Source organism: Achromobacter sp. 413638, assembly GCF_043119405.1.
Lineage (GTDB): Bacteria > Pseudomonadota > Gammaproteobacteria > Burkholderiales > Burkholderiaceae_B > Achromobacter.
The window spans coordinates 1-55,221 of record NZ_JBICCO010000036.1 but is presented as its reverse complement, the minus strand read 5'-3'; the positions used below and the strand labels follow the sequence as shown (position 1 = coordinate 55,221).

General features: G+C 68.3%; 50 protein-coding genes, 4 tRNA genes and 1 pseudogene (1 of these 55 only partly in view). 34 read left to right on the top strand and 21 right to left on the bottom strand.

Going from position 1 to position 55,221, the window contains the following annotated elements:
* Positions 1–652, top strand: the 3' portion of a protein-coding gene (locus ACEU5R_RS16325; RefSeq protein ID WP_392410850.1) for a diguanylate cyclase. Its footprint begins 923 nt before the window's first position; only the last 652 of its 1,575 coding nucleotides appear in the window; its start codon lies off the left edge, out of view; it ends in the stop codon at positions 650–652.
* A 113-nt stretch (positions 653–765) separates the two neighbouring features.
* A complete protein-coding gene (yddG, locus tag ACEU5R_RS16320) occupies positions 766–1,686 on the top strand; it encodes an aromatic amino acid DMT transporter YddG (protein ID WP_233772392.1) in 921 nt (306 codons plus the stop codon).
* A gap of 18 nt (positions 1,687–1,704) precedes the next feature.
* On the opposite strand, the gene ACEU5R_RS16315 is transcribed toward yddG, so the two are convergent.
* Positions 1,705–1,893 (bottom strand): hypothetical protein, encoded by a 189-nt coding sequence (locus ACEU5R_RS16315; protein ID WP_103273540.1) that lies wholly within the window; start codon positions 1,891–1,893, stop codon positions 1,705–1,707.
* Between the two features lie 319 nt (positions 1,894–2,212).
* On the opposite strand from ACEU5R_RS16315, the gene ACEU5R_RS16310 reads away from it, so the two are divergent.
* Positions 2,213–2,440 (top strand): hypothetical protein, encoded by a 228-nt coding sequence (locus tag ACEU5R_RS16310; protein ID WP_392410844.1) that lies wholly within the window; start codon positions 2,213–2,215, stop codon positions 2,438–2,440.
* A 353-nt stretch (positions 2,441–2,793) separates the two neighbouring features.
* Here ACEU5R_RS16310 and ACEU5R_RS16305 read toward each other — a convergent pair.
* The 3 genes from ACEU5R_RS16305 to egtD all read right to left on the bottom strand — a co-directional run bounded on the left by ACEU5R_RS16305 (position 2,794) and on the right by egtD (position 5,385).
* A tRNA-Met gene (locus ACEU5R_RS16305) sits at positions 2,794–2,870 on the bottom strand.
* A 200-nt stretch (positions 2,871–3,070) separates the two neighbouring features.
* Positions 3,071–4,372 (bottom strand): ergothioneine biosynthesis protein EgtB, encoded by a 1,302-nt coding sequence (gene egtB / locus ACEU5R_RS16300; protein WP_392410843.1) that lies wholly within the window; start codon positions 4,370–4,372, stop codon positions 3,071–3,073.
* Positions 4,373–4,416: 44 nt separating this feature from the next.
* A complete protein-coding gene (gene egtD / locus ACEU5R_RS16295; protein ID WP_392410842.1) occupies positions 4,417–5,385 on the bottom strand; it encodes an L-histidine N(alpha)-methyltransferase in 969 nt (322 codons plus the stop codon).
* A 313-nt stretch (positions 5,386–5,698) separates the two neighbouring features.
* Between egtD and ACEU5R_RS16290 the strand changes: the two genes are divergently transcribed.
* Positions 5,699–6,034 (top strand): YqjD family protein, encoded by a 336-nt coding sequence (locus ACEU5R_RS16290; protein ID WP_392410841.1) that lies wholly within the window; start codon positions 5,699–5,701, stop codon positions 6,032–6,034.
* 104 nt (positions 6,035–6,138) lie between these two features.
* Here ACEU5R_RS16290 and ACEU5R_RS16285 read toward each other — a convergent pair whose 3' ends face one another.
* The 6 genes from ACEU5R_RS16285 to ACEU5R_RS16260 form a co-directional block, all read right to left on the bottom strand.
* Positions 6,139–7,797: an FMN-binding glutamate synthase family protein gene (locus ACEU5R_RS16285; RefSeq protein WP_392410840.1), complete on the bottom strand. Its 1,659-nt coding sequence runs from the start codon at positions 7,795–7,797 to the stop codon at positions 6,139–6,141.
* Between the two features lie 200 nt (positions 7,798–7,997).
* Complete coding sequence (locus tag ACEU5R_RS16280) at positions 7,998–9,221, bottom strand: YeeE/YedE family protein (RefSeq protein ID WP_392410839.1); 1,224 nt, start codon at positions 9,219–9,221, stop codon at positions 7,998–8,000.
* A 313-nt stretch (positions 9,222–9,534) separates the two neighbouring features.
* Positions 9,535–10,329, bottom strand: coding sequence for a hypothetical protein (locus tag ACEU5R_RS16275; protein ID WP_392410838.1), 795 nt, complete (start codon positions 10,327–10,329; stop codon positions 9,535–9,537).
* 136 nt (positions 10,330–10,465) lie between these two features.
* A complete protein-coding gene (locus ACEU5R_RS16270) occupies positions 10,466–11,746 on the bottom strand; it encodes an arsenic transporter (protein ID WP_103273549.1) in 1,281 nt (426 codons plus the stop codon).
* 22 nt (positions 11,747–11,768) lie between these two features.
* Positions 11,769–12,713: an AEC family transporter gene (locus ACEU5R_RS16265; RefSeq protein WP_392410837.1), complete on the bottom strand. Its 945-nt coding sequence runs from the start codon at positions 12,711–12,713 to the stop codon at positions 11,769–11,771.
* 69 nt (positions 12,714–12,782) lie between these two features.
* Positions 12,783–13,673, bottom strand: a complete 891-nt coding sequence (locus ACEU5R_RS16260; RefSeq protein WP_103273551.1) for a DMT family transporter — start codon at positions 13,671–13,673, stop codon at positions 12,783–12,785.
* A gap of 251 nt (positions 13,674–13,924) precedes the next feature.
* Between ACEU5R_RS16260 and ACEU5R_RS16255 the strand changes: the two genes are divergently transcribed.
* On the top strand, positions 13,925–14,365 hold the full coding sequence (locus ACEU5R_RS16255; RefSeq protein WP_103276388.1) for a GNAT family N-acetyltransferase: 441 nt from the start codon (positions 13,925–13,927) through the stop codon (positions 14,363–14,365).
* A 76-nt stretch (positions 14,366–14,441) separates the two neighbouring features.
* Here ACEU5R_RS16255 and ACEU5R_RS16250 read toward each other — a convergent pair whose 3' ends face one another.
* A complete protein-coding gene (locus tag ACEU5R_RS16250; protein WP_103273552.1) occupies positions 14,442–15,329 on the bottom strand; it encodes a LysR family transcriptional regulator in 888 nt (295 codons plus the stop codon).
* A 290-nt stretch (positions 15,330–15,619) separates the two neighbouring features.
* On the opposite strand from ACEU5R_RS16250, the gene ACEU5R_RS16245 reads away from it, so the two are divergent.
* From ACEU5R_RS16245 to ACEU5R_RS16235, 3 genes are read left to right on the top strand one after another with little or no spacing between them, the layout of a single operon-like run.
* A complete protein-coding gene (locus ACEU5R_RS16245) occupies positions 15,620–17,038 on the top strand; it encodes an MFS transporter (RefSeq protein WP_392410836.1) in 1,419 nt (472 codons plus the stop codon).
* 58 nt (positions 17,039–17,096) lie between these two features.
* Positions 17,097–18,068, top strand: coding sequence for a dipeptidase (locus ACEU5R_RS16240; RefSeq protein ID WP_392410849.1), 972 nt, complete (start codon positions 17,097–17,099; stop codon positions 18,066–18,068).
* A 23-nt stretch (positions 18,069–18,091) separates the two neighbouring features.
* The gene (locus tag ACEU5R_RS16235) at positions 18,092–18,616 is read left to right on the top strand and encodes a DUF5943 domain-containing protein (protein WP_103273555.1); all 525 of its coding nucleotides are present in this window, start codon (positions 18,092–18,094) and stop codon (positions 18,614–18,616) included.
* A gap of 98 nt (positions 18,617–18,714) precedes the next feature.
* Here ACEU5R_RS16235 and purU read toward each other — a convergent pair whose 3' ends face one another.
* Both purU and glyA read right to left on the bottom strand, forming a co-directional pair.
* Positions 18,715–19,596 carry a formyltetrahydrofolate deformylase gene (purU, locus tag ACEU5R_RS16230; protein WP_103273556.1) on the bottom strand — a complete coding sequence of 294 codons (882 nt, stop codon included), beginning with the start codon at positions 19,594–19,596 and terminating at the stop codon, positions 18,715–18,717.
* 24 nt (positions 19,597–19,620) lie between these two features.
* Positions 19,621–20,892 (bottom strand): serine hydroxymethyltransferase, encoded by a 1,272-nt coding sequence (gene glyA / locus ACEU5R_RS16225; protein WP_392410835.1) that lies wholly within the window; start codon positions 20,890–20,892, stop codon positions 19,621–19,623.
* 245 nt (positions 20,893–21,137) lie between these two features.
* Here glyA and ACEU5R_RS16220 point away from each other — a divergent pair, with 245 nt between their 5' ends.
* The 7 genes from ACEU5R_RS16220 to ACEU5R_RS16190 all read left to right on the top strand — a co-directional run bounded on the left by ACEU5R_RS16220 (position 21,138) and on the right by ACEU5R_RS16190 (position 29,517).
* Positions 21,138–22,223: a GlxA family transcriptional regulator gene (locus ACEU5R_RS16220; RefSeq protein ID WP_392410834.1), complete on the top strand. Its 1,086-nt coding sequence runs from the start codon at positions 21,138–21,140 to the stop codon at positions 22,221–22,223.
* A gap of 225 nt (positions 22,224–22,448) precedes the next feature.
* The gene (locus ACEU5R_RS16215) at positions 22,449–23,837 is read left to right on the top strand and encodes an L-serine ammonia-lyase (protein WP_392410833.1); all 1,389 of its coding nucleotides are present in this window, start codon (positions 22,449–22,451) and stop codon (positions 23,835–23,837) included.
* 13 nt (positions 23,838–23,850) lie between these two features.
* Entirely contained in the window at positions 23,851–25,095 is a 1,245-nt protein-coding gene (locus ACEU5R_RS16210) for a sarcosine oxidase subunit beta family protein (RefSeq protein WP_103273560.1), read from the top strand.
* A 19-nt stretch (positions 25,096–25,114) separates the two neighbouring features.
* Entirely contained in the window at positions 25,115–25,438 is a 324-nt protein-coding gene (locus ACEU5R_RS16205) for a sarcosine oxidase subunit delta (protein ID WP_392410832.1), read from the top strand.
* Positions 25,435–28,446: a sarcosine oxidase subunit alpha family protein gene (locus ACEU5R_RS16200; RefSeq protein WP_392410831.1), complete on the top strand. Its 3,012-nt coding sequence runs from the start codon at positions 25,435–25,437 to the stop codon at positions 28,444–28,446. Before ACEU5R_RS16205 ends, ACEU5R_RS16200 begins: the two co-directional genes overlap by 4 nt.
* Positions 28,436–29,077 (top strand): sarcosine oxidase subunit gamma, encoded by a 642-nt coding sequence (locus ACEU5R_RS16195; protein ID WP_392410830.1) that lies wholly within the window; start codon positions 28,436–28,438, stop codon positions 29,075–29,077. The genes ACEU5R_RS16200 and ACEU5R_RS16195 overlap by 11 nt, the downstream gene beginning before the upstream one ends.
* Positions 29,074–29,517 (top strand): dihydroneopterin aldolase, encoded by a 444-nt coding sequence (locus ACEU5R_RS16190; protein WP_103273564.1) that lies wholly within the window; start codon positions 29,074–29,076, stop codon positions 29,515–29,517. Before ACEU5R_RS16195 ends, ACEU5R_RS16190 begins: the two co-directional genes overlap by 4 nt.
* A 170-nt stretch (positions 29,518–29,687) precedes the next feature.
* Here ACEU5R_RS16190 and ACEU5R_RS16185 read toward each other — a convergent pair.
* Positions 29,688–29,772, bottom strand: a tRNA-Leu gene (locus tag ACEU5R_RS16185).
* A gap of 252 nt (positions 29,773–30,024) precedes the next feature.
* Here ACEU5R_RS16185 and ACEU5R_RS16180 point away from each other — a divergent pair.
* Together ACEU5R_RS16180 and ACEU5R_RS16175 are read left to right on the top strand one after the other, a co-directional pair.
* On the top strand, positions 30,025–30,777 hold the full coding sequence (locus ACEU5R_RS16180; protein ID WP_392410829.1) for a hypothetical protein: 753 nt from the start codon (positions 30,025–30,027) through the stop codon (positions 30,775–30,777).
* Between the two features lie 43 nt (positions 30,778–30,820).
* Positions 30,821–31,432, top strand: coding sequence for a tRNA-uridine aminocarboxypropyltransferase (locus ACEU5R_RS16175; RefSeq protein ID WP_392410828.1), 612 nt, complete (start codon positions 30,821–30,823; stop codon positions 31,430–31,432).
* A 225-nt stretch (positions 31,433–31,657) separates the two neighbouring features.
* Here the strand turns inward: ACEU5R_RS16175 and ACEU5R_RS16170 are convergent.
* Positions 31,658–31,742: transfer RNA gene (locus ACEU5R_RS16170), tRNA-Leu, on the bottom strand.
* 234 nt (positions 31,743–31,976) lie between these two features.
* On the opposite strand from ACEU5R_RS16170, the gene rnr reads away from it, so the two are divergent.
* The 12 genes from rnr to ACEU5R_RS16110 all read left to right on the top strand — a co-directional run bounded on the left by rnr (position 31,977) and on the right by ACEU5R_RS16110 (position 44,964).
* Positions 31,977–34,424: a ribonuclease R gene (gene rnr, locus ACEU5R_RS16165; RefSeq protein ID WP_392410827.1), complete on the top strand. Its 2,448-nt coding sequence runs from the start codon at positions 31,977–31,979 to the stop codon at positions 34,422–34,424.
* 324 nt (positions 34,425–34,748) lie between these two features.
* A complete protein-coding gene (gene rlmB / locus ACEU5R_RS16160) occupies positions 34,749–35,486 on the top strand; it encodes a 23S rRNA (guanosine(2251)-2'-O)-methyltransferase RlmB (RefSeq protein ID WP_392410826.1) in 738 nt (245 codons plus the stop codon).
* 124 nt (positions 35,487–35,610) lie between these two features.
* Complete coding sequence (locus ACEU5R_RS16155) at positions 35,611–36,855, top strand: cystathionine gamma-synthase family protein (protein ID WP_392410825.1); 1,245 nt, start codon at positions 35,611–35,613, stop codon at positions 36,853–36,855.
* 81 nt (positions 36,856–36,936) lie between these two features.
* Positions 36,937–37,617, top strand: coding sequence for a Fe2+-dependent dioxygenase (locus tag ACEU5R_RS16150; RefSeq protein ID WP_103273570.1), 681 nt, complete (start codon positions 36,937–36,939; stop codon positions 37,615–37,617).
* A gap of 360 nt (positions 37,618–37,977) precedes the next feature.
* Positions 37,978–38,250, top strand: a complete 273-nt coding sequence (locus ACEU5R_RS16145) for an HU family DNA-binding protein (RefSeq protein WP_003812968.1) — start codon at positions 37,978–37,980, stop codon at positions 38,248–38,250.
* A gap of 157 nt (positions 38,251–38,407) precedes the next feature.
* Positions 38,408–38,483: transfer RNA gene (locus ACEU5R_RS16140), tRNA-Val, on the top strand.
* A 431-nt stretch (positions 38,484–38,914) separates the two neighbouring features.
* Positions 38,915–39,697 carry an energy transducer TonB gene (locus ACEU5R_RS16135; RefSeq protein ID WP_392410824.1) on the top strand — a complete coding sequence of 261 codons (783 nt, stop codon included), beginning with the start codon at positions 38,915–38,917 and terminating at the stop codon, positions 39,695–39,697.
* Position 39,698: 1 nt separating this feature from the next.
* The gene (locus ACEU5R_RS16130; protein WP_103273572.1) at positions 39,699–40,637 is read left to right on the top strand and encodes a MotA/TolQ/ExbB proton channel family protein; all 939 of its coding nucleotides are present in this window, start codon (positions 39,699–39,701) and stop codon (positions 40,635–40,637) included.
* Positions 40,638–41,102, top strand: coding sequence for an ExbD/TolR family protein (locus ACEU5R_RS16125; RefSeq protein WP_392410823.1), 465 nt, complete (start codon positions 40,638–40,640; stop codon positions 41,100–41,102). It abuts the gene before it with no gap.
* Positions 41,103–41,179: 77 nt separating this feature from the next.
* Positions 41,180–41,851, top strand: a complete 672-nt coding sequence (locus ACEU5R_RS16120; protein WP_103273574.1) for a response regulator transcription factor — start codon at positions 41,180–41,182, stop codon at positions 41,849–41,851.
* A 162-nt stretch (positions 41,852–42,013) separates the two neighbouring features.
* Positions 42,014–43,039: a HAMP domain-containing sensor histidine kinase gene (locus ACEU5R_RS16115; protein ID WP_103276389.1), complete on the top strand. Its 1,026-nt coding sequence runs from the start codon at positions 42,014–42,016 to the stop codon at positions 43,037–43,039.
* Complete coding sequence (locus ACEU5R_RS16110; RefSeq protein ID WP_103273575.1) at positions 43,036–44,964, top strand: potassium transporter Kup; 1,929 nt, start codon at positions 43,036–43,038, stop codon at positions 44,962–44,964. Before ACEU5R_RS16115 ends, ACEU5R_RS16110 begins: the two co-directional genes overlap by 4 nt.
* A gap of 198 nt (positions 44,965–45,162) precedes the next feature.
* Here the strand turns inward: ACEU5R_RS16110 and argG are convergent, their stop codons facing one another.
* Positions 45,163–46,497: an argininosuccinate synthase gene (gene argG, locus ACEU5R_RS16105; protein ID WP_103273576.1), complete on the bottom strand. Its 1,335-nt coding sequence runs from the start codon at positions 46,495–46,497 to the stop codon at positions 45,163–45,165.
* A 57-nt stretch (positions 46,498–46,554) separates the two neighbouring features.
* Positions 46,555–47,481: a LysR substrate-binding domain-containing protein gene (locus tag ACEU5R_RS16100; protein ID WP_103273577.1), complete on the bottom strand. Its 927-nt coding sequence runs from the start codon at positions 47,479–47,481 to the stop codon at positions 46,555–46,557.
* 134 nt (positions 47,482–47,615) lie between these two features.
* Between ACEU5R_RS16100 and ACEU5R_RS16095 the strand changes: the two genes are divergently transcribed.
* From ACEU5R_RS16095 to ACEU5R_RS16080, 4 genes are all read left to right on the top strand, one after another.
* A complete protein-coding gene (locus ACEU5R_RS16095) occupies positions 47,616–48,482 on the top strand; it encodes an amidohydrolase (protein ID WP_233772393.1) in 867 nt (288 codons plus the stop codon).
* Between the two features lie 66 nt (positions 48,483–48,548).
* Positions 48,549–49,502 carry a Bug family tripartite tricarboxylate transporter substrate binding protein gene (locus ACEU5R_RS16090; RefSeq protein ID WP_392410822.1) on the top strand — a complete coding sequence of 318 codons (954 nt, stop codon included), beginning with the start codon at positions 48,549–48,551 and terminating at the stop codon, positions 49,500–49,502.
* Between the two features lie 5 nt (positions 49,503–49,507).
* A complete protein-coding gene (locus tag ACEU5R_RS16085) occupies positions 49,508–50,050 on the top strand; it encodes a carboxymuconolactone decarboxylase family protein (protein ID WP_392410821.1) in 543 nt (180 codons plus the stop codon).
* Between the two features lie 11 nt (positions 50,051–50,061).
* Positions 50,062–50,625 (top strand): hypothetical protein, encoded by a 564-nt coding sequence (locus tag ACEU5R_RS16080; protein ID WP_392410820.1) that lies wholly within the window; start codon positions 50,062–50,064, stop codon positions 50,623–50,625.
* 138 nt (positions 50,626–50,763) lie between these two features.
* On the opposite strand, the gene argF is transcribed toward ACEU5R_RS16080, so the two are convergent.
* Both argF and ACEU5R_RS16070 read right to left on the bottom strand, forming a co-directional pair.
* The gene (argF, locus tag ACEU5R_RS16075; RefSeq protein WP_392410819.1) at positions 50,764–51,705 is read right to left on the bottom strand and encodes an ornithine carbamoyltransferase; all 942 of its coding nucleotides are present in this window, start codon (positions 51,703–51,705) and stop codon (positions 50,764–50,766) included.
* Positions 51,706–51,719: 14 nt separating this feature from the next.
* On the bottom strand, positions 51,720–52,943 hold the full coding sequence (locus tag ACEU5R_RS16070; RefSeq protein WP_103273581.1) for an aspartate aminotransferase family protein: 1,224 nt from the start codon (positions 52,941–52,943) through the stop codon (positions 51,720–51,722).
* A 267-nt stretch (positions 52,944–53,210) separates the two neighbouring features.
* Between ACEU5R_RS16070 and ACEU5R_RS16065 the strand changes: the two genes are divergently transcribed.
* On the top strand, positions 53,211–53,501 hold the full coding sequence (locus ACEU5R_RS16065) for a DUF3579 domain-containing protein (RefSeq protein ID WP_103273582.1): 291 nt from the start codon (positions 53,211–53,213) through the stop codon (positions 53,499–53,501).
* A 130-nt stretch (positions 53,502–53,631) separates the two neighbouring features.
* Here ACEU5R_RS16065 and ACEU5R_RS16060 read toward each other — a convergent pair whose 3' ends face one another.
* Complete coding sequence (locus tag ACEU5R_RS16060; RefSeq protein WP_103273584.1) at positions 53,632–54,909, bottom strand: TRAP transporter large permease; 1,278 nt, start codon at positions 54,907–54,909, stop codon at positions 53,632–53,634.
* Positions 54,910–54,941: 32 nt separating this feature from the next.
* A pseudogene (locus tag ACEU5R_RS16055) lies at positions 54,942–55,181 on the bottom strand (TRAP transporter small permease); the annotation flags it as partial.
* Positions 55,182–55,221: the final 40 nt, after the last annotated feature.

Sequence of the window (55,221 nt, the reverse complement as noted above, 5' to 3'; positions counted from 1 at the left end):
GAAACTCGCCAGCCGCCTGACGTCGGCCGTGCAGGGACTGGTCGGGCCGGCGCTGGCGCTCGGGGAAGGGCGGCCGGTGGAGGTGCCGCGCACCCATGTGAAGGAAGCGGTGGAAGTGGGGACAGCCTTGCAGCAGGCCTCGCGGATGTTGGCCCATGCTCAGCATCTGGCGCACTACGACCCACTGACCGGCTTGTGCAACCGCGTGCTGTTCGGCGAACTGGTGCTGCGTGAATTGGCCGTGGCGCAACGCAGCGGCGCTTCGTTCGCGATCCTGGCGATCGACCTGGACGGTTTCAAGGCCGTGAACGACATGCACGGGCACGCCGCCGGCGATACCGTGCTGAAAGAGGCCGCCGATCGGATGGCCAACGCCATTCGCGTCTCTGACGTGGCGGCGCGGCTGGGCGGCGATGAGTTCGCCATTCTGTTGCTGGCGGGCAACCGGGAAAGCGCCCAGGCCGTGGCCGAGGCGCTGGTGGAAAGCCTGTCGCTGCCCTATGCCAACGTCAAGGTCGCGGTGTCGGCCAGTGTGGGCATCGCCGTCTACCCGCAATCGGGCACGACCATGCTGCAGCTGCTCGAGCGCGCCGATGTGGCCTTGTACCAGGCCAAGGGGCTGGGCAAGCGCCGGGTCGCATCCGACGTGTGAGCGGTCGGGCGGGCGCCTGGCTGGCGCGGTCAATTGGTTAAACTGCCCGGCTTTGGCGTCCCGGTTGTTCGGGGGGCTGGCCGTCATGAGCGGCGCGCAGCAGGAAGTCGCAGTTGAAATCAGTCATTGGAATTGGCAGCAGCCGCAATGCCGCCACCTTGTCCGGCCTTGCGGCGGTGGCGCTGTGGGGCACCGTCGTCGGCTTGATCCGAGGTGTCAGCGAGAACTTCGGCCCAATCGGGGGAGCGGCGCTGATCTATACCGTCGGGTCGGTCCTGCTTCTTGCAATGCTGGGGTTCCCGCGCCTGGGCGCATTCCCGCGCCGTTATCTCATCGTCGGCAGCGCGCTGTTCGTGTCCTATGAAATCTGCCTGTCGCTGTCGCTGGGCTTCGCCGCCGATCGCGCGCAGGCCATCGAGCTGGGCATCGTCAACTATCTGTGGCCCTGTTTGACGGTGGTTTTCGCCATGCTGATCAACGGTCAGCGCGCCAGCGCCTGGGTGGTCCCGGGCATCGCGCTGTCGCTGTGCGGGATCGCCTGGGTGGTGGGCGGCTCGGCCGGCCTGTCGTGGGAGCGCAGCATCGCCAACGTTGCCAGCAACCCAGTGAGCTATGGCCTGGCTTTTTGCGGCGCGATCATCTGGGCCGTCTACTGCAACGTGACCAAGCGATATGCCGACGGCAAGAACGGCGTGGCCCTGTTCTTCATGTTGACGGCGGCGGCCTTGTGGGTCAAATACCTGTTGGCGGGCGAAGCGACGCTGCGTTTCGCCTGGCCGGCGATGCTGGAGCTGCTGGTCGCGGGCAGCGCCATGGCGGCGGGCTATGCCTTGTGGAACATCGGGGTGCTCAGAGGCAACCTGACGCTGCTGGCCACGGCTTCGTATTTCACGCCGGTGCTGTCCACGCTGTTTGCCGCGCTCTGGCTGTCCACGCGCTTGACCATGGCCTTCTGGCAAGGCGTGCTGATGGTCACGGCGGGGTCGCTGCTGTGCTGGGCGGCGACGCGCGGCCGGCCTGCGCGGGCAGGCTAGCCGCAAGGGGACAGCACACTAGCGGACCAGCGTCTGGGCGACGGCGTAGCCGATCGGAATGACCAGCAGCGACGCGAACAGCGCGCTGACGATCGTCGCCGAAATCTTGAGCCAGGGCTCGGGCCCCGCGCTTTGCACCGTCTGAACCATCAACGTGACGATACCCACAACCATCAAACAGCTCATTGCCACTGCGATGTAAGTCATGTTGTCTCCGTCTTCGCCTGATTGAAGGGCTACGGCATGCCGCTGGGCGGTCTTGTTGTTTGACTTGATTGTGCGCCTGCTTTCGCGGGCAGGGCCTTAGGGGTTGTACTGACGGGACGCGGGATCTGTGGCGTCCTGGCCGCGCAGCTTGCAGCAAAAACGCGTGCTTGAATCTGCGATCCCGGCTTGTGGATCCGCTGGCTGCCAGGATTTACGCGGGTTTCTTGATTTCGCCGCGCTGCGCAATCGGTTCGAGCGGCCGCAGGCGCGGGACTTTGCGTTACGATGATCCTCCCTTCTTGTCGACCCGTTTCGCGACATGTCACACAAACTCCGCCCAGGCACGCGCGCGACCCTGCAGGTCAGACAGCTGATGCCTGGCGAGTTCGCATGGATCATCACGCTGCTCGATCCCGATAGCGGCAACGTGCACAGCACGAATTATTCGGAACGGCGTTATGGCAGCCAGGACGAGGCGTCCTCGGCGGGCAAGTCCGCGGTGATGGCATATCTGTCGGACGCGGCGCCGCCGGCGGCGCGCGCTTGAACCCCGCCTGGCTCGCGTCGCAGTGATGAACGATCCCTCTACCGCTGCTTCGGAAAGCGGCGCGCTGGCGGTCTTGGGGGCGCTGGCGCCGTGGGTCTGGTCACGGGTCTGGTAAAACGGGCCTGGCCACGGTTCTTGGCGATGGTCCAGCAGCCCGGCGCGGCCCTCCTTCCGGGGGAGTAGCAGTCTTCCCGCGCACTTCGACGACCCTGGCATTCCTTCGCCGTTTTCGCTTGTGCTTACCCCACGGCGTGGCCGGGGCGGGCGGCAAGCACCGCACCGGCTGCGGTCACAGCGGCATCGGCGAGCCAAAAGCAAAAGGCCCGCAATTGCTTGCGGGCCTTGGTATTCCTTGGTGGCGCATCCCTGATTCGAACAGGGGACCTGCGGATTATGATTCCGTCGCTCTAACCGGCTGAGCTAATGCGCCATCTCGTTTGCTTTGTCGCGCCCCCTAGCGTTTTCACGCCGGGTTGCTGCGTCAGCAACGAAGAACGAAATTCTAGCACGAAAAAATTTGTCCATGCAATAGCCCGGAAAGAAATCGGCATGGATGCCAACCTGATTCCCTCCCCAGGCCCCAAGGCCTCAGGTCCGCAGGGGGCGGTACGTGTCGAATCCAGGCCGGCCTCAGGCGTCCCGCGCCAGCCGTATCCCGGAAAACTGCCAGCGCGCCTCGGGCGGGAAGAAATTGCGGTAACTGGCCCGGATGTGGCTGCGCGGCGTCACGCAGGAGCCACCGCGCAGCACGTACTGATTGCACATGAATTTGCCGTTGTATTCTCCCACCGCGCCGCTGTCCGGCCGGAAGCCGGGATAGGCTTCGTAGGCGCTGCTGGTCCACTCCCAGGCGTCGCCGTAGAGCTGGGCCGGACCCGACCAGCCTGGCCGGGCGGGCGCGGGCCGCGTATCCAGGTGGCCGCTTTCCAGCATGTTGGCGTGCCCGCCGGGGTTGCCGTCCGGTTGGCGGCGCGCGGCCGACTCCCATTCGGATTCGCGTGGCAGCCGGACCCGCGCCCAGCGGGCGTAGGCGTCGGCCTCGAAGTAGCTCACATGCGTGACGGGCGCCTGCAGCTCCAGTTCCTGCATGCCGTGCAACGTGAAGACTTGCCAGTCGTCGCGCTTCCCTTCCCAGTAGAGCGGTGCGCGCCAGCCCTCCGCGCAGACGCGGTCCCATCCCTGCGACAGCCACAGTTCCGGCCGCGAATAGCCGCCGTCGCGCATGAAGGCCAGGTATTCGTGCTGCGTCACGAGCCGGTTGGCCAGGTGGAAGCGGCCCAGCAGCGTGTCATGGGCCGGGCCTTCATTGTCGAAGGCGAAGCCGTTGCCGTCGTGGCCGATGCGGGTCACGCCACCCGCGTACTCGGTCCAGCCGGCCGGCGTGGCGGGCGGCAGGGCGGGGGCGCCGTTGGCCGCGTAGGCCGGCCTGAGCGGGTTGGCGTGCAGCAGGTGCTTGATGTCGGTGAGGATCAGTTCCTGGTGCTGCTGCTCGTGGTTGAGCCCCAGTTCCAGCAGGGCGTCGAAAGCCGCGTCGCCGGCCTGGCGGGCGATCAGCGCGTGCATGGCTTCGTCCACATGCTCGCGGTAGCGCAGTATCTCGGCCAGGTCCGGGCGCGTGAGCAGGCCGCGCTGCGGCCTCGGATGGCGCGCGCCGATGGCGTTGTAGTAGGAGTTGAACAGCATGCGGTAGCTGGGATGGAAGGCGCGATAGCCCGGCGAATGGCGGCTCAGCAGGAAGGTCTCGAAGAACCAGGTGGTGTGCGCCAGATGCCATTTGACGGGGCTGCAGTCCGGCATGGATTGCGCCTGGCAGTCTTCGGGGCTGAGCGGGGCGGCCAGGGCCGCCGTGGCCGCGCGCACAGCGTCGTAGCGGCCGGGCAAGCCGGCCGGACCGCTGCTTCCGGGGCGGGTCAGCAGGCAGGCAGAGTCCATGCATATCCTCCTGGGGGCGTTGATGGGGCCGAGGCCAGCCGGCCTCAGGCGCGGGCGAGGAAGACGGAAAACCAGCCGCGCGAGTCCGACCAATGGCGCACGTCGCGATAGCCGGCGCGTTCCAGCAGCTCCTGGAAGGCGTCGGGCGTGAATTTGTACGAGTTTTCCGTGTGGATGCGCTCGCCGGCCTGAAAGGCGCGTTCGCCGCCCGGCCAGCGCAGGCGCAAGGCGCGGCGCGCCTCCAGGTGCATTTCGATGCGCGAGCGCTCGGCGTTGTACAGGGCGACATGGCGCCAGTCCCCGACCTGGAAATCGCTGGCCAGCAGCGCGTTCACGTGCCGCAACAGGTTCAGGTTGAAGGCCGCCGTCAGTTGCAGCGCATCGTCGTAGGCGGGCTCGAGCACCTCGCGCGGCTTGACGCGGTCCACCCCGATCAGCAGGCCGCCGTCCGGACAGAGCCCGCGCACATGCCGCAACATGGCCAGCGCGTCATCGGGATTGAGGTTGCCGATGCTGGAGCCGGGATAGAAGAACAGGCGCCGTGCGGACGGAATGTCGGCGGGCAGGGACAGGCCCTGCGAGAAATCCTGTCCCAGCGGCGTCACCCGCAGCTCGGGATAGGCCGGGCGCAGGCGGCGCGCGGCGGTTTCCAGGTAGTCCGTGGAAATGTCGATGGGCACGTAGCGGCGCGGCCGCAGGACGGGGAACAGGCGCTCGGCCTTGGCGCAGTCGCCCGCGCCCAGGTCCAGCAGCGTGTCCACGGCGCCGGCGTGGCGCGCGATGGCGGCGCCGTGCGCGGCATGGATTTCGGCCTCGCAGCGCGTCGGGTAGTACTCGGGCAGTTGCGTGATGGCGGCGAACAGCGACGAGCCGAGCGCGTCGTAGAGGTACTTGGGGTCGATATGCGCCGGGCGGTCCAGCAGCCCGTGATGCAGTTCCAGCCGCTCGGCGCTCCAGCCCGGCGGTGGCGATAGCGGCGGCGCGGCCGCCAATCGTGCGGAAGGGGTAAGCATGCGTCCGGCTCCTGGTAGAGGCCGCTGAAGCGCAGCGCGGAACGCCCATTGTCGCGGCCCCACGGGGCCGGGTGTCAAGCGCCAAGCCCCTGAATGCAATGGACTTTTACCAAATCGGCTGTGCGCGCGCCCTGGGACGGGGCCGTGAAATATCGATTTACGGCTGGTTGCCAACGCTCGGGCGGGATCGGCGGCCGCTGGTCACAATGTAGGCGTGGACCAGGGCCGCGGGCCCCCGGCGGAGCCCGGGCGTCAGGCGCGCAGCCGCCGGACGCCGGTCCGCGCATCCGACGAACCAGAACAAGGAGCGACCATGAACAGAAAGTCCCAACGCGCTGAGATTGCCCTGCACCGCGCCCGCGTGAGCGACAGCTTCCAGGAACTGCTGGCCGGCACGGAAGATCTGCTGCGTTCGACGGCCACGTATACCGGCTCGGAGATCGAGGCCGCGCGCGAGCGGCTCAAGCGCCAGCTGGCCGAGGCCCGCGAATCGGCGGGAGAGTGGGAAACGGCGGCCCGCCAGCGCGCCCGCCGCGCTTCGGTCTACGCGGATGAGGTCGTGCACGAGCACGCCTGGAAATCGGCGGGCGTGGCCGCGCTGGTGGGGGTGCTGCTGGGATGCTGCCTGGCGTCGGGCGGCCGGCGCTGAACGGCCGCGGCGGGCGGCCCGCAGTGGGACGTCCGCCGTAGTACGCCGCCGCAGGAGCGCCTGCCGCCTTGCGGTGGCGGCGCCGGCACCGGCGGCGGGCGGATTCAGCTTGGCACTGCCTGCAATTCGTGCTTGCGGGCCAGCGCCGTCGTGAGGTCGTGCGTGGGCTGGAACGAGTTCGCCTGCGCCATGGCCCAGCCGGTCTGGAAGACCTGGTGGCGGAACTCGCCACGCAGCAATTCGCCGGGCGTCAGTTCCGGGAACAGCGCCGACAGCAGCCGGATCTCGCTGGAGGAAATGCGCCGCGCAATGTGATGCGGGCGCAGCTGGCCCGGATGCGTCAGGCCCGCTGCCGCCAGCAGCTCGGCCAGCGCGTGCAGCGTGTTGCGATGGAAGTTGGCCACGCGCTGCGCTTTGTCGGGCACGACCAGCGCGCGCTGGCGCAGCGGATCCTGCGTGGTGACGCCGGTGGGGCACTTGCCGGTGTGGCAGGCCTGGGCCTGGATGCAGCCGATGGCGAACATGAAGCCGCGCGCCGAGTTGCACCAGTCCGCGCCCATCGCCATCACGCGCGCCATGTCGAAGGCGGTGATGATCTTGCCCGACGCGCCCAGCTTGATGCGGTCGCGCAGGTTCACGCCGATCAGCGTGTTGTGGACCAGGCGCAGCGCTTCGCGCAGCGGCGTGCCGACGTGGTCGACGAACTCGACCGGGGCCGCGCCCGTGCCGCCCTCGGCGCCGTCCACCACGATGAAGTCCGGCGTGATGCCGGTTTCGAGCATGGCCTTGACGATGGCGAACCATTCCCAGGGATGGCCCACGCAGAACTTGAAGCCCACCGGCTTGCCGCCGGACAGCTCGCGCAACCGCGCCACGAACTTCATCAAGCCGATGGGCGTGTCGAAGGCCGAATGGGTGGCGGGCGAGTTGCAGTCCTGCCATGGCGCCACCCCGCGCGCCTCGGCGATCTCGGGCGTGACCTTGCCGGCCGGCAGGATGCCGCCGTGGCCCGGCTTGGCGCCTTGCGACAGCTTGATCTCGATCATCTTCACCTGCGGCGTACAGGCGTTCTTGACGAAGGCTTCCTCCGAGAACGCGCCGTGCTCGTCGCGGCAGCCGAAGTAGCCCGAGCCGATGTTCCACACCAGGCCGCCGCCCGGCTGCCGGTGATAGCGGCTGATGCCGCCTTCGCCCGTGTCGTGGGCGAAATCGCCCTGCCGCGCGCCTTCGTTCAGCGCCAGGATGGCATTGGCCGACAGCGCGCCAAAGCTCATGGCGGACACGTTGAAGGCCGACATCGAATACGGCTGTTTGCAGTCCGGCCCGCCGACGGTGACGCGGAAATCGGTGTCCTCGATGTGCGAGGGCGACATGGAATGGTTGATCCACTCATAGCGGTCGCCGTAGACGTCTTCCTGCGTGCCAAAGGGGCGCTTGTCGATCTCGCGCTTGGCGCGCTGGTAGACGATGGAACGCTGCGCGCGCGAGAAAGGCGCGGCCTGCGTGTCGTCTTCCAGGAAATACTGGCGGATCTCCGGACGGATGAACTCGAACAGGAATCGCAGGTTGCCCAGCACCGGGTAGTTGCGGCGGATGGCGTGGCGCGTCTGGATCAGGTCGTAGACGCCCAGCGCGGCCAGCAGCGCCAGCGGCACGGCGGCGCACAGCCACCAGGGCGAGGCGGTATAGGAAAGGACGGCCGTCGCGGCAGTGCCCAGCAAAGTCAACAGAAAGGCCGTGTAACGGCCGGCGATCCAGCGCATGTCCATCTCCGGGATTCGGGGTGGAGCTAACCATACACCAGCGCGGCGGCGACGTTGTCCCGCCGCGTGGAAAGAGTATCCCGCGATTGGGGTTTGCTCGGGGGGAGGGCGCGCGTCGCGCAGACCGCCGGGCAGCCGTTCTTGAATCGGCGTCGCAATGACAAAGCCCCCTGTTACAGGGGGCTTGAGGGGATGGCGCGTCAGCAGCTCGACGCAGGCGGCGTCTTTTCCACGGCCAGGCCGAACAGCGGACGCAGGCGCACGCCCAGCGCGCTGCCCAGGAAGGCGGCCGGCAGCCAGAGCCAGGCATGCAGGCTGCCCGACAGGATGCCGCTGAAGTAGGCGCCGATGTTGCAGCCGAAGGCCAGGCGCGAGCCGTAGCCCAGCAGCAGGCCGCCGATGACGGCGCCGGCCAGCGAGCGCGCCGGCACTTTCCAGACCGGCGCGAACTTGCCGGCGGCGCTGGCCGCGGCCAGCGCGCCCAGCATCAGGCCCAGGTCCATGACCGTGGTCACGTCCTGGCGCAGCGGCGCGGCCAGCGAGGCCTGCTTGCTCCAGTAGGTCCAGGCGGCCACGTCGCCGCCCAGCGCGTCCAGCGTCTTGGCGCCCCACAGCGCGAAGGCCGAGGTCACGCCCCAGGGGCGGCCGGCCAGCGCCAGGGTGGCGAAGTTCAGCGCGACCAGCGCCACGCCGCCCCAGATCAACGGCCAGGGGCCTTGCACCAGCGAACCCGGTCGCGCGGTGCGCGAGGCGAAGGAGATCACATGACCGTGGCGGCGCTTTTCCAGCGCGGTGGCGGCCCAGGCGATCAGCGCGAAGACGGCCAGGTTGGCGATCAGCGCGGGCGCCAGGCCCCAGCTCTTGACCAGCGAGGTCGGCGCCAGCGCCGGCAGCGCCGACCACCAGCCGAAGTTGGCCGTGGCGATGACCGAGCCGACGATGAAGAACAGCAGCGTGACCACCATGCGGGTATTGCCGCCGCCGACCGCGAACAGCGTGCCCGAGGCGCAGCCGCCGCCCAGCTGCATGCCGATGCCGAACAGGAAGGCGCCCAGCAGCACCGACACGCCCGGCGGCGAGACGAAGCCGGCCACCGGTTGGCCGAACAGCGAGCCTTGCGACAGCACGGGGAAGAACAGCAGCACGCCCAGGCCCAGCATGAACATCTGCGCGCGCAGGCCGGCGCCACGGCGGTCGGACACGAACACGCGCCAGGCCTGGGTGAAGCCGAAGGATGCGTGATACAGCGCCACGCCCAGCAACGCGCCGACGATCCATAGCGCGCCCTGGCGCCAGCTGACGCTCTGGTTCAGATAGACGGCGCCGGCGGCCACCAGCAGCAGCGCGATCCACAAGGGGGCGCGGTTGGCGCGGATGGGCGGCAAGGCCGAGGGCAGGGGCAGGGTGGAAGCGTTGGCGCTCATGGATGAGTCCCGGAGAAAAAGCGGAAAGCGGCACGTGGCCGCGCCTGGGGCGGCCGTCGTGAACCCGGAGGCGGCGTCGGTCTGTCGCCAAAGGCCACGAAAAACGGGCGCGTCAGCGCACCCGTGGAAAGGGCGTCAGTCTACGCGTTGGCGTAAATATCTCAAACCACAAATATGTGTTTGATAAATAACTAAAAGTAATAAACAAGTGATTAGAGCGCATGGGCTTGGCGACGGCGTTGCGTGGTCCGGGCTGCGCGCCAAGGGGATCCAGGCCGACGCCGGTCGTCCCGCCTCTTTCCCATCTGCGTCGCTATTCCAGGATCGCCGCGAAATCCTCGGCATAGCCCAGCAGCAGCACCTTGCTGGCCTGCACGGCCTGGGCCAGTTCGCGCCAGGCCGGCGCGGCCTCGCCCTGTTCGTCGTCCTGGACGTCGTACAGCTCGGTCAGGTCCGCCACCAGCCGCCGCGCCTCGTCGGCGCCGGGCGCTTGCGGGCGGATGAAGCCCAGCCATGCCGCGCCGATGCCGAAAAAGCGGTAGCCGTGCCGTTCTTCCAGGCGACGGATGATGGCGTGGTTCTGGAACACGTCCCAGTCGGCGGAAAAATAGCCGTTGACCATGCCGGCGATCAGCAGATTGTCTTCCGGCACGGGCACGCGCTGCACGTAGACGACCTGGTCGAGCACGCGCTGGGGATCCCGGTTCATCGCGGCCAGCGCGGCGATGTCGTCGGCGTTGACGTAGAGCGTGCCGGGCAGCGATTCCCAGGCCTGTTGCAGCTGCGGATCCTGAAGCTGGGCCACCACGTGCGCCAGCCGGCGCGACTCGTAGGCGCGCACGGACTCGGGATCGTCCAGGTCCAGGTCGTCGTAGTCGTAATCGAAGGTCAGGCGCTCGTCTTCCAACGCGTGGCCGCGGGTGTAGCAGCTCTGGTTCACATCGTCGAGCGTGCACAGGTAGCGGTATTGCGGCTCGGCGGCGCGCAGGCGCTCGGCGACCTGCAGCACCTGCTCCAGCGTCGGCGCGTCCGACAGCCGGCTCGCGCTGAAGCTGTCCACGGGCTGGAAGCTGTAGGTTTCGCGGTAGTCGACGAGGGTTTCCTGCATGGCGGCTCCTGTAGCGGTCCTGTCGCGGGCGATGGCGGGCGACGGCGGGGGCGGATGCGCGATGCTAGCATCGCGGCGCGTCATGCGCGCCGGCGCGAGCCGGCCCGCCGCCGGCCACGCCGGGATGGCTGGCCGCCTATTGCAGGCGCCAGGCCAGCGCCGCCAGCGTCAGCAGCAGCACCGGCAGCGTCAGCACCAGGCCGACGCGGAAGTAATAGCCCCAGGTGATGCGCAGGCCCTTGCGCGCCAGCACGTGCAGCCACAGCAGGGTGGCCAGGCTGCCGATCGGGGTGATCTTGGGCCCCAGGTCGCTGCCGATCACGTTGGCGTAGATCATGGCGTCCTTCACCGGACCCACGGCGCTGGTGTCGCCGATGGACAGCGCGCCCACCAGCACGGTGGGCAGGTTGTTCATGACCGATGACAGGAAGGCCGTCGCCAGCCCGGTGCCCATCGCCGCGCCCCACACGCCGTATTCCGCGCAGCGTTCCAGCACCTGGGTCAGGTAGGCGGTCAGGCCGGCGTTGCGCAGGCCGTACACCACCAGGTACATGCCCAGCGAGAACACCACGATATGCCAGGGCGCGCCGCGCATGACGCGTCGCGTGCCGACGATGTGCTGGCGGCCGGCGATCAGCAGCAGGCCCAGCGCGCCGGCGGCCGCGATGGCGCTGACCGGGATGCCCAACGGTTCCAGGATGAAGAAGCCCGCCAGCAGCAGCGCCAGCACGACCCAGCCGGCGCGGAACGTGACCGGGTCGCGCACGGCCGAGGCGGGGGCGGGCAGCTGGCTCACGTCGTAGCGCGGCGGGATGCTCTTGCGGAAGAACAGCAGCAGCACCGCCAGCGTGGACGCCACCGCCATCAGGTTCACCGGCACCATCACCGAGGCGTACTCGCCGAAGCCGATGCCGAAGAAGTCCGCCGACACGATGTTGACCAGGTTGGAGACGATCAGCGCGATGCTGCCGGTGTCGGCGATGAAGCCGGCGGCCATGACGAAGGCCAGCGAGGCGCCGGGGCCGAAGCCCAGCGCCAGCAGCATCTCCATGACGATGGGCGTGAGGATCAGCGCCGCGCCATCGTTGGCGAACAGCGCCGAGACCACGGCGCCCAGCAGCACGATCAGCACGAACAGCAGCCGGCCGCGACCGCCGCCCCAGCGCGCCACGTGCAGCGCCGACCATTCGAAGAAGCCCGCCTCGTCCAGGATCAGGCTGGTGATGATGATGGCGATGAAGGTCGCGGTGGCGTTCCAGACGATGCGCCAGACATCGGGGATGTCGCCGGGCTGCACCACGCCGGTGGCCAGCGCCAGGGCGGCGCCGATCAGCGCGCTCCAACCGATGGACAGGCCGCGCGGCTGCCAGATGACGAGGGTGATGGTCAGGATGAAGATCGCGGCGGCAAGCAGCATGGCAGGGCTTTCAGTTGAGACGTCAGTTGATGGGATGGGCGCTGATCCAGGCCACCAGCAGGCTGATGGTGAGCACCGAGGCCAGGGTCGAAACGAGGATGGCGCGCGAGGTCAGGCGGGCGTCGCGCCCGTACATGCGCGCCAGCATGAAGGGGCCGGTGCCGATGGGCAGCGCGCTCATCAGCACGGCGGTCCAGGCCCACAGCGGCGGCATGTCGAACACCAGGAAGGCCAGGGCCGCCGTGGCGGCCGGCTGCAGCAACAGCTTGCCCAGCACCAGCCGCAGCACGCCGGGGCCGGGGCTGGCCGTCTCGGTCCGCGCCAGGAACAGGCCGATGGCCACCAGCGCACAGGGGCTGGCCGAGGCGCCCAGCAGCGTCACGTAGCGGTCCAGCCCTTCGGGCAGCGCGATGCCGGTGGCGGCCCAGGCCAGGCCGGCCACGGGCGCGGCCAGCAGCGGGTTGCGCATCAGCGCCTGGCCGACCTTGAGCAGGGTGGCGCCCAGGCCGGGCGCCTGCTGGCGGTCCAGCTCGATCAGGGCGATGGCGCAGCCGAACAGGACGCTGGCCGTCAGCAGCGTGGCGAAGGCCGCCGGCGCCAGGCTTTCGGCGCCGAACAGGGCCACGCACAGCGGAATGCCCATGTACCCCGCGTTGGCGTAGGCGGCGGCCAGGCCTTCGATGCTGCGGTCGGTCAGGGCGCGCGCCGCGCGGCGGCGGCCGGCGAAACCGGCGACGAAGGTGATGGCGATGCCGCCTGCGAAGGCGCCGACGTAGCCCCAGTGCGTCATGGCGGCCAGATCGACCTGGGTCATGGCGCGGAACAGCAGCGCCGGCAGCGACAGATAGACCACGTAGCGGTTGAGCGCGTCGGTGGCGCCGCTGCCCAGGAGGTTCCAGCGGGCCGCCAGCCAGCCGGTCAGGATCAGCGCGAAGACCGGCAGGGCGGCGGTGATGACGGCGTTCATTGGGGGAAGACGTGGGCGGGGCGGCGCGAAGACGCCCATTCTACTTGGCCGCCGGAGGCCGTGCCCGTGCTACCTGGCGGCCGCCGGCCGCGCCCGCGTCACCAGCAGGATGCCCAGCGCCGCCAGCGCCATGCCCGGCCAGGCCAGCGCCGGGATGGCCTCGTCCAGCGCGGCATAGGCGATCACGGCGGAGCAGGGCGGCACCAGGAAGAACAGCGCGGACACGCGCGAGGCCTCGCCGTGACGCAGCATGGCCAGCAGCAGCGAGATGGCCACCAGCGAGTTGCCCACCACCAGATAGGCCAGCGAGCCGAACAGCGCCCCGGTCCATTCCACCCGCATGGGCTCGAGCCAGACCGCCAGCGGCGCCGTCACCAGGAGACCCACCGAATACTGCACCAGATTCGAGACGACGGGATGCGTGTCCGTCCCGTGGCGCTTTTCATACAGCGTGCCGCCGGTGATGCACAGCAGCGCCGCCACCGCGTAGGCCAGTCCCGCCGCCGATTGCAGGTCCACCGAGGCCTTGGCCACGATCACCAGGCCGGCGCCGAGCACGCCCAGCGTCAGCCCGGCCCAGCGCCGCGCATCGACGCGCTCGCGGGCGATGGCCGGAGCCAGCAGACCGACCAGGATGGGTTGCAGCGAGGTGATCAGGGCCACGCCGCCGGCCGAGATGCCGTGCGCCAGCGCCAGGTAGGTGAAGCCGAAGTAGCCGGCCTGCAGCAGCAGCCCCACCATGGCCAGATGCGTCCATGCGCGCGGGCTGGCCGGCATGGGCGGGCGCAGCGCTGGCAGCAGCGGCGCCAGCAGCGCGACGACGCAGGCATAGCGCAGCGCCAGGAAGGTCAGCGGGTCGGCGTGGGCCAGGCCGATCTTCAGCACGACGAAGCCGCTGGACCACAGCAGCAGGAACACGAGGGGCGCGGATTTCAACCAAAGCGGAGCAGGGGTGGGCATGGTGTCCGGTTCGTGGCGAAAGCAAGCCACGATGGTACGCCCATTTGGCTGAATAGTTGCAATTGCATCTATTCGCCGTTTTCCGCCGATCTGTTGTTTCCTGTCGATCCATTGCGTCAGGTCGCTGTTTTCTCCCGGTTCATTTGAGAGAATATGACTGGCAAGGCGGTCTCGCGCGCTGGGGCATTTTCCCGATGGCGGCCGTCCTTGGCATGGAAACCATGATCAGCCCGGGCAGCAAGGAAACACGCATGAAAGCCGCGACATCAAGCATACGCATCACTTTGGGAACCTGGGACCGCCTGCGCGAGGATGCGACCAGCGTGCGCCACGAGGTCTTCGTGGTCGAGCAGCGCGTGCCGGTCGAGGTCGAACTCGACGACGACGACGCGGTGTCGGTGCACGCGGTGGCCTACGATACGGACGGCACGGCGGTGGGCACCGGACGCCTGTTGCCCGACGGCCACATCGGCCGCATGGCCGTGCGCAAGCGCGCGCGCGGCCTGGGCGTGGGCGGGCAGATCCTGGACGCGCTGATCGGCCAGGGGCACGGCGACGGGCACCGCATGCTGGTGCTGCACGCGCAGACGCACGCCGCCGGTTTCTACGAAGCGCACGGGTTCCAGGTGGAAGGCGAGGAATTCATGGAAGCCGGCATCGCCCATGTGGTGATGACGCGCACGCTGGCCTAAAGGCTCGGCGGCTCGGCGGCCGGGCCCGGGAGCGGGCCGGGTGCGGGCCGGGTGCGCGGGGCGCGGGTCGGCCGGGTCAGGCGTCGGGCAGGCCCCAGGTGGCCCGCAGCGCGCTCACCACCGCGACCATGGCCGGGTCGGACTGCCGTTCGACGGCATGGATGAAGGACAGGCGCGCCGTGGCGGCACAGGTCCGCAAGCGCTTCAGTTCACCGCGCGCCTCGCCCATCTCGGCCAGTTCCTGGCGCAGCAGGCCGATGCCCACGCCCGCCGCCACCAGCGCGTGGATGACGGCTTCGTGGTCGGCTTCCATCACTTCCAGGCGCGGCGCGCCGATCTGCTGCTGGATCTCGCGCATCATGTCGAAATGGGCGCTGCGCGGACTCATCCGGATCCAGGGCAGCGCAAGCAGCGCGTCCGGGTCGGGATTGGCCGGCACATCCCAGGCGGCCGGCATCACCAGCTCGAACACCATGTTTTTCAGGGGCACTTCGGCGATGCCGGGCAGGCTGTTTCGACAGACCGAGATGGCCGCGTCGATTTCCGCGATGCGCAGCGCGTCGTAGAACCAGCTGATCCGCCCGACCTGCAGGTCGACCCGCAGACCGGGGTAGTCGCGCGCGAGCCGTTGCATCAGCGCGCCGACGCGCATCACGGCCGGGTCGTACATGGCCAGCCCGATGCGCAGCTGCCCGGCCACGGCGCCGCGCCGCGACTTGGCTGCGTTGACGAATTCGCCGAAGGCGTCGATCACCTTTTCCGCGCGCAGCTTGAGATCCTGTCCGGCGCCCGTCAGCGTCAGGGCCGTCGGCGTGCGCAGCAGCAGCTTCACGTCCAGCGCTTCCTCAAGGCTCTTGATCTGCCCGCTGACGGCGGGCTGCGTCAGGTGCAGGGCCTCGGCGGTCTTCGTGATGCTGCCCAGCCGGGCCACGGTGACGAAGGTGCGCAAGTGCTTGATGTCCATGGGCCGAGTCTTCCTGAGCGCGATCTGCGGGCGGACGCCGCGAGGGGTTGTGCAGGCTCCCCATTAGTGTGCCGGGCGGGCACAAGGCGGCGTTATACCCCCCATCAGAATATGCGATTTTACGGCGCGCATGACGGCGTTTAGCCTTGCTTTCACCGCGCATCCCGACATGCGCGGTCTCGCGGGCAAGGAGGGCGGCAGCGCGCAGTCATGTCCTCCCTGGCGGCCGTGCCGTTCATCCGGCGACGCGTCGCGATCCCTGCGGGCATATCGCATATTCAGGGGAAAACATGAGCCAGCAGCGCAGCACCGCGGCCTACAGCGCCGCCGCACGTCTTGAACGCCTGCCGATCAGCGGCTACCACCGCGTCATCTTCATCATCATCGCGGGCGCCTTCTTCTTCGATTCCATCGACCTGGGCATGATGACCTTCGTGCTGGGCTCCATCAAGCAGGAGTTCGGCCTGAGCACCGCGCAGGCGGGACTGCTGGCCAGCGCCAGCTTCCTGGGCATGGCGGCCGGCGCGGCGCTGTCCGGGCTGCTGGCCGACAGGTTCGGCCGCAAGCCGGTGTTCCAGGTGAGCATGATCATCTGGGGCGTGGCCAGCTACCTGTGCTCCACCGCCGCCAGCGCCCAGGAACTGATCTTCTACCGCGTGCTGCTGGGCCTGGGCATGGGCATGGAATTTCCCATCGCCCAGACCATCCTGTCCGAGTTCACGCCCACCCGCCAGCGCGGCCGCTACATCGCCCTGATGGACGGCTTCTGGCCGCTGGGTTTCATCACCGCCGGCCTGATTGCCTACTACCTGCTGTCGGTGGCGGACTGGCGCACCGTCTTCGTGGTGCTGGCGATTCCGGCAGCCTTCCTGCTGGTGGTGCGGCGCTACGTGCCGGAATCGCCGCGCTGGCTGGAGCACGCCGGCCGCCACGACGAGGCCGAGCGCGTCCTGAGCGACATCGAGGCCAGGGTCAGCAGGAGCCTGGGCGTGCGGACGCTGCCGGAGCCGGTCGAGATCCATGCCGCCGCGCCGGAAAAGCGCGGCGCGCTGGGCCTGCTGTTCTCGGCGCAGTACCGCAGCCGCACCATCATGGTGTGGGGCCTGTGGTTCTTCGCGCTGCTGGGTTTTTACGGGTTGACCACCTGGCTGGGGGCGCTGCTGCAGCAGGCCGGCTTCGCCGTGACCAAGTCCGTGATGTACACGGTGCTGATCTCGCTGGGCGGCATTCCCGGCTTTCTCTGCGCCGCCTGGCTGGTCGAGAAATGGGGGCGTAAGCCCACCTGCATCGCCGCGCTGCTGGGCGGCGCGCTGGCCGTGTACGCCTACGGCCAGACCGCGATCCTGGCGGGCAGCGAGACGCCGCTGATCGTCTCCGGCCTGATCATGCAGTTCTTCCTGTTCGGCATGTGGGCGGTGCTGTACGCCTACACGCCCGAACTCTATTCGACCGGCGCGCGCGCGACCGGATCGGGGTTCGCGTCGGCCGTGGGGCGGGTGGGATCGCTGCTGGGCCCGTACCTGGTGGGCGTGGTGCTGCCGAACTGGGGGCAGGGCGGCGTGTTCACGGTCGGGGCGGGCTGTTTCTTCGTCGCCGCGCTGCTGGTCTATGTGCTGGGCGTGGAAACGCGCGGCATCTCGCTGGAAGAACTGTCGGCGCGCCAGCCCGAGCCGTCCGCGCGGGCGGTGAGCGTGCCGCGCACACGCTGAGCAAGGAGCATGCATGAACACACCGCATATGAACGCAGCACTCAAAGACGCACCGCATATGAACGCGCTGCATCAACGCAGCATCGTCATCGACGGCCTGATCATCGCCAAGTGGGACCGCTCGATCTTCGAGGACATGCGGCGCGGCGGGCTCAGCGCGGCCAGCTGCACGGTCTCGGTCTGGGAAGGGTTCCAGGACACGGTCGCCAACATCGCCGACATGAAGGCGCTGATTCGCGACTGCCAGGATCTGGCCATCCTGGTGCGCACGGCCGAGGATATCCCGCGGGCCAAGCGCGAGGGCAAGGTCGGCGTCATCCTGAGCTTCCAGAACGCCCATGCCTGCGAGGATCACCTGGGCCATGTCGAGGCCTTCGCCGACATGGGCGTGCGCGTGATCCAGCTTTGCTACAACACCCAGAACCTGGTCGGCACCGGCTGCTACGAGCGCGACGGCGGCCTGTCGGGCTACGGGCAGGAGCTGATCCGGGAAATGAACCGCGTCGGCATCATGGTGGACCTGTCCCATGTCGGCGGCCGGACCTCGCGCGAGGCAATCCTGGCCTCCACCCGGCCGGTCTGCTATTCGCACTGCGCGCCGCTGGGCCTGAAGGAGCATCCGCGCAACAAGTCCGACGACGAGCTGCGCTTCATCGCCGACCATGGCGGCTTCGTCGGCGTCACCATGTTCCCGCCCTTCCTGCGGCGCGGGGTCGAGGCGACGGTCGACGACTATGTGGAAGCCATCGGCTACACCATCGACCGGGTCGGCGAAGACTGCGTGGGCGTGGGCACGGACTTCACCCAGGGCTACGACAAGGGCTTTTTCGACTGGATCACGCACGACAAGGGGCGCTACCGCAGGCTCACGGACTTCGGTCCCATCCTGAACCCGGAGGGCATTCGCACCATCGGCGAATTTCCCAACCTGACCGACGCCATGGCGCGCGCGGGCTGGCCCGAATCGCGCATCGAAAAAGTCATCGGCGCGAATTGGCTGCGCGTGTTCGGCGAAGTCTGGGCGACCTGATCCCGTTCATTCCGGAGACACATATGCATCCGCAAGTTCCCATCGACGTTGACGAGAAGACCGGCGTCTGGACCACCGACGCCTTGCCCATGCTCTACGTGCCGCGCCACTTCCTGGTCAACAACCACGAGGCGGTGGAGCAGGCGCTGGGGCGCGAGGCCTATGCCGCCATCCTCTATGCGGCAGGCCACAAGTCGGCGTACTACTGGTGCGACCGCGAAGCCCGGCAGCACGGCATACGCGGGGTCGATGTCTTCGCCCACTATCTGACCCGGATCTCGCAGCGCGGCTGGGGGCAGTTCTCCATCGCCGGCATCGACCCGGAGCGGGCCACGGCCGACATCGAGCTGCGCCATTCCGCCTTCGTGCTCCAGGCTCACGAAGGGGAGGGCAAGCGCTGCCATATGTTCGCGGGCTGGTTCGCCGGCGCCATGGATTGGGTGTCGCTCGATGCGGGCTCCACGCTGCGCGCCCGTTGCCATGAGGCTGTGTGCGCCGGCGAGCATGGACCGGAACACGCCTGCGTGTTCGACGTCCGGCCCATGTGAGCGAGACGGCCGCGCGGGACCGATCCATGCGCGCGGGCGTCATCCCGGGTAGTCGCGCCAACCCCGGGGCCGGCGGCGACTGCCCGGCCTGCCGGCGGCTACAGCACCACCGTCCGGTTGTCGTTGATGAAGACGCGGCGTTCGAGATACAGCCGCACGGCCCGCGCCAGCGCCACGCATTCCATGTCGCGTCCTGCGGCGAGCAACTGCGCGGGGTCGTAGCTGTGGTCCACGCGGTCCACCATCTGTTCGATGATGGGGCCTTCGTCCAGATCCCCGGTCACGAAGTGCGCGGTGGCCCCGATCAGTTTGACGCCGCGTTCGAAGGCCTGGTGATAGGGGCGCGCGCCCTTGAAGCCGGGCAGGAACGAATGGTGGATGTTGATGGCCCGGCCCGCCAGCCGCGCCGTGGCGTCGGGCGACAGCACCTGCATGTAGCGCGCCAGCACCACCAGGTCCGCGCCGCTGTCCTCCACCAGCCGCAGCAGCCGGGCCTCCTGTTCGGGCTTGGTCTGCGGCGTGACGGGAAGGTGGTGGAAGGCGATCGCGTGTTCCCGCGCCAGGGGGAGCAGGTCGGGGTGGTTGGACACGATGGCGGCGATGTCCATGCGCAGCTCGTCCATGCGCCAGCGGAACAGCAGGTCCGCCAGGCAGTGGTCCAGCCTGGACACCATGATGATCACCTTGGGCCGCCGCGTCAGGTCGTACACCTGCCAGGACATGTCGAAGCGCGCCGCGATGTCGGCGAAATCGCGCTTCAAGGCATCCAGTTCCAGCGGCTGCGCCGCCACGCCGTGAAAGATGCAGCGCAGGAAGAAGCGCTGCTTGCTCTTGTCGTCGAAGACCGCCAGTTCATCGACATAGCCGCCGCGCCGGTCCAGGAACCCGACCACGGCGGCGACCTGTCCTGGTTCGCTGGGGCAGGTCAGGGTCAGGCAGAACGGGTGGGGCGTAGGGGTATGGGCGTCCTGGGCGTGCATGGCGGAGGTCCTCTGGCTGGCGACTCAGGCGGCGTCCTGGGCGGGCGCGCCGTACACGGGGTAGCGGCGGCACAGCGCCTGCACTTCATCCGCGACCGTGGCGATGATGGCGGGATTCTGATGATCGTCGAGCACGTCGCAGATCCAGTCCGCCACGTCGCGGACTTCGGCCTCGCCGAAGCCGCGCGAGGTCACGGCTGGCGTGCCGATACGGATGCCGCTGGTGACGAAGGGCGGCTGGGGGTCGTTCGGGACGGCGTTCTTGTTCACGGTGATGCCGGCCTGGCCCAGGGCCGCGTCGGCGTCCTTGCCGGTCAGGGACTTGCCCGTCAGGTCCACCAGCAGCAGGTGGTTGTCGGTGCCGCCGGACACGATCTTGTAGCCCCGGTCCTGGAAGGTGGCGGCCATGGCGCGCGCGTTCGCCAGCACCTGACGCTGGTAGCCGGCGAAATCCGCCTGCTGCGCCTCCTTGAACGCCACCGCCTTGGCCGCGATCACGTGCATCAGCGGGCCGCCCTGGATGCCGGGGAACACCATCGAGGCGATCTTCTTTTCGATATCCGGATTGGCGCGGCCCATGATGAGACCGCCGCGCGGACCCCGGAGCGTCTTGTGCGTGGTGGTGGTGACGATGTCCGCGTAAGGCACCGGATTGGGATACAGCCCGGCCGCGACCAGGCCGGCCACGTGCGCGATGTCGACGAACAGCCAGGCGCCGACGCTGTCGGCGATCGCGCGCAGCCGGGGGAAATCCAGGTGGCGCGAATAGGCGGAAAAACCGGCCACCAGCATGCGCGGGCGATGCTCCTGCGCCAGCCGGAACAGCGCGTCATAGTCGATCAGGCCCTCGGCGTCGACGCCGTACTGCACGGCCTGGTAGAGCTTGCCCGAGAAATTCACCTTGGCCCCGTGCGTCAGGTGGCCGCCATGCGCCAGGCTCATGCCCGCCACCGTGTCGCCGGGCGTCAGCAGGGCCTGGTAGACCGCCGCGTTGGCCTGCGAGCCGGAATGCGGCTGCACGTTGGCCCAGTCGGCGCCGAACAACGCGCAGGCGCGCTCGATGGCCAGCCGCTCCACCTCGTCCACATGCTCGCAGCCGCCGTAGTAGCGCTTGCCGGGATAGCCTTCCGCATACTTGTTCGTCAATGCCGATCCCTGCGCCTGCAGCACGCGCGGGCTGGCGTAATTCTCGGAGGCGATCAGTTCGATGTGGTCTTCCTGGCGGCGGGTTTCGGCGCGCATCGCCGCCCACAGCGCCGGATCGAAATCTTCTATGTTCATGCGGGTCGAGAACATGGGACCGTTCCTTGCAGGGAAGTGAGGGGAAAGTGGCCGCGCGCGCTGTCGTCGCGCGATGCGGCGGACTGGACGCAGTACAGCATCGCGGCCCGGCGCGCGACTAGAACGGAACCGCCTCGGCGACGGCATATTCGCGCCAGCCGCGAACTGCCCCTGGCGCCGCATCTCTGGAATAATGGCTCGGCGGCGCCGTCGAGCCGCCACGCACGCTGCCGCACCGTACAAGGGATTCCCGCCACGCCATGAACGCTCCCGACGCGCAGGACGGCGCGCCCGTCCGCTTCGGCATCATCCTGCTGCCGGACTTCACCTTGACGGCCTTTTCGGGGCTGGTGGACGTGCTGCGCCTGGCGAGCGACGAGGGCGACAACAGCCGCCCGCGCCGCTGCTCCTGGGAAATACTGGGAGAGAATCCGCAACCGGTGCGGGCGAGCTGCGGCGTGCAGATCGCGCCCTGGAGCCTGTTCGGCCGTCCCGATGCCTACGACTATCTGGTCGTGGTGGGCGGACTGTTGCGCGCGACGCCCGAAATCAGCAAGACGACGCTGGATTTCATCCACGCGGCGGGCGGTTCGCGCACGACGCTGGTGGGGGTGTGCACCGGCGCCTTCGCGCTGATGCGCGCCGGCGTGCTGGACGGGCACCGGGTCTGCGTCAGCTGGTTCCACTACTGGGACTTCCTGGAGCAATTCCCGCAGGCCGACGCCAATCTGCTGGTGGCCGACCGGCTCTACGTCGAGGACCGCCGCCGCATCACCTGCTCGGGCGGTCGCGCTTCGATTGACGTGGGGGCGGCGATCCTGGCGCGCCATGTCCCGCCGGCCGCCGTGCAGAAGGCGCTGCGCATCCTGCAGGTCGACGAACCCGGGCGCTACAACGCGCCGCAGCCGCAGCCGCATCTGCCCGGGGCCGCGCCGTCCAGCCATCCCAAGGTCAGGCGCGCCATCCTGCTCATGGAGCAGCACCTGAGTCAGGCGCTGACGGTGGAAGCGTTGGCGAAGAAACTCGACATGTCGGTGCGGCAGCTTGAGCGCCTGTTCAAGGAAGACACCGGCAAGTCGCCCCAGGCCTACGCGCGCGCGATGCGCCTGGGCGTGGCCGCCTGGATGCTGCGGCAATCCGGCAAGACCGTCGCCGCCATCGCGTCGGCCTGCGGGTTCTCGGATGCGTCCCACATGGGGCGCGAATTCCGCCAGGCCTACGGCGTGCCGCCGGGCGTCTATCGCGCGGGCGGCCGGCAGGAAGCGGCCACGCAGGCGGCGGGCGCGGCTCCGGCTGATGGGGCCGATTACGCGGAGCTGTTTCCCAACCGCTCGCAGTTTTACTAGGGCAGGTCAGCGCCGGCAAGGGCACGCCGGCAAGGGCTGGGCTCCGATGCCGGCCGGCAGTCGGCCGGCACGGGCCACTCGCGGCGGCCCCGAGCCCTTGCCGATGCGGCGAGCGCTGGCGGGCCGATCCCTGCGCGATGCCGCATTTGTTCTATCTGCCGCTTGCGCCCTTTGATGTACTGGCGTCCAACGCCGTCCGCACCCCGTGGACGCAGGAACCGCCAGATGAACGTCAGCGCCTTCGACCTGTTCAAGATCGGCATCGGACCCTCCAGCTCGCACACGGTGGGTCCGATGATCGCCGCCAGCCGTTTCGCCGCGCGCCTGGCGCGGACGGGCGCGCTGGCCGCCGTGCGCGGCGTGCGGGTCGAGCTGTACGGCTCGCTGGGCGCGACCGGCAAGGGGCACGGGACCGACAAGGCCGTGATGCTGGGCCTGGAAGGCTGCCTGCCCGACCGCATCGACCCGGACGAGGTCGAGCCGCGCCTGGCGCGGATCCGCCAGGGGCTGTGCCTGGCGCTCGCCGGGACCAACGTCATCGATTTCGAGGAAAAGGCGCATCTGTTCTATTTCCGCCGCCTGCTGGGCGCGGTCCAGGCCGGCGCGCATTCCAATGGCATGCGGTTCCTGGCCGTCGACGGGCAGGGCGGACCGCTGGCGGAGGGCATCTATTACTCGATCGGCGGCGGCTTCGTGGTCGATGGCCAGGGTGGAAAGGGGGACGACGCCGTTGCGCCCGCCGGCCTGCCGCATCCGTTTCGCACCGGCGCCGACCTGCTGGGCGCCTGCCGCGCAAGCGGGCTGTCCATCGCCCAGGTGGTGCTGCGCAACGAGTGCGCGCGGCGAACGCCGTCGGCGGTGCGCGCCGGCCTGCTGGACATCTGGTCGGCCATGAGCGCCTGCGTCGAGCGCGGCTGCCGCATGGAGGGCGAGCTGCCCGGCCCCTTGCGCGTCAAGCGCCGCGCGCCCGAGCTGCGCCGCCAGCTGCGCGCCCGGTCCGAGGAATCGCTGCGCGATCCGCTCGCCATGCTGGATTGGGTCAACCTGTACGCCATGGCCGTCAACGAAGAGAACGCCGCCGGCGGCCGCGTGGTCACCGCGCCGACCAACGGCGCGGCCGGCGTGATCCCGGCGGTGCTGCATTACTACGCGCGCTTCGTGCCGGGCGCGAATGACGACGGCATCGTCGATTTCCTGCTGACCGCCGCCGCCATCGGCGCCATCTACAAGGAAACCGCGTCGATCTCGGGCGCCGAGGTCGGCTGCCAGGGCGAGGTCGGGGTGGCCTGCTCCATGGCCGCGGCGGCGCTGGCGGCGGTGATGGGCGGCACGCCCGAGCAGGTCGAGAACGCGGCCGAGATCGGCATGGAGCACAACCTGGGCATGACCTGCGACCCGGTCGGCGGACGCGTGCAGATTCCCTGCATCGAGCGCAACGCCATGGGCGCGATCAAGGCCATCAACGCCTCGCGCATGGCGCTCAAGGGCGCCGGCCAGCACTACGTGCCGCTGGACGCCGTCATCAAGACCATGCGCGAGACGGGAGCCGACATGAAGACCAAATACAAGGAGACGTCGCGCGGCGGCCTGGCCGTGAACGTCGTCGAATGCTGAGGGAGTCCGGGACATGAGCCGTTATTCCATTTTCAGCCTGTTGCGCAACGGGCTGTCCTATCACCAGAACTGGCAGCGCCAGTGGAAGAGTCCGGCGCCGCGCGCCGCCTACGACGTGGTCATCGTCGGCGGCGGCGGCCATGGCCTGGCCACCGCCTATTACCTGGCCAAGGAGCACGGCATCACCAACGTGGCCGTGCTGGAAAAGGGCTGGATCGGGGGCGGCAACACGGCCCGCAACACCACCATCGTGCGTTCCAATTACCTGTGGGACGAATCGGCCGCGCTCTATGAAAAGGCGATGAAGCTGTGGGAAGGGCTGTCGCAGGACCTGAACTACAACGTGATGTTCAGCCAGCGCGGCGTGATGAACCTGGCGCACACCCTGCAGGACGTGCGCGACACCCAGCGGCGCGTGAACGCCAACCGGCTCAACGGCATCGACGCCGAGTTCCTCACGCCCGCCCAGGTCCAGGAAATCGAACCCGCCATCAACCTGGACAGCCGCTACCCGGTGCTGGGCGCGTCGATCCAGCGGCGCGCGGGCGTGGCCCGGCATGACGCGGTGGCCTGGGGCTACGCGCGCGGCGCCGACCGCGCCGGCGTCCACATCATCCAGAACTGCCAGGTGACCGGCATCCGCCGCGAGGGCGGGGCGGTGGTCGGCGTCGAGACCACGCAGGGCTACATCAAGGCCGCCAAGGTCGCCGTGGTGGCCGCCGGCAACACCACCACGCTCGCCGACATGGCCGGCGTGCGCCTGCCACTGGAAAGCCATCCGTTGCAGGCGCTGGTATCCGAGCCGCTCAAGCCGGTGCTCAACTCCGTGATCATGTCCAACGCCGTCCATGCCTACATCAGCCAGTCGGACAAGGGCGATCTGGTCATCGGCGCGGGCATCGACCAGTACACCGGCTTCGGGCAGCGCGGCAGCTTCCAGATCATCGAGGGCACGCTGGGCGCGATCGTGGAAATGTTCCCCGCCTTCTCGCGCGTGCGCATGAACCGCCAGTGGGGCGGCATCGTCGACGTGTCGCCCGACGCCTGCCCCATCATCAGCAAGACCCCGGTCCAGGGGCTGTACTTCAACTGTGGCTGGGGCACGGGCGGCTTCAAGGCCACGCCGGGATCGGGCTGGGTGTACGCCCACACCATCGCGCGCGACGCGCCCCATCCGCTGAACGCGCCGTTCTCGCTGGACCGCTTCTATACCGGCCACCTGATCGACGAGCACGGCGCCGCCGCCGTCGCGCACTGAACCCTGCCTGGAGAGCTGCATGCTGCTGATCGAATGTCCTTACTGCGGCCCGCGCGCGGAGTCCGAATTCTCCTGCGGCGGCGAGGCCGACATCGCGCGCCCGCTGCATCCCGAACAACTCACCGACCGTGAATGGGGCGACTACCTGTTCATGCGCAGGAATCCCCGTGGCCCGCATCGCGAGCAGTGGGTGCACGCGCAGGGCTGTCGCCGCTGGTTCAAGGTGCTGCGCGATACCGTCAGCTACCAGATCCTGGGTTATGAGACCTTCGCCCCGGGCGCGTCCGCCGCCGGGGCCGATGCCGCTGGGGCTGATGCCGCCGGGCAGGGAGGCGCGCAATGAAACAGGTCGACCGAATGGAGGCAGGGGGGCGCATCGACCGTTCCCAGCCCCTGCATTTCACGTTCAACGGCGTGGCGTACCAGGGCTACCCGGGCGACACGCTGGCCTCGGCGCTGTTGGCCAATGGCCTGCGTTTCGTCGCCCGCAGCTTCAAGTACCACCGCCCGCGCGGCATCGTCGCGGCGGGGGTGGAGGAACCCAACGCCGTTGTGCAGCTCGAAGCCGGGCCATACAGCGTGCCGAATGCGCGCGCCACCGAGATCGAGCTGTACCAGGGCCTGGCGGCGTCCAGCGTGAATGCGGAACCGTCGCTGGAGCGCGACCGCCTGACCATCAACCAGCGGCTGGCGCGCTTCCTGCCCGCCGGCTTCTATTACAAGACCTTCATGTGGCCGCGCCGCCTGTGGCCCCGTTACGAGGCCAGGATCCGCGCGGCCGCCGGCCTGGGCAGCGCGCCGGATGCCCGCGATGCCGAGCGCTACGACAAGCGCTACGCCCATTGCGATGTGCTGGTGGTGGGCGGCGGACCGGCGGGATTGGCGGCCGCCGACGCGGCAGCCGCGACCGGCGCGCGTGTGATCCTGGTGGACGAGCAGCGCGAGCTGGGCGGCAGCCTGCTGTCCTGCCCGGCCGAGATCGACGGCGAGCCGGCATTGCGCTGGGCCGGGCGCATCGAGGCGGGCCTGCGCCAGCGGCCTGATGTCCGGATCCTGACGCGCGGCACGGCCTTCGGCTACCAGGACCACAACCTGGTGACCGTCGCCCAGCGGCTGACCGATCATCTGCCGGTGCGGATGCGCGCGGGTTCGCGCGAGCTGCTGTGGAAGATCCGGGCCGGACGGGTGATCCTGGCGACCGGCGCGCACGAGCGTCCGCTGGTGTTCGGCAACAACGACCTGCCTGGCGTGATGCTGGCCTCGGCCGTGTCGGCCTATATCCATCGTTATGGCGTGCTGCCCGGGCGCGATGCGGTGCTGTTCACCAACAATGACCGCGCCTATCAGGCGGCCATCGATCTGGCCGATTGCGGCGCCCGGGTCGTCGTGGTGGATGCCCGCGCCCCGGTCGACGGCATCCTGCCGGACGCCGCCAGGCGCCTGGGCGTGACCGTGATGGCCGGCGCCGTCGTGATGGCCGCGCACGGCAAGCGGCGGGTCGCGTCCGTCGATGTGCACGCGTATGCCAAGGGCCAGTCCGGCGGGCGCGTCGCGACCTTGCCATGCGATCTGCTGGCGATGTCGGGCGGCCTGAGCCCGGTGCTGCACCTGCACGCGCAATCCGGCGGCAAGCCGCAGTGGCTGGAGCGCAAGGCCTGCTTCGTGCCCGGCAAGAGCGTGCAGGCCGAGGCCAGCGTGGGGGCTGCGGCCGGCGAGTTCGACCTGTGTCTCGCGCTGGCGCAGGCAACCCGCGCTGGCGCCGAAGCCGCCAGCGCCGCCGGCTTCTCCGTCTCGACGGCGCTGCCCGTTCCCCGGGCGGCGTCCACCGCCGAGGACGCGCTGATGCCGCTGTGGCTGGCGGGCGGTCCGGACGCGGCCGCGCGCGGCCCCAAGCAGTTCGTCGACTTCCAGAACGACGTGGCGGCGTCCGACATCCTGCTGGCCGCGCGCGAGGGCTTCGAATCCGTCGAGCACGTCAAGCGCTATACGGCGATGGGCTTCGGCACGGACCAGGGCAAGCTCGGCAACATCAACGGCATGGCCATCCTGGCGCAGGCCCTGGGCAAGTCCATCCCCGAGACTGGCACCACCACCTACCGGCCGAACTACACGCCGGTCTCGTTCGGCGCCTTCGCCGGACGCGAGCTGGGCGAGTTCCTCGATCCGGTGCGCAAGACCTGCCTGCACGAATGGCACGCCGGGCGCGGCGCGCTGTTCGAGGACGTGGGCAACTGGAAGCGGCCCTGGTACTACCCGCGGCGGGGCGAGGACCTGCACGCCGCCGTGCGCCGGGAATGCCTGGCGGTGCGCAACGGCGTCGGCATCCTGGACGCGTCCACGCTGGGCAAGATCGATATCCAGGGACCGGACGCGGTGGCCCTGCTGAACTGGATGTACACCAATCCCTGGGGCAAGCTCGAGATCGGCAAATGCCGCTACGGGCTGATGCTGGACGAGAACGGCATGGTGTTCGACGATGGCGTCACGACAAGGCTGGGCGAGCATCACTTCATGATGACCACCACCACGGGCGGCGCGGCGCGCGTGCTGTCCTGGATGGAGCGCTGGCTGCAGACCGAATGGCCGCAGCTGAAAGTCCGGCTGGCCTCGGTGACCGATCATTGGGCCACCTTCGCGGTCGCCGGTCCGAAAAGCCGCGCGGTGCTGCGCAAGGTCTGCGGCGACATCGATTTCTCGAACGAGGCGTTTCCCTTCATGAGCTATCGGGACGGCCTGGCCGCCGGCGTTCCGGCGCGCGTGATGCGGATCAGCTTTTCCGGCGAGCGCGCCTACGAGGTGAACGTGCCCGCGAATGCCGGCCGCGCGGTCTGGGAGGCCCTGATGGCGGCGGGCGAGGAATTCGGCATCACGCCCTACGGCACCGAGACCATGCACGTGCTGCGCGCGGAGAAGGGCTACATCATCGTCGGGCAGGACACCGACGGCTCGGTCACGCCGCAGGACCTGGGCATGGGCGGGCTGGTGGCCAAGACCAAGGATTGCCTGGGCAAGCGCTCGCTGGCGCGCTCGGATACGGCCAAGCCGGGGCGCAAGCAGTTCGTGGGCCTCCTGACCGAGGACGCGCAGCGCGTGCTGCCCGAAGGGGCGCAGATCGTCGAACGCGATCTGCGCGTGACGCCGGGCGAGCCCACGCCCATGATCGGACATGTGACGTCCAGCTACTACAGTCCCATCCTGCGCCGTTCGATCGCGCTGGCGCTGGTGCGGGGCGGCCTGGACCGGATGGGCGAACGCGTCGAAGTGTCGCTGGCCGATGGTCGCGGCGCGATCGCCGTCATCGCCAGCCCGGTTTTCTACGATGCCCAAGGGGAGCGACAGCATGCGGAGTGAAACGGATATGGTGGCGGCCGCCGGCACGGCGCGCGGCGGCGCGGGGGGCCTGATGCTGGAGTCGCCGCTCGTCGGCGTGGCGGATCTGCTGCGGGCGCAAGAAGGGGCGTCAACCCGATTCGCGTTGCGCGAACGCGCGTTTCTCGATCTGGTGAACGTCAGGGGCGAGCCCTCCGACGCTGCCTTCGTCGAGGCCGTCGCCGCCGTGGCGGGCCTGCGCCTGCCAGCCGAACCCAATACCGTGGCGCGCGGCGAACGTTACGACGCGCTATGGCTGGGGCCGGACGAATGGCTGCTGCGTTCGGTCGAGCCGGCGCCGGCCGGCGGGCTGCATGCGCGCCTGTCCTCGGCCCTGGCCGGCGCCGACGCGGCGGCGGTGGACGTGGGCAGCGGCTACTCGGTGCTGGAAATCAGCGGCGCGCAGGCGCGCGAAGCGCTGGCCCGTGGCTGCCCGCTGGACCTGCACCCGCGCGTGTTCAAGACCGGGCAATGCGCGCAGAGCCATTTTTTCAAGACGGCGATCGTGCTCGCACCCACGGGCGACGAGCGCATGGATCTGGTCGTGCGCCGCAGCTTCGCCGACTATTTCTGTCGCATCCTGCTCGACGCCGCGGCGCCCCTGCTCGCATGAACTCGTTGCGAGACGCGCCGCGTGACGTGCTGGACGACGCGGATGCGCGGGCCTGGGCGCGCGGCTGGACCGTGTTCGTCGACGGCTACACCGTGGCGGCCCGGATCGGCCTCTATCCGCATGAGCATCTGGCGCCCCAGCCCATCGTGATCGACGCGCGGCTCGGCTGCCTGGGCGAGCCCGACGAGGACGGCGTCTGGATCGACTACGACGGTTTCTGCGCGCGCGTGGCGGCGTTTCTTGCCGGCAGGCCGCATACCCGGCTGCTCGAAACCCTGGTGGCGGACCTAGCGGCGCTGTCGTTCCAGACCTGGCCCGCGCTGGGCGCGCTGACGCTGGCCGTGCACAAGCCGGGCATCCGGCCCGATGCGCGGCGCGTCGGCGTGGCGCTGGCGTGGACGCGGGACGATTATCTGCGCTGGTGCGCGGGGAAGGGATAAAAGCGGGATGCGAGGCCGGCGGTCGTTGCCCAGGGCAGAAAGCCAGGGGCTGATGTCAGGGGGGGGGGCTGAATCGGATGCGGTTTCGGCCGCGGCAAAGAAAAAACCCCACATGTTTTCACATGCGGGGTTTTTTGGCGCATCACGCAGGTAATTCGTGATGTAGTAATTGGTGCCCAGGAGAGGACTCGAACCTCCACACCTTGCGGCACATGGACCTGAACCATGCGCGTCTACCAATTCCGCCACCTGGGCGCTGTTGCTTCACTTGCTACGTTTTCGCTTTCGCGTTGCGTTTCTTGTTCAGCAGCAGAGGAACGAGATTATGCATACTTTTTTTGAAGTGTGCAAGTCATCTGGCGTTTTTTTTAATTATTTCTTGTCGGGGCCCGTTGAGGGGGGGGGCGTCATGCGGGGATGGGCATGTGGTACCTTGGCGGCCGGTGGGCAGGCCCATCCGCGCCGCGCGGCCATCTGGCCTGGTTCCTTGCCAGCCGGCGTCAATTCGTGGAACTCTACATCAACGCCATGGCAAGCTCTCCTGCGCGTCTTCTCCAGCAATTCATCGAGGACGAATCCTCGGCGCTTGGGCGCGGCGAGCGAGGCGCCTTCTACCCCGACAACCATCACCTGATCACGCCGCTGATCGTTCGCGCGCCCAGGCTCTTGTCCGAGGAAGATCGGGTCGAGCTGTATTTCCACCTGCTCAGGGGGAATGTGTGCCCGTCGATCAAGACGGAAGGCGAGTTCGAACTGCTCCGCGCGGCCCATGCGCGCGTGCTGCCGCTGCAGTCCGAGGGCTACCCGGTGTGTACGCTGCCACGCGCCCGGGGCTTGTTTCTTTTTGGCCTGGATGATCGGGGCGCGTTGCCGGACGAACCGCCGGCCGCGCTGGCGTCCTATATCGGACATCTGGCGTTCTGGCGCTATGCGGACTCGTTCTGGCACATGCCGGGAATGCTGAAGAAACGCGCAAAGTTCGTGGAGCTTGCGCAGGATGGGGCGCGGCTTGCCCGCGTCCGGAAAGTCCTGCTCGGCATGCGGCTGCGCGAGGACCTGCCGATGGCGACGTGCCTGTGGTTCTGGTCATTCGTTTTCCTGGCGCTGCAGGACGAGGCGGCGGGGGCGGAAGTGGTCGACAAGATCCTGGCCGAGGATGTTTCCGTCGAGGATGGGGAATTGATCCGTTCCTGCCTGCTGCGATATCTGGCCGCGTCCGAGCGGCCCGGGCTGGCGGCGCGTGTCGAGGCGCGTCCGTGACGGGCGGGCGGCTATCCGGACGGCTATCTATATAGTGTCGGCCATGTTCCGTTCCGTCTGTCTGCGCTGCAAGCGCCCCGAATCCCATTGCCTGTGCGCGTCGATCCCGGCGCTCGCGTCGCGCACTCGCGTCGTGGTGCTGCAACACCCGAGCGAAGCGCGCCATCCGCTGAACACGGCCCGGCTGGCCGTGCTGGGGCTGGCGGGCGCGCGCCTGCTGGTGGGGGAGCGCTACACGCCGCAGGACTGGATGGCGCCCGGCTACGCGCCGCACCTGCTGTTTCCCGGTCCCGGGGCGCGGGTGCTGGGGCAGGGTATGGACGGCGGCGAGCCGGCGCGGCCCATCCAGCTGATCGTGCCCGACGGCACCTGGACGCACGCGCGCAAGCTGGTGCGCCTGAATCCCGAGCTGGCCGCGCTGCCGCGCGTCATGCTGCAGGAGGGCCTGACGTCGCGCTACCGGGTGCGCCATGCCGACATCGACGGCGCCCTGTCATCCATCGAGGCCATCGTGCATGCGCTCAACGCGATCGAGGCGCCGGCGCGTTTCGACGCGCTGCTCGATCCCTTTGAACGCATGATCGATCTGCAGATCGAGGGTATGGGAGAGCATCTGTATGCGAGGCATCACCTGATGCGCAAGCCACGGCGCTAGCGTGGTGGCGGCAATGGTGCATTTTTTTGCCCGTGCCTGTGCCTGTGCCTGTGGCCGTAGGGAAGGGCGTACAACGTGGGCAGGGTGTATAGCGCGACCAGGGCCACCCGCCCGGCATCGTCCAAATACCAGGACGCAAAGCAAAAGCCCCGGAATCTTGCGATTTCCGGGGCTTTGAGCCTTTTATTTTCAGAACGAAATGAATTCGTGCTGAGTAGAATTCCGTGGTGCCCAGGAGAGGACTCGAACCTCCACACCTTGCGGCACATGGACCTGAACCATGCGCGTCTACCAATTCCGCCACCTGGGCACTGAATAAAGAGATGTCAGGACTTTGTGATACGCTGCCGTTCAATTCAATCAAGACTACAGTCTTGCTGATTCAAACTTTGGTAGCGCCGCGATCACACTATTTTTTCGGTTGGTCTTACAATCTGGTTTTTGAAACACAGCTTGCAAACTTCACCGGCCCTTCTCTTTCGCTTTCAGTGTTCAGCCTTGGGCGAACCACAGAAGCTGCGCATTATATACGGAAATTTTAGCTTTGGCAAAACGATCGAATAACGACTCGAATAACAATAGATCAACCTCCTTGCCCGAAGCGCCTCCCGACTTCGATCCTGATGTTCCGTCTCGCGAAGCCATATTGAAGGCGTTGCGCGGCGCGGGGGCGCCCTTGTCGCCGGCCGAGCTGGCCGAGCGCATGGGCGTCGAGCGCGAGGCGACCATGGTCGGCTTCGAGCGCCGCCTCGCCGCCATGGAACGCGACGGCCAACTGATGCCCAACCGCAAGGGCGTGCTGCTGCTGGCCACCAAGCTGGACTTCGTGGCGGGCAAGGTGCTGGGCCACCGCGACGGTTTCGGCTTCCTGCTGCGCGACGACGGCGGCCCGGACCTGTTCCTGTCGCCGCGCGAGATGCTCAAGGTGCTGCATGGCGACCGCGTGCTGGTCAAGCCGGGCGGCGAGTATCGCGGCAAGCCCGAAGGCACCATCGTCGAGGTCATCGAGCGCCGCACCAACAAGCTGGTCGGCCGTTTCCTGCATGAGCATGGCCTGTCCATCGTGGTGCCGGAAGACCAGCGCATCAAGCACGACATCCTGATCTCGCCCAGCGACACCAACGGCGCCCAGCACGGGCAGGTGGTGTCGGTCGAGATCATGGCGCAGCCCACCCGCCACACGCAGCCGCTGGGCCGCGTGTCCGAGGTGCTGGGCGAGATCGACGATCCCGGCATGGAGATCGAGATCGCGGTGCGCAAGTTCGACGTGCCGGTGGAATTCTCCGAAGCCGCCCGCAAGCAGGCCGCGCGCCTGCCCGACGTGGTTCGCAAGAGCGACCTGAAAGACCGCGTCGACCTGCGCGACGTGCCGCTGATCACCATCGACGGCGAGGACGCCCGCGACTTCGACGACGCCGTCTACTGTGAGCCGGTTGAACTGGGCACGGGCCAGCGCAAGCGCCCGGGCTGGCGCCTGCTGGTGGCGATCGCCGACGTCAGCCACTACGTGCGGCCCGGCGACGCGCTGGACGATGACGCGCTCGAGCGCGGCACCAGCGTCTATTTCCCGCGCCGGGTCATCCCGATGCTGCCGGAATCGCTGTCCAACGGCCTGTGCTCGCTGAACCCCGAGGTGGACCGCCTGGTGCTGGTCTGCGACATGGTCATCCCGGCCAGCGGCGCCAAGGCCGGCACGGTCACCGCCTACCAGTTCTACAACGCGGTCATGTACTCGCATGCCCGCACCACCTACACCAACATCTGGGCCGCGCTGCAACAGCCCGGCGGGCCGGCCGCGCATGCCATGCGCTCGGTCATGCCGCAGGTGCAGCACCTGTACGAGCTTTACCAGCTGCTGGCGCAGGGCCGCAAGAAACGCGGCGCCATCGATTTCGACACGGTCGAGACCAAGATCGTCTGCAACGAGCTGGGCCGCATCGAGCAGATCGCGCCGTCGGTGCGCAACGACGCGCACAAGCTGATCGAAGAGTGCATGCTGGCCGCCAACACCTGCGCGGCCGACTTCATGACGCGCAGCAAGCATCCCGGCCTGTACCGCATCCACGAAGGCCCGACGCCGGAACGCCTGCAGTCGCTGCGCGAGTTCCTGCGCACCATGGGCCTGTCGACGCTGGGCGGCGGCGAAACGCCTACGGCCAAGGACTATGGCGACTTCCTGGACAGCGTGCGCGGCCGTCCCGATTACCAGCTGCTGCAGACCATGTGCCTGCGCTCCATGCAGCAGGCCATCTACAGCCCGGACAATCTCGGCCACTTCGGCCTGGCCTATCCCGGCTACAGCCACTTCACGTCGCCGATCCGCCGCTATCCCGACCTGCTGACGCATCGCGTCATCAAGGCGCTGCTGGCCGGCCAGCGCTATGTGCCCAGCCTGGACGACCACGCGGTGGTCATCGGCCGCACTCAGCGCGAGCACGAGCACGCCATCTGGGAAAAACTGGGCCTGATGCTGTCGGCCTGCGAGCGGCGCGCCGACGAAGCCTCGCGCGACGTCGAGGCCTGGCTCAAGTGCTGGTTCGTCAAGGAGCGCGTGGGCGAGGACTTCAGCGGCACGGTCACGGGCGTGGCCAGCTTCGGCATCTTCGTCACGCTGGATACGCTGCACGTCGAAGGGCTGGTGCATGTGTCGGAACTGGGCGGCGAGTACTTCCAGTTCAACGATGCGCTGCACGAGCTGCGCGGCGAACGCACCGGCATGCGCTACCGCCTGACCGACAAGGTGCAGGTGCAGGTGTCGCGCGTGGACCTGGAAGCGCGCCGCATCGAGTTCCGCCTGGTCCAGGGCACCAGCTTCGACGCCTTGCGCAAGGCGGCGGCGCGCGGTCCGGACGACGGCTCGCGCCGCGTCAAGAAGGCGGCGGCGCCCAAGCCGGCGGCCCTGAAGGGCCAGACCGCCAAGGTGCGCCGCGCCGAGGCCAAGAAGGCCGGCCGGCCCGCCAAGCACGCGGCGGCGAAAAAGCCAAAGAGGTAGGCCCACCCCCGAGGCGCTACGCGCCTCCCCCCTCAAGGGGGCGCTGCGACGGACCGGCAAAGCCGGCTCCGTGCGGCCCCGATGGGGGGGGCGGCGTAGCGGGGGGCTTTTCTTCTTGCCTTGGTGCCGGGTGGCTTCTGGCGGGAACGAGGTGTTTCGTGTGGCGAGGGCGTTCACGGCGATCCTGGGCGCGTGCCCCATTATTGCGAGACAGTCGTTGGCCGCCGCCCCTTAAGGGGTAACATTGCGGCTATGGCCGGCGCTGTCCGGCGGCCCGTCCCGGTGTGGGGCGGGTATTCGTTTTTCTAAAGGTATTGCATAGTTATGGCGTCGACCCAAGTCCTGGCCGGGTTTCACGCGGTGGTCGCGCGGCTGCGCCACGCGCCCGATTCGATCAAGGAAATCTACGTAGAAGCGTCGCGCCGCGACAAGCGCATGCAGACGTTCATCGAGCAGGCCGAGCGCGCCGGCTGCCGCCTGCATCCGGTCGGCATGGAGCGCCTGGACGGCCTGGCGCGCGGCACCCGCCACCAGGGCGTGGTGGCGCTGGCCGAAGAACGCCAGCTGGCGGTGGACGTCGATGAAGTGCTCGATGTGATCGAAGGGCCGCCGCTGCTGCTGATCCTGGACGGCGTGACCGATCCGCACAACCTGGGCGCCTGCCTGCGCACGGCCGACGCGGCCGGCGTGCACGCGGTGATCGCGCCGCGAGACCGCGCGGTGGGCCTGAACAGCACCGTCCAGCGTGTGGCCTGCGGCGCCGCCGACACCGTGCCCTACCTGATGGTCACCAATCTGGCGCGCACCATGCGCAGCCTGAAGGACCGCGGCGTGTGGCTGGTCGGCACCGACGACCAGGCCAGCGACAGCATGCACCGGATCGACGCGCGCCAACCCATGGCCTGGGTCATGGGGGCGGAAGGCGAGGGCATGCGCCGCCTGACCCGCGAGACCTGCGACCAGCTCGTCAATATTCCCATGCGGGGTTCGGTGGAAAGCCTGAACGTCAGCGTGGCCAGCGCCGTCTGCCTGTACGAGACCGTGCGCCAGCGGCAAGCCTGATTTTTCGCAGTCTTCACGCAGTTTTTCGCAGTATTCATGCCGCCGGGGCCTGCAAGCCCCGGCGGGATTTCGCCGCGATGCGCGGCGGCCCCGGGTTTCCGTCCACCAGAACTGATCGTCAATCATGCGCCAGAACGGCTTCACCACCACCATCCTGCACTCCGACCGCCATCAATCCGTCGAGCACGGAGCGGTGCACAAGCCCATGCATCCGTCGTCCGAGTTCGCCTACGAAGACGCGCGTGAACTGGCCGCCGTGTTCCAGGGCAAGGCCGGCTTCACCTACGCGCGCCAGGGCACGCCCACGACCACGGCGCTGGAAGCCAAGATCACGCAAATGGAGGGCGGCAAAGGGTCGGTCAGTTTCTCGACGGGCATGGCGGCGCTGTCCGCGATCTTCACCACGCTGCTGCGCCGGGGCGATCACCTGGTGTCCAGCCAGTATGTGTTCGGCAACACCAACAGCCTGCTGGGCACGCTGCTGGAACTGGGCGTGGAAATCAGCTTCGTGGACGCGACCGACTCGGCGCAGGTGCGCGAGGCGATCCGGCCGAATACCCGCATGGTGTTCACCGAGACCATCGCCAACCCCGGCACGCAGGTGGCCGACCTGGCGGTGATCGGCGAGATCTGCCGCGAGCGCGGCCTGGTCTATGTGGTGGACAACACGCTGACCTCGCCGTGGATGTTCCGGCCGTCGTCGGTGGGGGCGTCGCTGGTCATGAACTCGCTGTCCAAGTACATCGGCGGCCATGGCAACGCGCTGGGCGGCGCGGTCACGGACACCGGGCTGTACGACTGGAGCGGCTACGGCAACATCTATGAGGCCTACCGCAAGGGGCCGGCCACCGGCTGGGGCCTGACGCAGATCAAGAAGAAGGGCCTGCGCGACATGGGCGGCACGCTGGCGGCCGAGCCGGCGCACCGCATCGCGGTCGGCGCCGAGACGCTGGCGCTGCGCATGGCCAAGCATTGCTCGAATGCGCTGGCGCTGGCGCGTTTCCTGGAATCGCATCGTGGCGTGGCCAAGGTGCACTATCCCGGCCTGGAGAGCCATCCGCAGCACGCGCGCGCCGCGGCGCTGTTCGGCTCGCGCTTCGGCGGCCTGCTGGGCGTGGAGCTGGCCGATGGCGTGGACTGCTTCGATTTCCTGAATCGCCTGCGCATCGTGCTGATGGCCACGCACCTGGGCGACACGCGCAGCCTGGCGCTGCCCGCCGCCCACACCATCTATTACGAAATGGGCGCCGAGCGGCGCCAGCAGATGGGCATCGCCGACAGCCTGATCCGCGTCTCGGTGGGCATCGAGGACGAGGGCGACCTGCTGTTTGACTTCGATCAGGCGCTCAACGGCTGCCTGCAAGGATAATTTCGGACATTCGCGCGGGGCGGCCTGTTCGGCCCTCGCGGCGCGTGTCCGCGCAAGCATTGCAGGAATCAAGGTCAGACCATGCTGATACAGATCGCCGATGTCTTCACGCCCGAGGAGGCCGCCGAGATTCGCCGCCGCCTGGACGCGGCCGAGTGGGTGGACGGCAAGGTGACCGCGGGCTACCAGTCCGCCGAGGTCAAGCGCAACCGCCAACTGCCCGAGCAGCATCCGCTGGCCCAGGAACTGGGCAACCTGATCCTGCAGCGGCTGAGCGCCAACAACCTGTTCATGTCGGCGGCGTTGCCGCGCAAGATCTTTCCGCCGCTGTTCAACCGCTACGAGGGCGGCGAGGCCTTCGGCTATCACGTCGACAACGCGGTGCGCGCGCTGTCCGGCGGGTCCGAGCGCGTGCGCACCGATCTGTCGGCCACGCTGTTCTTTTCCGAGCCCGATTCCTACGATGGCGGCGAGCTGGTGATCGACGACACCTATGGCCCGCGCGCGGTCAAGCTGCCGGCCGGACACATGGTGCTATATCCCGGCACCAGTCTTCACAAAGTGAATCCCGTCACGCGCGGCGCGCGCGTCAGCTCTTTCTTCTGGATGCAGAGCCTGGTGCGCGAGGACAGCCAGCGCGCGCTGCTGCTGGACATGGACGTGGCCATACAGCGCCTGAACCAGGACGCCGCGGGGCATCCGTCCATCGTGCAACTGACGGGCATCTATCACAACTTGCTGCGTCGCTGGGTCGACGTCTGAGCACGGCGCGCGAGGCGTGCAAACGCTGTCGCGCAAACCCCGAAATGCGTGTTTTTGTTTATTGCGAAATCGGCTAAAAGCTAGTATTGGCGCGGGTTGTGGTGAGGTTTTTGCTTGACAGTCGCCTGGGGCCAGGGCCTAATACACGTCTGCGTCGCTGGGGGTTCGACGGCTTTTTGCCGTCCAACTTCAAGCGGCGCAGCACTTTAAAAGTTGTGCTTTGCAGCGCAAGAAAAAGTTTATCCACTAGTCTGTTCGTCGTTTGCCGGTGCGTTCGCGTTAAGACGCGTGCCGTTCCAATGTGACCGTCATGCAGTCGGGTTCCGGCAAACTCACATACCTTGTGAGGGGTACATCTGAATGAACAAAACCGAACTCATCGATCACATCGCCAGCAAGGCCGACATCTCGAAGGCTGCCGCCGGCCGTTCGCTCGACGCCCTGATCGGTGCCGTCAAGACCACCCTGAAGAAGGGCGGCACGGTCACGCTGGTTGGCTTCGGCACGTTCGCCGTGTCGGCTCGCGCTGCGCGCACCGGCCGTAACCCGCGCACCGGCGAGACCATCAAGATCAAGAAGGCCAAGGTGCCGAAGTTCCGTCCCGGCAAGGCCCTGAAGGACGCCGTCAACTAATTGACGAGGCGGATCGGGCTGGCCACGGCGCCAGCTGATTTGCCGACAGATACGCGGTCCGGTATACTCCGGCCCGCGTATTGCTTTTGAGTACCCCGTCGGCCTTTTCATGTGTAGTCCAGCAATGGCTGCGCGTCGGAAATTCCGGCAACCTGACGGGTGCTTAGCTCAGTTGGTAGAGCGGCGCCCTTACAAGGCGTAGGTCACAGGTTCGACCCCTGTAGCACCCACCAGAAGCACGCAAGACTGAAAACCCGCACATATCGATGGTGCGGGTTTTTTGTTTGGGGCGGCGTGTTGTCCTTGCTGTTCCTGTTGGTCGTTCCATCGGATCGTTTCATCGCGCGCGCTTTTGCCGTGTCCGCGTTCCATGTGTCGCATCGTCCGCCGCCGTTCCATGCAGTCCCGATTTCATGTCGCGTGTTCCTGCGTCACGTTGCGCGCAGGCGATGGGGCAGGCGAGGCGGCGTTCGCGCGCACGGCCCGCCAGGCGCCGCCATGCGCGGCGTCAAGCATGTGATTAAGTATCAGACGAAATAGGACGTGCGAATCATTCGCATTTAAGCTATGATGCTTGGCTTGTACCGGTCAGCCGGCGTCGCCTTGCGGTGCGCGTCATTCGGGTCTGGCTGGCCAGATAAGTCCATGTGCCCCCGGCTGATTCATGCCTAGCTTTCAACACGGTTCGAACGCCTCATCGCCGTCCTCTTCCATCGGTTTACGCGCAGGCGCCGGCCTGGTGGTCCTTGCCTTGCATGCGGCCGTCGTCGGCGCCATTTTCATGGCGCCTCCCGAAGCGCCGAAGCTGGAGCAGCCCGAGACCATCATGGTGAGCGTGATCGAGGCGCCGGTGGCGCAGGTCGCCAAGGCCGAGGAACCCGCGCCGGAAGCGCCGCAGCCGGTCGTCGAGCCGCCGCCCGAGCCGCAGGCCGAGCCTGAACCGGAAACCAAGCCGGAACCGGAACCCGAACCCGAGCCGGTGGTCGAAAAGCCGCCGATGCCCGCGCCCAAGCCGAAGCCCAAACCCAAGCCCAAGCCGCAGCCCAAGCAGGAAGCGCCCAAGCAGGAGCCCAAGCCGGACACGCCGCCCGCGCAGCCCACCGGCGCGCCCGAAGGCAGCCAGGCCACGCAAAGCCCGCAGCAGGGGCCGCCGCCCGACCAGCCGGAGCTGGTGTCCAGCGTCGAGTACCTGGGCGCCAAGCCCTCCGCCAACTATCCTATGGCGTCGCGCCGCATGCGCGAGGAAGGCCGGGTGGTGGTGCTGGTGGAAATCAACAACCAGGGCTTGGTCGTGAGCGCGCGCGTCGATTCTTCTTCCGGTTCGCCGCGCCTGGACGAGGCGGCGCTGGCCGCCATCCGCAAGGCCCGCTTCAAGCCCTATACCCGTAATGGCGTGGCCTATGCCGCCAAAGCCAAAATTCCTTTCGATTTCGTAATGAGGAACTGAGATGTCCAACGCAATGCATGGCGCCACGCTGGTGGCGCAGGCGACCACCAGCCCGGCCGCGCCGGCTGCCGCCCAGCAAGCCGCCACGGCGGCCGGCGGCGTGGCGCAGCAGGCCGCCGGCGCCGTCCAGCAGACCGCCGACGCGCTGCACGGCGCGGCCGCCGCGCTGCCCGCCGCCTCGGCGCCGCCCGTGGCCACGCCGGACATGGGCTTCCTGCATTTCGTCGCGCAGAGCGACTTTGTCGGCAAGAGCCTGTTCGTCATCCTGATCCTGATGTCGCTGGTCACCTGGTACCTGATCCTGGTCAAGGTCGCCAGCAACGTCAGCATGCGCAAGCGCTCGCGCGACTTTCTGAACAAGTTCTGGAACGCCAGCTCGCTTGAGCAGGTCGAGAACGAAATCGTCACGCACGGCGCGCGCGATCCCTTCTCGCACCTGGCCAGCCACGCCATGCACGCGCAGGCGCATCACAACAAGTTCGGCGCCACCAAGCTGGAGGAATCCGGCTCCAGCTCCGAGTTCGTCACCCGCACCATGCGCAAGGTCATCGACGAGGAAACCGCCAAGCTCGAAAACGGCCTGACGGTGCTGGCCTCGGTCGGTTCGACCGCGCCCTTCGTGGGCCTGTTCGGCACGGTCTGGGGCGTGTATCACGCGCTGGTGGGCATCGGCCTGTCCGACGGCGTGACCATCAACCGCATCGCCGGTCCGGTGGGCGAGGCCCTGATCATGACCGGCCTGGGCCTGGCGGTGGCGATTCCGGCGGTTCTGGCGTACAACACCTTCGTGCGCAACAACCGCGTGTTCCTGTCTCGCCTGGACGCGTTCGCGCATGACCTGTTCGCGTTCCTGACCACCGGCCAGCAAGTCGCGTTGTCCGACGGCAAGGTGCGCGCCCTGCGTCGCCAGAGCGGCGGCGCCCAACGCGGGAGCGAATAAATGGCCTTTGGCAGCTTCGAGGGCAAGGGGGGCGGCTCCAGTACCGTCTCCGAGATCAACATGGTGCCCCTGATCGACGTCATGCTGGTGCTGCTGGTGATCTTCATCATCACGGCGCCGCTGCTGGCGCACTCGATCAAGATCAACATGCCCCAGGTGGCGGCCGAGCAGATCGAGGAAGAGCCCAAGACCGTGGACCTGGCCATCGACGCCAGCGGCGCGCTGTTCTGGGACGAGAAGCCGGTCAACATCGACGACCTGCCGAATCGCTTCAAGGCGCTGGCCGGCGACAAGCCGCAGCCCGAGATCCGCATCCGCGCCGACCAGAACACCCGCTACGAGACGCTGGCCAAGGTCATGGCCTCGGCCCGTCGTTCCGGCATGACACGCATTGGTTTTGTCACCACGCCGCCGTCCGGCGGCAACGGCCAGGGCGGCGCGCCGGCGCCAGCCCCCGCCCGCTGAACCGGATATTGAACGAATCCCGATCACGGGGCGCCGCTGGCGCCCCGTTTTCGTCGGGATCGCGCTAGAATCCCGGCATGCGAGTTCTGGTAATCGAAGACGACACCACCCTGGGCCACGCGCTCCAGGAATTCCTGGCCGACCAGGGGTATGCGGTCGACTGGCTGACCGAAGGCGACCGCGTGCTCGGCGCGCTGGCCGGCCAGCCATACGACCTGCTGCTGCTCGACCTCAACCTGCCTGGCATGAGCGGCCTGGATGTGCTGCGCCAGCTGCGCCAGGACGGCAACCAGGTTCCCGTGCTGATCCTGACCGCCCGCGACGGCATCGACGATCGCGTGGCCGGGCTGGATGCCGGCGCCGACGACTACGTCACCAAGCCCTTTGAACTGCCCGAGCTGGCCGCGCGCGTGCGCGCCTTCGGTCGTCGCCGCGCCGGACAGGCGCAGCCGCTGATCGAGGTCGGTCCGCTGAGCTTCGACACCGTCGGCCGTGAAGTGCGGGCCAACGGCCAGCGCCTGGCGCTGTCGGTGCGCGAACTTTCCGTGCTGGAGATGCTGATGGCCCGCGTGGGCCGTGTCGTGACCAAGCGGCAGATCGTCAATTCGCTGTCCGCCTGGGATGCCGATTTCAGCGAGAATGCCGTCGAGGTCTATGTGTACCGCCTGCGCAAGCGCCTGGAAGGCACCGGCGCCAGCATCCAGACGGTGCGTGGTTTCGGCTATATGCTGGATGTCGAAGCGGCCTGACGGCCGTTTGCGGTCGCCCCGCGCCGGCCGCGACCATCCTCCCGCCTACCCTGAGGGCTCCGGGCCATGACGCAGGAACGCATTCTTCCCGCCGCCGCCGCTCCGGCCTCGCGTCCGCTGCTCCCCTCCCGTTCCCTGGCCCGGCATCTGGTCATCCGGCTGATGCCGCCCATCCTGCTGCTGGTCCTGCTGGACCTGATCGCCACCTGGGTGATCACGCACAAGATCGAGATGTCGATGTGGATGCTGGAGGATTTCCTCTGGCTGATGGTGCTGGGGCAGATCGTGCTGATCGTGATGTTCACCTGGGTGGTGGTGCAGGGCGTGCGCTCGGGCCTGCGCTCGGTGAACCATCTGTCCGAAGAGATCCGCCAGCGTTCCATCGACGACATGCAGCCGCTGGAAGTGGCCGGCGTGCCGGTCGAGATCGAGCCGCTGGTCACGCACACCAACGACCTGCTGCTGCGTCTGGACGCCTCACTGGCGGCGCAGCGGCGCTTCATCGGCCATGCGGCCCATCAGTTGCGCACGCCGCTGTCCGGCCTGCGGCTGGAGTCCGAGCTGATGCTGGCGCGGCCGCTGCCGGACGATGTGCGCGCGCGGGCCGAGCGCATCAAGGCGGTCAGCGACCGCATGATCCGCCTGGGCCAGCAATTGTTGGTGCTGGCGCGCGCCGATCCCAATGCCCGGCCTCAAGACAGCTTCGTGCGCGTCGACCTGTGCGAATGGGTGCGGTCGAACGGGGCCGAGTGGTTTCCCCGGGCTCGCGAGGCGCGCCATGAGCTGGACCTGGTGGCGCCGGACACGCCGATCTGGATCGATGCCGATCCGCTGCTGCTGGCCGAGCTGCTGGGCAACCTGATCGACAACGCGCTGCGCTACGGCAACGAGACCGGCCGCATCGTGCTCATCGTGGGCGCCAATCCGCCGTCGCTGACGGTCGAGGATGACGGCCCCGGCATTCCGCCCGAAGAGCGCGACCGCGTGTTCGAGGCCTTCTATCGCTCGCCCACGGCCACGGCCGGCGGCTCGGGCCTGGGCCTGGCCATCGTGCGCGAGATCGCGCATGCGCACGGCGCCTGGTGGCGGCTCACCAGCCGCCCCGATTTTCCCGGAACGCGACTGTCCGTCGTGTTCCCCGGCCCCCGCAAGGGAGCCCAACTCACTCGGCAAGAACCCACATCATGAGCCAGGACACGGTCCGCGTTCCTAACTCGTCTTCCAGCCCGGCTGGCGTGGTGCATGCGCCATCGTCCAAGGCAGCGCTCGTCCTGGGCGCGCTGGGCGTGGTGTATGGCGACATCGGCACCAGCCCGCTCTACACCCTGCGGGCCTGCCTGACCGGGCTTAGCGTGCACACCGACCTGGAGCCGGCGCATCTGCTGGGCGTGCTGTCCATCCTGTTCTGGATGCTGATGGTGGTGGTGTCGTTCAAGTACGTGATGCTGGTGCTGCGCGCCGACAATCGGGGCGAAGGCGGCACGCTGGCGCTGCTGGAGCTGGCCGTGCGCGGCCGGGAAGGGCGCATGCGCTGGGTGCTGATCGTGCTGGGCATCTTCGGCGCCGCGCTGTTCTATGGCGATAGCATGATCACGCCGGCGATTTCAGTGCTGTCGGCGCTGGAGGGCATCGGCATCGTTTCGCACCAGCTCGACGAGTGGGTCGTGCCGCTGGCGCTGCTTGTGCTGGTGGGCCTGTTCGTGATTCAGTCGCACGGCACTGGCCTGATGGGCAAGCTGTTCGGTCCTGTGATGGCGCTGTGGTTCGGCACGCTGGCGCTGCTGGGCGGCTGGCAGGTCTGGCAGACGCCGGAAGTGCTCAGTGCGCTCAATCCCATGTGGGGCTTGCGCTTCATCGTTGAATTCCCCTGGATCAGCTTCGTGCTGCTGGGCGCCGTGGTGCTGGCGCTGACCGGCGCCGAGGCGCTGTACGCCGATATGGGCCACTTCGGCCGCCCGGCCATCCGCCGCGCCTGGTTCAGCATGGTGATGCCGGCGCTGACGCTGTGCTATTTTGGCCAGGGCGCGCTGCTGCTGCGCGATCCCGAGGCGATCCGCAATCCCTTCTTCCTGATGGCGCCCGACTGGGGCCTGGCGCCGCTGGTGGCGCTGGCCACCGTGGCCACCGTGGTGGCGTCGCAGGCGGTGATCTCGGGAGCCTACTCGGTGACGCGCCAGGCCGTGCAGCTGGGTTTCTGGCCGCGCATGCAGATCCTGCACACCTCGGCGGTCGAGAAAGGCCAGATCTACCTGCCGCAGGTCAACGCGCTGCTGCTGTGCGCGGTGCTGGTGCTGGTGCTGGTGTTCCGCAATTCCGACAACCTCGCCGCCGCCTACGGCTTCGCCGTGACCGGCACCATGCTGACTACCTCGGTGCTGGCCTTCGCCGTGCTGCCGCGTGGCAGCACCGGCGCCAAGCGGATGCTGTGGCTGGTGGCGTTGGGCCTCCTGCTGCTGTTCGACGTGCTGCTGTTCTCGGCCAACGTGTTCAAGATCCACGAAGGTGGCTGGCTGCCGCTGGTGGTGGCGATCGTGGTGTTCACGCTGATGATGACCTGGCGTCGCGGCCGCCGCCTGCTGTCCGAAATGCAGCAGCGCGACCGCCAGCCGCTCAAGGAATTCATGGAGCAGCTTGAGGAATACCCACCGTCGCGCGTGCACGGCACCGCCATTTTCATGACCATGAACTCCGGCAACGTGCCGCCGGCGCTGCTGCACAACCTCAAGCACAACAAGGTGCTGCACGACCATGTGCTGTTCCTGACCATCCTGGTCGCGGACGTGCCCTACGTGTCCGAGGACGAACGCTTCACGGTCAACAAGCTCAGCGCCTCCAGCTGGCAGGCCACGGTGCACTACGGCTTCAAGGAAGATCCGGATGTGCCGGACACCCTGCGCCAGGTGGCCGAGGCCTACCCGGAAATCGACCTGGAACCGATGCGTACCTCGTACTTCCTGTCGCGCCAGACCGTGGTCGCGGCCAAGAAGCCAGCCCTGTGGCGCTGGCGCCGCGTGGTGTTCTCCTTCATGGCGCGCAACGCCACCCGCAGCACCAAGTTCTTCAAGATCCCGGCCAACCGCGTCGTGGAAATGGGCATGCAGGTCGAGCTGTAACCGCGCCAGCCCAAACAAAAAGCCCCTCGGCATGCCGAGGGGCTTTTTCTTGAACCGCTATCGCACCCCTCATTTCACGCACCCAATCCAAGGCGCAACATTCGAGGCACGCCCCATCGAGGTCGCGCGGAGCCGGCTTTGCCGGTCCGCAGCGACGCCCCCCTGGGGGGGAAGCGCGCAGCGCTTCGGGGGGGGGGCTTACTTTTTTTCGTCTTTCAGCTGAGGGATCGACGTGCCGGACGAAGCCAGCAGGCCGGTCTGCACATACGTGAACAGCTTGGCGCGCGTATCGGTGATGTCGAGGTTGCGCATGGTCAGCTGGCCGATGCGGTCGGCCGGCGTGAACGGGGCGTTCTCGACCTTTTCCATCGACAGGCGCTCGGGAGCGTAGGTCAGGTTGGCCGATTCGGTGTTCAGCAGCGAGTAGTCGTTGCCGCGACGCAGTTCCAGCGTGACTTCGCCGGTGACGGCGCGGGCCACCCAGCGCTGCGCGGTTTCGCGCAGCATGATGGCTTGCGGGTCGAACCAGCGGCCCTGGTACAGCAGGCGGCCCAGCTTGCGGCCGTTTTCGCGGTACTGCTCGATGGTGTCTTCGTTGTGGATGCCGGTGACCAGGCGCTCGTAGGCGATGAACAGCAGCGCCATGCCCGGGGCTTCGTAGATGCCGCGGCTCTTGGCCTCGATGATGCGGTTCTCGATCTGGTCGCTCATGCCCAGGCCGTGGCGGCCGCCGATGCGGTTGGCTTCGAGCATCAGCTCGACCGGGTCCGCGTATTCCACGCCGTTCAGCGCGACCGGCTGGCCTTCCTCGAAGCGCACCGTGACTTCCTCGGCCTTGACGGCCACGTCATCGCGCCAGAACGCCACGCCCATGATGGGCTTGACGATGCGGATGCCGGAGTTCAGGTGCTCCAGGTCCTTGGCCTCGTGCGTGGCGCCGAGCAGATTGGAGTCGGTGGAGTAGGCCTTTTCGGCGGACATCTTGTAGTCGAAGCCGGCCTGGCGCATGTATTCGGACATTTCCGAACGGCCGCCCAGCTCGTCGATGAAGCGCTGGTCCAGCCAGGGCTTGTAGATCTTCAGGTCCGGGTTGGTCAGCAGGCCGTAGCGGTAGAAGCGCTCGATGTCGTTGCCCTTGAAGGTGCTGCCGTCGCCCCAGATGTTGACGTCGTCTTCCTTCATGGCGGCCACCAGCATGGTGCCGGTGACGGCGCGGCCGATGGGCGTGGTGTTGAAGTAGGTGATGCCGGCGGTCGAGATGTGGAAGGCGCCCGATTGCAGCGCGGCGATGCCTTCGGCGACCAGCTGCGGACGGCAGTCGATCAGGCGGGCGTTCTTGGCGCCGTAGGCCAGGGCCTTGCGCGGGATCTCGTCGTAGTCGGCCTCGTCGGGCTGGCCCAGGTTCGCGGTGTACGCGTAGGGGATGGCGCCGTTGTTGCGCATCCAGAGCAGCGCGGCGCTGGTGTCGAGGCCGCCGGAGAAGGCGATGCCGACCTTCTGGCCGGTGGGAAGGTTCGGGAGGATAGTGGTCATTGTTTGAGGTGAGACGCCAACGGGACTTTGACAGCAGCGAGCCGCCAAACAAGAAATCTAAGCGGGCATTTTAGCGCTTTTGCCGGGGGCGAACAGGGCGCGCAGTTCCAGCCCGCGTATCAGTTTGGCGGTGGCCGAGGCCAGCCGCGTCGAGGGACGGTGGCGGGCGGTCGCCAGCACCAGGTTGTTGACGATGCGGGGGGCGACGATATCGGCCAGCGCCAGCGCGTGCTCGGCCGCCGGTCCCCGGGCGGCTGAGCGTGGCAGGATGGCGCAGGCATCGCCCTGCGCGGCCAGCTCGACGATGGTCTGCACCGCGTCGACCTCGGCCGCCACCTGCAGGCGCACGCCCTGGGCGCGGCAGACGCTGTCGACCAGTGTGCGGATGGCGTTGGGCGGGCTGGGCAGCACCAGCGGATAGGCGCCCAGGTCCTTGACCGCGACGCGTGCGGGCAGCGCGGGCCGAGCGCCGGGGGCGGCGGCCAGCACCAGGTCTTCGCGGAACAGCGACTCGCAGGCCAGCTGAGGTGAGGGGGCCGGATCATAGAGCAGCGCCAGGTCGACGCGCCCGGCCAGCAGCCATTCCCGGACCTGCGCGCTCAGGCCCTCGGCCACGGCGATCGAGGCGCCGGGGAATTCGCGCCGGAACGCTTGCACCAGCGGCGGCGTCAGCACCCGGGCAATGCGCGGCGGCAGGCCCACCGACACCTTGCCGGCGGGCGTCTCGCGCAGGCTGCGCAGGTCTTCCCGGGCGCGCTCGGCCAGGGCCAGCAGGGCGCGGGCATGCTCCACGAAGCGCAGGCCCGCCTCGGTGGGCTCCACGCCCCGGCCGTTGCGGTACAGCAGATGCTGGCCCAGTTCCTGTTCCAGCAGGCGCACCTGCCGGCTCAGGGTGGGTTGGGCCACGTCCAGCATCTCGGCCGCGCGTGAGAAGCTGCGGCGCTCGGCGACGCGCAGGAAATATTCGATCTGCTTGAGGTCCATGAGGCGGGTGGGGCGGGGATGCGCGGGGACGGGAGTCTGAGGTATTTATATTTTCTATATCTGAAATCAAAGATATAGCATTGTTCGGCAGGCCGCAATCCATGACCATGGCGCTTTCCCCGCAGGATCGTCCCGTGTCCGATTGTCGTCCGCCGCTCGCATCCCCGTCCCGTCCCCGCTACGCCTTGCCGCCGGGCGCCTGCGATACCCATTGCCATGTGTTCGGGCCGGCCGACGTGTTCCCGTATGCCGAGGGCCGTTCCTACACGCCGCCCGACGCGCCGCAGTCCCGGCTGGCCGCGCTGCACGCGCACCTGGGCATCCGCCGCGCCGTGGTGGTGCAGGCCAATTGCCACGGCGCCGACCATGCCGCGCTGCTGGACGCGCTGGCCCGCAGCGAAGGCCGCTATCGCGGCGTGGCGCTGCTGGGGGCGGATGCGACCCCCGCGTCGGTACGCGCGCTGCACGACGCCGGCGTGCGCGGGGCCCGCTTCAACTTCGTGCCCCATCTGGGCGGCGCGCCGGACCCGGCCGTCTTCGACCATGTGGTCGGCCTGATCGCGCCGCTGGGCTGGCATCTGTGCCTGCATCTGGACGGCGCCCAGCTGCCCGGGCTGCTGCCGCGCCTGCGCGCGCTGCCGCTGCCCTTCGTGATCGACCACATGGGCCGGGTGCGCGCGGCCGACGGGCTGGACGCGCCGGCCTTTCGCGCGCTGCTGGGCCTGGCGGACCTGCCGGGCGCCTGGGTGAAGGTGTCGGGCCTGGACCGCATCGGCGCGGGCAGGCGGCCGTTCGCCGAGGGCATCCCCTTCGTGCGGGCGCTGGTGGAGGCCATGCCCGAGCGCACCTTGTGGGGCACCGACTGGCCGCACCCGAACGTGCGCGGCGACATGCCGGACGACGGCGAATTATGCGACGCCTTCTTCCTGGCCTGTCCGGACGACGAGGCGCGCCGCCAGGTGCTGGTGCACAACCCGGCGCGGCTGTACGGATTTCCCTGACCCCAGCGCCGCGCGCCCGGCCGGGCCGCGTGGCGACGACCCTATTCGATTCCAAAGGAGACAAACATGTTGAAGAAACTATTCTGCGCCGCCCTGCTGGGGCTGGCCGTCACCGGCGCGGCGCGCGCGGAGGCGCCCGTGCGGCTGATCATCGCCTTCCCGCCGGGCGGTCCGGTGGACCTGGTGGGCCGCGTGCTGGCCGAGCAGTTGGGCAAGGAACTCAAGCAGCAGGTGATCGTGGAGAACAAGGCCGGCGCCAACGGCAATATCGCCGCGTCCTACGTGGCCAAGGCGCCTGGCGACGGCTCGGTGCTGTTCCTGACCAGCGTCGGCGCCGTGTCCATCAGCCCGGCGCTGTACAAGGACCTGCCCTATGATCCGGCGCGCGACTTCGCGCCGGTCTCGCGGGTGGTCAACAACGCCACCGTGTTCGTGGTCAATCCGGCCAACCTGGCTGTGGATGCGGCCGATTTCGTCAAGCGCTCGCAGGCCGACTCGCAGCCGGTGGCGGTGGGCTCGTCCGGCATCGGCAGCATTCCGCACCTGACGCTGGAGATGTTCGCCGACGCCAGCCGCGCCAAGGTCATGCACGTGCCCTACAAGGGCGCGGCGCCGGTGATCAATGATGTGATGGGCAACCAGGTGGCGGGCTTCTTCGGCGACGTGCCGGGCCTGATCGGGCATATCCAGGGCGGCAAGCTCAAGGCGCTGGGCATCGCCGCGCCGTCGCGCCATCCGCTGTTGCCGGACGTCAAGACGCTGGCCGAGCAGGGCATCGCCGGCGTGGAGTCCAACAACTGGTACGGGCTGGTGGCGCCGGCCGCCACCCCGGCGGCCACCGTGGACAAGCTCAACCAGGCGGTGCGCGCGGCGCTGGGCAGCGAGGCCGTGCGCGCGCGGCTGGAGAAGTTCGGCGCCCAGGCCGCGCCCAGCTCGCCGCAGGAACTGGCGGCGCTGATCGCGTCCGACCGCGACAAGTGGACCGCGCTGATCCAGCGCAAGAACATCCGGCCGGAGTGAGCTCCATGGACGCATGCAGAGTGACGCCGGTGGAACCGGGCGCGCGGCCGGCGCTGGCCGGCCTGGAAGCGCGCATCGCCGCCGCGCGCGGCCGCATCTCGCCGCTGTACCAGGTGCTGCTGAACAGCCCGGCCGTGACCGAGGGCTGGGAGGCCATGCTGACCGCCATCCGCCAGAAGACGGCGCTGGCGCCGCGCCTGCGCGAGCTGATCATCCTGCGGGTGGCGACGCTGAACGGCGCGCCCTACGAGTTCGAGGCCCATGTGCCGCACGCGCGCCAGGCCGGCATGCCGGACGCGCTGATCGAGCGCCTGCGCGCCGGCCCAACGCCGGCGGAGCTGGCGGAAGGGTCGGAGGGGCTGGCGCCGGGCGAGGCCGAGGCGCTGGCGCTGACCGACGCCATGACGCGCGGCATCGAGGTGCCGGACGCGGTGTTCGCGCCGCTGCGCGCGCTGCATGACGACCAGGCGCTGGTGGAATTGACGGCGACCGTGGCGGCCTACAACATGGTGTCGCGTTTCCTGGTCGCCCTGCGCGTCGGACACTGAGGAATGGGAAAGTGACGGATACCGTATTGCTGTTGTCCCTGGGCGAGCGCATCGGCGCGCCGCGCGCCGCCGGCATCGCCGGCAGGCTGGCCGACGGCCTGCCCAACGTGCGCGTGAGCGCCTATGCGGCCGTGGACGAGGACGAGACCTATCTGTACATCGACGGCGGCGAAGGCACCTTGCCCGAAGTGGGCGCGCGCGTGGCCGAGCAGTTGCCCGGCGCCAGCGTGCGCGTGCTGCACCGGACGCTGGACCTGCCGGGCGCCTCCAGCGGCCAGGACGCGCTCTGGCACTACATCGTCGAGACCGATGTGCTGCCCGAGGCCGAGGCCGACCTGAACGCCTGGTACGACCAGGAACATCTGCCCGGCCTGGCCGCCGTGCCGGGCACCGTGCGCGCGCTGCGCTATGAGTGCCGCCACAAGGGGCCGCGCTACCTGGCCTGCTACGACCTGCACACGCGCGAGACCTTCGGCAGCCCGCCGTGGCTGGCGGTGCGGGCCACGGACTGGAGCAGCCGGGTGCGGCCGTCGTTCCGCAACACGCGGCGCACGATGTTCATGAGGATCCTGTAGGCGGCGGGCGCACGCCACGCCGTCCAGGCCGGCGGGCAAGAGACAAGACGACAAGACGACAAGCAAAAGGGCCGGACTGCGCTGTCCGGCCCTTTGTCGCCGGGGCGGCATGCGCTCCGGCGGATCCTGCTCGCAGGCTTACTTGAGCTGGCCGAGCAGCAGGAACTCCGTCAGCGCCTTCTGCACGTGCATGCGGTTCTCGGCCTCGTCCCAGACCACGCTTTGCGGGCCGTCGATGACGTCGCCGGTGACTTCCTCGCCCCGGTGGGCGGGCAGGCAGTGCATGAACACGGCTTGCGGATCGGCCACGGCCATCATCTCGGCGTCGACGCGCCAGTCGGCGAAGGCGGCGCGGCGCTCTTCGTTCTCGGCCTCATAGCCCATGCTGGTCCAGACGTCGGTGGTCACCAGGTGCGCGCCCTTGCAGGCCTCCATGGGATCCTTGAACTGACGCAGCACCTTGTCGGACGGATTGCCGATGCGCGCCGGTTCCAGCTCGTAGCCGGCAGGGCCAGACACGTGCAGCGTGAAGCCCAGCAGCTCGGCGGCCTGCAGCCAGGTGTAGGCCATGTTGTTGGCGTCGCCCACCCAGGCCACCGTCTTGCCGGCGATGGGGCCGCGATGCTCGATGTAGGTGAAGATGTCGGCCAGGATCTGGCAGGGGTGGAATTCGTTGGTCAGGCCGTTGATCACGGGCACGCGCGAGTGCGAGGCGAAGCGCTCGATGCGGGTTTGCTCGAACGTGCGGATCATGACGATGTCGACCATGCGCGAGATGACGCGCGCGGTGTCCTCGATGGGCTCGGAGCGGCCCAGCTGGGAGTCGTTGGACGTCAGGTTGATGACCGAGCCGCCCATCTGGTACATGCCGGCCTCGAACGACACGCGGGTGCGCGTGCTGGCCTTCTCGAACACCATCGCCAGCGTGCGGTCGTGCAGCGGCATGTGGGGTTCGTAGCGCTTGAACTTGTCCTTGATGAGGCGCGCGCGGTCCAGCACGTACGCGATCTCGGCGGACGAGAAATCCTTGAACTGAAGAAAGTGCCGCAACGGGCCGTTTTGAGTCGTAGGTGGTGTCATGGTGAGGTCGCAGGTCAAAGTGCCCGGCCGGGCTCGTGGCCCGGCAGGGGTGTTGATGATGTCTTGTCGGCCAGGAAATCCCGGATCAGCGGGACCAGGATCTCGACGATCCGGTCGGCTTCTGTCCGGTTGAGGATCAGGGGCGGCAGCATGCGGATGACGCGGTCGCGCGTGACGTTGATGAGCAGGCCCGCCTCGAGCGCGCGCAGCGCCAGCGCGCCGCAGGGGCGGGCCAGCTCGATGCCCAGCATCAGGCCGCGTCCGCGGATCTCGGTCACGCCGGGCGTGCCGGCCAGCGCGGCGGCCAGCGATTCGCGCAGGTGCGCGCCCACTGCGTGGGCATTGTCGAGCAGGTTGTCGGATTCGATGGCGTCCAGCACCGCCAGCCCGGCCGCGCAGGCCAGCGGGCCGCCGCCGAAGGTGGTGCCGTGGCTGCCGGGCGTCAGCACGCCGGCGGCGGGGCCGGCCGCCAGCATGGCGCCGATGGGCACGCCGCCCGCCAGGCCCTTGGCCAGCGTCATCACGTCGGGCCGGATGCCGGCCCATTGGTGCGCGAACCACTTGCCGCTGCGGCCGATGCCGGACTGCACTTCGTCGATCATCAGCAGCCAGCCGCGCTCGGTACAGAGCTGGCGCAGCGCCTGCAGGTAGGCGGCGTCCGACGGCCGGATGCCGCCTTCGCCCTGCAGCGCCTCAAGCAGGACCGCCGCCACGCGCGGCTCGGCGTCGCCGGCGGCGCGCACCGCGTCGATCTGGTTGTACGGCACCTGGATGAAGCCGGAGGGCAGGGGCTCGAAGCCCTTGCGCGCCTTGTCGCTGCCGGTGGCCGCCAGCGTCGCCAGCGTGCGCCCGTGCCAGGACGAGTCCATGGTGATGATGTGGGCGTGCTGGTTGCCGCGCTGCCAGGCGTAGTAGCGGGCCAGCTTGATGGCGGCCTCGTTGGCCTCGGAGCCGCTGTTGGCGAAGGCCGCTTCCTGCATGCCGGCCAGCGCCGTCAGGCGGGCGGCCAGCTCGGCCTGCTGCGGAATTTCGTAGATGTTGGACGTGTGGATGACGCGCGCGGCCTGCGTGGCGATGGCCTGCACCAGCTGCGGATGCGCGTGGCCCAGGCAGGACACGCCGATGCCCGCCAGCGCGTCCAGGTACTTGCGGCCCTGCGCGTCCCATAGCCATACGCCCTGGCCGTGCGTGAACGCTACCGGCAGACGGGCGTAGATATTGGCCAGAGGCGAGGGCATCGCGGATTCTCCTGGGGCGGACTCCCTTGGGCGGACAGGGCCGGCTTCGCGCCGCTGCCGCGGTGTCGCCGCAGCCTGCCTGTCTGGTTCGCCGGCCTGACGGGCGGAGCCGGGCCGGCCACCTGCTGGACAGCTCCGTTCTACGGGGCGTGCAGCCGTTTTAGGGAGGGCAAAGGATCAATCATATACAATTCGCGGCGCAGGACGCATGTTTGATCACGCCGAAGATCCGGCTTTCGTGAAGGGCGTCCTGTAGATGAAGAACTCATGGCAACTCGCGTCAGACAATTCGTAATCCACGGCGTCACCGAAAGCGGCAGCCGTTTCCGCCCCAGCGACTGGGCCGAGCGGCTGGCCGGCGTCATGGCCCAGTTCCGCCCGCCCGGCTGTGCTGGCAATCACCTCACCTATTCGCCCTATGTGCTGCCGGTCGTGATCGACGGCGTGCGCGGCATCGTGGTCGACCAGCGCCTGCGCGACCTGGAGCCGCTGGCCTATAAGTTCGTGGTCGACTTCGCCCACGACAACCATCTCAAGACCGAAGAGCGCGAGGTCTGACCCCGATTGGGGCGGGCTCCCGGGAGGCGGCTTCAGGCTCGCGCGCCCCGGGTCGCGCACAACCGCGAAAAAGCGCCCATCGGGCGCTTTTTTCGTTGACGCTGGCGCCGCCCGCCTGGGCGGCTCCGCGCTACTTGCCGTAGACCACGTCGCGCAGCCCCAGCGACAGCCCCGGCCAGTAGGTGATGACCATCAGGCAGACGATCACCACGCCCACGAACGGGATCAGCGGCTTGATCAGCCGTTCCAGCGGCAGCTTGGCCACCGCGCAGGCGGCGAACAGGTTCACGCCGAAGGGCGGGGTGATCATGCCCAGCGCCAGGTTGACGACCATGATGATGCCGAAGTGCACCGGTTCCACGCCGAATTTCAGCGCCACCGGCAGCAGCAGCGGGGCCAGCACCACGATGGACGCGGACGTCTCGATGAACATGCCGATGACGAACAGCGCCGCGTTCACGCCCATCAGGAACGTGAATTTGGTGTCGAACACCTGCGCCAGCCAGACGCCCAGCGCGTCGGGGATGCCGGCGCGGTTGAGCAGGAAGCTGAAGACGCCGGCGTTGGCGATCACGAACATGATCACCGCGGTCGACATGACGGATTTGTGCAGGGTTTCGGACAGCTGGCCGAAGCTGAGCTTGCGGTAGATGAATTTGCCCACCACCACGGCGTACATCACCGCGACCACGGAGGCCTCGGTCGGCGTGAACACGCCGCCGTAGATGCCGCCCAGGATGATGACCGGCATCATCAGCGCCAGCCAGGCGCGCTTGAAGGCCGGCCATAGCGGCAGGCGGCCTTCGCCGTCGCGCGTGCCCAGGCCATTGCGCCTGGCGTAGAGCCAGACGTAGAGCATCAGCGCCAGGCCGATCAGGATGCCGGGCATCACGCCGGCGATGAACAGCTCGCCGGTGGAGGTGTCGGTGGATACGGCGAACAGGATCATCGGGATGGACGGCGGGATGATCACCCCCAGCTCGGCCGCGCTGGCCTGCAGCGAGGCGGCGAAGGGCGCCGGGTAGCCGTGCCGGATCATGGCCGGGATCAGGATGGCGCCGACCGCGAAGGTGGTGGCCACGCTGGAGCCGGCCACGGCCGCGAAGATCATGCAGGTCAGCACGCAGGTGCAGGCCAGGCCGCCCTGGATGCCGCCCACCAGGCTCTTGGCGAACTCGACCATGCGTTCGGAAATGCCGCCGGCTTCCATCAGGTTGCCGGCCAGGATGAAGAAGGGAATCGCCACCAGCGGGTACTTGTCCAGCGCGGCGTATAGCTGCTGGGCCACCACCAGCCAGGGCAGGTTGGCGGCGCCGACCCCCGCCAGGCTGGCCAGTCCGATCGACACGGCGACCGGCACGGACAGCCCGAAGAAAATCAGCATCGAGACAATCATCAATTGGGACATGGCGTGATCTGCTTGGATTCGTTGCGAACGGGTCAGCCCTGCGCGTCGTTGCGCAAGGGGGCCTCGGCTTCTTCGCCGGCGCACCAGCGGGCCAGCACGGCGATGGCGGCCAGCGTGGCGCCGACCGGGATGGCCAGGTAGATCCAGGAGATCGAGATGTCCAGGCTGGGCACGTTCTGGAAACGCACGCGCCAGGTCATCTGGCCGCCGATCCAGGCCACGAAGCCCAGGAAGCCGGCGCAGATCAGGCCGATCAACGCCTCCAGCGCCCGGGGGGGGGGGGCGCCCCCCCCCGAGGGCCGCCCTTTTTAT

Excerpts from the sequence above, each read along its gene's own strand:
- ACEU5R_RS16315 (WP_103273540.1), bottom strand. The coding sequence starts at position 1,893 with ATGACTTACATCGCAGTGGCAATGAGCTGTTTGATGGTTGTGGGTATC.
- ACEU5R_RS16310 (WP_392410844.1), top strand. The coding sequence starts at position 2,213 with ATGTCACACAAACTCCGCCCAGGCACGCGCGCGACCCTGCAGGTCAGA.
- egtB (WP_392410843.1), bottom strand. The coding sequence starts at position 4,372 with ATGGACTCTGCCTGCCTGCTGACCCGCCCCGGAAGCAGCGGTCCGGCC.
- egtD (WP_392410842.1), bottom strand. The coding sequence starts at position 5,385 with ATGCTTACCCCTTCCGCACGATTGGCGGCCGCGCCGCCGCTATCGCCA.
- ACEU5R_RS16290 (WP_392410841.1), top strand. The coding sequence starts at position 5,699 with ATGAACAGAAAGTCCCAACGCGCTGAGATTGCCCTGCACCGCGCCCGC.
- ACEU5R_RS16285 (WP_392410840.1), bottom strand. The coding sequence starts at position 7,797 with ATGCGCTGGATCGCCGGCCGTTACACGGCCTTTCTGTTGACTTTGCTG.
- ACEU5R_RS16280 (WP_392410839.1), bottom strand. The coding sequence starts at position 9,221 with ATGAGCGCCAACGCTTCCACCCTGCCCCTGCCCTCGGCCTTGCCGCCC.
- ACEU5R_RS16275 (WP_392410838.1), bottom strand. The coding sequence starts at position 10,329 with ATGCAGGAAACCCTCGTCGACTACCGCGAAACCTACAGCTTCCAGCCC.
- ACEU5R_RS16270 (WP_103273549.1), bottom strand. The coding sequence starts at position 11,746 with ATGCTGCTTGCCGCCGCGATCTTCATCCTGACCATCACCCTCGTCATC.
- ACEU5R_RS16265 (WP_392410837.1), bottom strand. The coding sequence starts at position 12,713 with ATGAACGCCGTCATCACCGCCGCCCTGCCGGTCTTCGCGCTGATCCTG.
- ACEU5R_RS16260 (WP_103273551.1), bottom strand. The coding sequence starts at position 13,673 with ATGCCCACCCCTGCTCCGCTTTGGTTGAAATCCGCGCCCCTCGTGTTC.
- ACEU5R_RS16255 (WP_103276388.1), top strand. The coding sequence starts at position 13,925 with ATGAAAGCCGCGACATCAAGCATACGCATCACTTTGGGAACCTGGGAC.
- ACEU5R_RS16250 (WP_103273552.1), bottom strand. The coding sequence starts at position 15,329 with ATGGACATCAAGCACTTGCGCACCTTCGTCACCGTGGCCCGGCTGGGC.
- ACEU5R_RS16245 (WP_392410836.1), top strand. The coding sequence starts at position 15,620 with ATGAGCCAGCAGCGCAGCACCGCGGCCTACAGCGCCGCCGCACGTCTT.
- ACEU5R_RS16240 (WP_392410849.1), top strand. The coding sequence starts at position 17,097 with ATGAACGCGCTGCATCAACGCAGCATCGTCATCGACGGCCTGATCATC.
- ACEU5R_RS16235 (WP_103273555.1), top strand. The coding sequence starts at position 18,092 with ATGCATCCGCAAGTTCCCATCGACGTTGACGAGAAGACCGGCGTCTGG.
- purU (WP_103273556.1), bottom strand. The coding sequence starts at position 19,596 with ATGCACGCCCAGGACGCCCATACCCCTACGCCCCACCCGTTCTGCCTG.
- glyA (WP_392410835.1), bottom strand. The coding sequence starts at position 20,892 with ATGTTCTCGACCCGCATGAACATAGAAGATTTCGATCCGGCGCTGTGG.
- ACEU5R_RS16220 (WP_392410834.1), top strand. The coding sequence starts at position 21,138 with ATGAACGCTCCCGACGCGCAGGACGGCGCGCCCGTCCGCTTCGGCATC.
- ACEU5R_RS16215 (WP_392410833.1), top strand. The coding sequence starts at position 22,449 with ATGAACGTCAGCGCCTTCGACCTGTTCAAGATCGGCATCGGACCCTCC.
- ACEU5R_RS16210 (WP_103273560.1), top strand. The coding sequence starts at position 23,851 with ATGAGCCGTTATTCCATTTTCAGCCTGTTGCGCAACGGGCTGTCCTAT.
- ACEU5R_RS16205 (WP_392410832.1), top strand. The coding sequence starts at position 25,115 with ATGCTGCTGATCGAATGTCCTTACTGCGGCCCGCGCGCGGAGTCCGAA.
- ACEU5R_RS16200 (WP_392410831.1), top strand. The coding sequence starts at position 25,435 with ATGAAACAGGTCGACCGAATGGAGGCAGGGGGGCGCATCGACCGTTCC.
- ACEU5R_RS16195 (WP_392410830.1), top strand. The coding sequence starts at position 28,436 with ATGCGGAGTGAAACGGATATGGTGGCGGCCGCCGGCACGGCGCGCGGC.
- ACEU5R_RS16190 (WP_103273564.1), top strand. The coding sequence starts at position 29,074 with ATGAACTCGTTGCGAGACGCGCCGCGTGACGTGCTGGACGACGCGGAT.
- ACEU5R_RS16175 (WP_392410828.1), top strand. The coding sequence starts at position 30,821 with ATGTTCCGTTCCGTCTGTCTGCGCTGCAAGCGCCCCGAATCCCATTGC.
- rlmB (WP_392410826.1), top strand. The coding sequence starts at position 34,749 with ATGGCGTCGACCCAAGTCCTGGCCGGGTTTCACGCGGTGGTCGCGCGG.
- ACEU5R_RS16155 (WP_392410825.1), top strand. The coding sequence starts at position 35,611 with ATGCGCCAGAACGGCTTCACCACCACCATCCTGCACTCCGACCGCCAT.
- ACEU5R_RS16150 (WP_103273570.1), top strand. The coding sequence starts at position 36,937 with ATGCTGATACAGATCGCCGATGTCTTCACGCCCGAGGAGGCCGCCGAG.
- ACEU5R_RS16145 (WP_003812968.1), top strand. The coding sequence starts at position 37,978 with ATGAACAAAACCGAACTCATCGATCACATCGCCAGCAAGGCCGACATC.
- ACEU5R_RS16135 (WP_392410824.1), top strand. The coding sequence starts at position 38,915 with ATGCCTAGCTTTCAACACGGTTCGAACGCCTCATCGCCGTCCTCTTCC.
- ACEU5R_RS16130 (WP_103273572.1), top strand. The coding sequence starts at position 39,699 with ATGTCCAACGCAATGCATGGCGCCACGCTGGTGGCGCAGGCGACCACC.
- ACEU5R_RS16125 (WP_392410823.1), top strand. The coding sequence starts at position 40,638 with ATGGCCTTTGGCAGCTTCGAGGGCAAGGGGGGCGGCTCCAGTACCGTC.
- ACEU5R_RS16120 (WP_103273574.1), top strand. The coding sequence starts at position 41,180 with ATGCGAGTTCTGGTAATCGAAGACGACACCACCCTGGGCCACGCGCTC.
- ACEU5R_RS16115 (WP_103276389.1), top strand. The coding sequence starts at position 42,014 with ATGCCGCCCATCCTGCTGCTGGTCCTGCTGGACCTGATCGCCACCTGG.
- ACEU5R_RS16110 (WP_103273575.1), top strand. The coding sequence starts at position 43,036 with ATGAGCCAGGACACGGTCCGCGTTCCTAACTCGTCTTCCAGCCCGGCT.
- argG (WP_103273576.1), bottom strand. The coding sequence starts at position 46,497 with ATGACCACTATCCTCCCGAACCTTCCCACCGGCCAGAAGGTCGGCATC.
- ACEU5R_RS16100 (WP_103273577.1), bottom strand. The coding sequence starts at position 47,481 with ATGGACCTCAAGCAGATCGAATATTTCCTGCGCGTCGCCGAGCGCCGC.
- ACEU5R_RS16090 (WP_392410822.1), top strand. The coding sequence starts at position 48,549 with ATGTTGAAGAAACTATTCTGCGCCGCCCTGCTGGGGCTGGCCGTCACC.
- ACEU5R_RS16085 (WP_392410821.1), top strand. The coding sequence starts at position 49,508 with ATGGACGCATGCAGAGTGACGCCGGTGGAACCGGGCGCGCGGCCGGCG.
- argF (WP_392410819.1), bottom strand. The coding sequence starts at position 51,705 with ATGACACCACCTACGACTCAAAACGGCCCGTTGCGGCACTTTCTTCAG.
- ACEU5R_RS16070 (WP_103273581.1), bottom strand. The coding sequence starts at position 52,943 with ATGCCCTCGCCTCTGGCCAATATCTACGCCCGTCTGCCGGTAGCGTTC.
- ACEU5R_RS16065 (WP_103273582.1), top strand. The coding sequence starts at position 53,211 with ATGGCAACTCGCGTCAGACAATTCGTAATCCACGGCGTCACCGAAAGC.
- ACEU5R_RS16060 (WP_103273584.1), bottom strand. The coding sequence starts at position 54,909 with ATGTCCCAATTGATGATTGTCTCGATGCTGATTTTCTTCGGGCTGTCC.